Annotated in this window: 48 protein-coding genes and 2 tRNA genes (2 of these 50 cut by a window edge); 24 read left to right on the top strand and 26 right to left on the bottom strand. The window is 64.2% G+C overall.

Features of this window, described 5'->3' with window-relative positions; all coding sequences use genetic code 11:
* The 3 genes from HGI46_RS08510 to HGI46_RS08500 form a co-directional block, all read right to left on the bottom strand.
* On the bottom strand, positions 1-222 hold the 5' portion of the coding sequence (locus HGI46_RS08510) for an MbcA/ParS/Xre antitoxin family protein (RefSeq protein ID WP_168903807.1). 192 nt of this gene lie to the left of the window's left edge; the window shows 222 of its 414 coding nt (coding positions 1-222); it begins with the start codon at positions 220-222; its stop codon lies off the left edge, out of view.
* Positions 223-284: 62 nt separating this feature from the next.
* Entirely contained in the window at positions 285-4517 is a 4233-nt protein-coding gene (locus tag HGI46_RS08505) for a strawberry notch family protein (protein WP_168903806.1), read from the bottom strand.
* A 41-nt stretch (positions 4518-4558) separates the two neighbouring features.
* Complete coding sequence (locus tag HGI46_RS08500) at positions 4559-5488, bottom strand: toprim domain-containing protein (protein WP_168903805.1); 930 nt, start codon at positions 5486-5488, stop codon at positions 4559-4561.
* A gap of 124 nt (positions 5489-5612) precedes the next feature.
* Here HGI46_RS08500 and HGI46_RS08495 point away from each other — a divergent pair, with 124 nt between their 5' ends.
* Entirely contained in the window at positions 5613-6269 is a 657-nt protein-coding gene (locus HGI46_RS08495) for a transglycosylase SLT domain-containing protein (protein ID WP_168903804.1), read from the top strand.
* A 54-nt stretch (positions 6270-6323) separates the two neighbouring features.
* Here the strand turns inward: HGI46_RS08495 and HGI46_RS08490 are convergent, their stop codons facing one another.
* The 3 genes from HGI46_RS08490 to HGI46_RS08480 form a co-directional block, all read right to left on the bottom strand.
* Entirely contained in the window at positions 6324-7577 is a 1254-nt protein-coding gene (locus HGI46_RS08490) for an integrase arm-type DNA-binding domain-containing protein (protein WP_168903803.1), read from the bottom strand.
* 177 nt (positions 7578-7754) lie between these two features.
* Positions 7755-7831 (bottom strand) — tRNA-Met (locus HGI46_RS08485).
* 128 nt (positions 7832-7959) lie between these two features.
* Positions 7960-8856: a sterol desaturase family protein gene (locus HGI46_RS08480; RefSeq protein ID WP_168903802.1), complete on the bottom strand. Its 897-nt coding sequence runs from the start codon at positions 8854-8856 to the stop codon at positions 7960-7962.
* 217 nt (positions 8857-9073) lie between these two features.
* Between HGI46_RS08480 and HGI46_RS08475 the strand changes: the two genes are divergently transcribed.
* The 10 genes from HGI46_RS08475 (at position 9074) to HGI46_RS08430 (ending at position 21743) form a co-directional block, all read left to right on the top strand.
* A complete protein-coding gene (locus tag HGI46_RS08475) occupies positions 9074-10153 on the top strand; it encodes a putative urea ABC transporter substrate-binding protein (protein ID WP_168903859.1) in 1080 nt (359 codons plus the stop codon).
* Positions 10154-10181: 28 nt separating this feature from the next.
* Positions 10182-10997, top strand: a complete 816-nt coding sequence (locus HGI46_RS08470) for an ABC transporter permease subunit (protein WP_168903801.1) — start codon at positions 10182-10184, stop codon at positions 10995-10997.
* The gene (locus HGI46_RS08465; protein WP_168903800.1) at positions 10994-11752 is read left to right on the top strand and encodes an ABC transporter ATP-binding protein; all 759 of its coding nucleotides are present in this window, start codon (positions 10994-10996) and stop codon (positions 11750-11752) included. The genes HGI46_RS08470 and HGI46_RS08465 overlap by 4 nt, the downstream gene beginning before the upstream one ends.
* Positions 11752-12225, top strand: a complete 474-nt coding sequence (locus HGI46_RS08460) for a CopG family ribbon-helix-helix protein (protein WP_062347447.1) — start codon at positions 11752-11754, stop codon at positions 12223-12225. The genes HGI46_RS08465 and HGI46_RS08460 overlap by 1 nt, the downstream gene beginning before the upstream one ends.
* Entirely contained in the window at positions 12222-13058 is an 837-nt protein-coding gene (locus HGI46_RS08455) for an urea amidolyase associated protein UAAP1 (protein WP_168903799.1), read from the top strand. The genes HGI46_RS08460 and HGI46_RS08455 overlap by 4 nt, the downstream gene beginning before the upstream one ends.
* 11 nt (positions 13059-13069) lie before the next feature.
* Entirely contained in the window at positions 13070-13705 is a 636-nt protein-coding gene (locus HGI46_RS08450) for an urea amidolyase associated protein UAAP2 (RefSeq protein ID WP_206065630.1), read from the top strand.
* Positions 13702-17310, top strand: coding sequence for an urea carboxylase (uca, locus tag HGI46_RS08445; protein WP_168903797.1), 3609 nt, complete (start codon positions 13702-13704; stop codon positions 17308-17310). Before HGI46_RS08450 ends, uca begins: the two co-directional genes overlap by 4 nt.
* Positions 17307-19076, top strand: a complete 1770-nt coding sequence (gene atzF / locus HGI46_RS08440; RefSeq protein ID WP_168903796.1) for an allophanate hydrolase — start codon at positions 17307-17309, stop codon at positions 19074-19076. The genes uca and atzF overlap by 4 nt, the downstream gene beginning before the upstream one ends.
* A gap of 130 nt (positions 19077-19206) precedes the next feature.
* Positions 19207-20133, top strand: coding sequence for a YncE family protein (locus HGI46_RS08435; protein WP_168903795.1), 927 nt, complete (start codon positions 19207-19209; stop codon positions 20131-20133).
* A 140-nt stretch (positions 20134-20273) separates the two neighbouring features.
* Positions 20274-21743: an HWE histidine kinase domain-containing protein gene (locus HGI46_RS08430; RefSeq protein WP_168903794.1), complete on the top strand. Its 1470-nt coding sequence runs from the start codon at positions 20274-20276 to the stop codon at positions 21741-21743.
* A gap of 2 nt (positions 21744-21745) precedes the next feature.
* Here HGI46_RS08430 and HGI46_RS08425 read toward each other — a convergent pair whose 3' ends face one another.
* From HGI46_RS08425 to HGI46_RS08410, 4 genes are all read right to left on the bottom strand, one after another.
* Entirely contained in the window at positions 21746-22258 is a 513-nt protein-coding gene (locus HGI46_RS08425; RefSeq protein ID WP_168903793.1) for a hypothetical protein, read from the bottom strand.
* 124 nt (positions 22259-22382) lie between these two features.
* The gene (locus tag HGI46_RS08420) at positions 22383-24038 is read right to left on the bottom strand and encodes an FAD-binding protein (RefSeq protein WP_168903792.1); all 1656 of its coding nucleotides are present in this window, start codon (positions 24036-24038) and stop codon (positions 22383-22385) included.
* Between the two features lie 43 nt (positions 24039-24081).
* Positions 24082-25431, bottom strand: a complete 1350-nt coding sequence (locus tag HGI46_RS08415) for an aromatic ring-hydroxylating dioxygenase subunit alpha (protein ID WP_240946642.1) — start codon at positions 25429-25431, stop codon at positions 24082-24084.
* Positions 25432-25444: 13 nt separating this feature from the next.
* Positions 25445-26491 (bottom strand): nuclear transport factor 2 family protein, encoded by a 1047-nt coding sequence (locus HGI46_RS08410; RefSeq protein WP_168903790.1) that lies wholly within the window; start codon positions 26489-26491, stop codon positions 25445-25447.
* 274 nt (positions 26492-26765) lie between these two features.
* On the opposite strand from HGI46_RS08410, the gene HGI46_RS08405 reads away from it, so the two are divergent.
* On the top strand, positions 26766-27386 hold the full coding sequence (locus HGI46_RS08405; protein WP_168903789.1) for a DUF3885 domain-containing protein: 621 nt from the start codon (positions 26766-26768) through the stop codon (positions 27384-27386).
* Between the two features lie 176 nt (positions 27387-27562).
* On the opposite strand, the gene putA is transcribed toward HGI46_RS08405, so the two are convergent.
* A complete protein-coding gene (gene putA / locus HGI46_RS08400) occupies positions 27563-31156 on the bottom strand; it encodes a trifunctional transcriptional regulator/proline dehydrogenase/L-glutamate gamma-semialdehyde dehydrogenase (protein WP_168903858.1) in 3594 nt (1197 codons plus the stop codon).
* A gap of 90 nt (positions 31157-31246) precedes the next feature.
* On the opposite strand from putA, the gene HGI46_RS08395 reads away from it, so the two are divergent.
* Together HGI46_RS08395 and HGI46_RS08390 are read left to right on the top strand one after the other, a co-directional pair.
* On the top strand, positions 31247-31711 hold the full coding sequence (locus HGI46_RS08395) for an Lrp/AsnC family transcriptional regulator (protein ID WP_168903788.1): 465 nt from the start codon (positions 31247-31249) through the stop codon (positions 31709-31711).
* Between the two features lie 805 nt (positions 31712-32516).
* Positions 32517-32966 (top strand): tRNA (cytidine(34)-2'-O)-methyltransferase, encoded by a 450-nt coding sequence (locus HGI46_RS08390; RefSeq protein WP_168903787.1) that lies wholly within the window; start codon positions 32517-32519, stop codon positions 32964-32966.
* Here the strand turns inward: HGI46_RS08390 and HGI46_RS08385 are convergent.
* Together HGI46_RS08385 and HGI46_RS08380 are read right to left on the bottom strand one after the other, a co-directional pair.
* Entirely contained in the window at positions 32963-33283 is a 321-nt protein-coding gene (locus tag HGI46_RS08385; RefSeq protein WP_168903786.1) for a DUF1905 domain-containing protein, read from the bottom strand. The two genes, HGI46_RS08390 and HGI46_RS08385, sit on opposite strands and share 4 nt — an antisense overlap.
* On the bottom strand, positions 33280-34275 hold the full coding sequence (locus HGI46_RS08380; protein ID WP_168903785.1) for a peptidylprolyl isomerase: 996 nt from the start codon (positions 34273-34275) through the stop codon (positions 33280-33282). The genes HGI46_RS08385 and HGI46_RS08380 overlap by 4 nt, the downstream gene beginning before the upstream one ends.
* A 77-nt stretch (positions 34276-34352) precedes the next feature.
* On the opposite strand from HGI46_RS08380, the gene HGI46_RS08375 reads away from it, so the two are divergent.
* A tRNA-Ser gene (locus tag HGI46_RS08375) sits at positions 34353-34443 on the top strand.
* An 11-nt stretch (positions 34444-34454) separates the two neighbouring features.
* Here the strand turns inward: HGI46_RS08375 and HGI46_RS21875 are convergent.
* The 9 genes from HGI46_RS21875 to dapA form a co-directional block, all read right to left on the bottom strand.
* Complete coding sequence (locus HGI46_RS21875) at positions 34455-34664, bottom strand: hypothetical protein (RefSeq protein WP_206065601.1); 210 nt, start codon at positions 34662-34664, stop codon at positions 34455-34457.
* A 15-nt stretch (positions 34665-34679) separates the two neighbouring features.
* Complete coding sequence (locus tag HGI46_RS08370; RefSeq protein ID WP_168903784.1) at positions 34680-36011, bottom strand: aminotransferase class III-fold pyridoxal phosphate-dependent enzyme; 1332 nt, start codon at positions 36009-36011, stop codon at positions 34680-34682.
* Positions 36012-36055: 44 nt separating this feature from the next.
* Positions 36056-37129: a phosphotransferase gene (locus HGI46_RS08365; protein WP_168903783.1), complete on the bottom strand. Its 1074-nt coding sequence runs from the start codon at positions 37127-37129 to the stop codon at positions 36056-36058.
* 14 nt (positions 37130-37143) lie between these two features.
* A complete protein-coding gene (locus HGI46_RS08360; protein WP_168903782.1) occupies positions 37144-37812 on the bottom strand; it encodes a haloacid dehalogenase type II in 669 nt (222 codons plus the stop codon).
* A gap of 155 nt (positions 37813-37967) precedes the next feature.
* Complete coding sequence (locus HGI46_RS08355; protein ID WP_168903781.1) at positions 37968-38465, bottom strand: Lrp/AsnC family transcriptional regulator; 498 nt, start codon at positions 38463-38465, stop codon at positions 37968-37970.
* 210 nt (positions 38466-38675) lie between these two features.
* Complete coding sequence (locus HGI46_RS08350) at positions 38676-41117, bottom strand: response regulator (protein ID WP_205525165.1); 2442 nt, start codon at positions 41115-41117, stop codon at positions 38676-38678.
* On the bottom strand, positions 41117-41677 hold the full coding sequence (locus tag HGI46_RS08345) for a DUF2062 domain-containing protein (protein ID WP_118074714.1): 561 nt from the start codon (positions 41675-41677) through the stop codon (positions 41117-41119). The genes HGI46_RS08350 and HGI46_RS08345 overlap by 1 nt, the downstream gene beginning before the upstream one ends.
* 105 nt (positions 41678-41782) lie before the next feature.
* Positions 41783-42265 (bottom strand): SsrA-binding protein SmpB, encoded by a 483-nt coding sequence (gene smpB / locus HGI46_RS08340; RefSeq protein ID WP_118073514.1) that lies wholly within the window; start codon positions 42263-42265, stop codon positions 41783-41785.
* An 86-nt stretch (positions 42266-42351) separates the two neighbouring features.
* Positions 42352-43233: a 4-hydroxy-tetrahydrodipicolinate synthase gene (dapA, locus tag HGI46_RS08335; RefSeq protein WP_168903780.1), complete on the bottom strand. Its 882-nt coding sequence runs from the start codon at positions 43231-43233 to the stop codon at positions 42352-42354.
* 100 nt (positions 43234-43333) lie between these two features.
* On the opposite strand from dapA, the gene HGI46_RS08330 reads away from it, so the two are divergent.
* Positions 43334-45352 (top strand): lytic transglycosylase domain-containing protein, encoded by a 2019-nt coding sequence (locus tag HGI46_RS08330; RefSeq protein ID WP_168903779.1) that lies wholly within the window; start codon positions 43334-43336, stop codon positions 45350-45352.
* Here HGI46_RS08330 and HGI46_RS08325 read toward each other — a convergent pair whose 3' ends face one another.
* On the bottom strand, positions 45353-45760 hold the full coding sequence (locus HGI46_RS08325; RefSeq protein WP_168903778.1) for a hypothetical protein: 408 nt from the start codon (positions 45758-45760) through the stop codon (positions 45353-45355).
* Between the two features lie 365 nt (positions 45761-46125).
* Here HGI46_RS08325 and greB point away from each other — a divergent pair, with 365 nt between their 5' ends.
* Genes greB through HGI46_RS08305 form a run of 4 tightly spaced genes read left to right on the top strand, consistent with a single transcriptional unit; the run spans position 46126 to position 47915 of the window.
* Positions 46126-46611, top strand: coding sequence for a transcription elongation factor GreB (gene greB / locus HGI46_RS08320; protein ID WP_168903777.1), 486 nt, complete (start codon positions 46126-46128; stop codon positions 46609-46611).
* Between the two features lie 16 nt (positions 46612-46627).
* Positions 46628-47257, top strand: coding sequence for a phosphoglycerate mutase family protein (locus tag HGI46_RS08315; RefSeq protein WP_168903857.1), 630 nt, complete (start codon positions 46628-46630; stop codon positions 47255-47257).
* A complete protein-coding gene (locus HGI46_RS08310) occupies positions 47257-47436 on the top strand; it encodes a DUF4169 family protein (protein WP_118073510.1) in 180 nt (59 codons plus the stop codon). Before HGI46_RS08315 ends, HGI46_RS08310 begins: the two co-directional genes overlap by 1 nt.
* On the top strand, positions 47433-47915 hold the full coding sequence (locus tag HGI46_RS08305; RefSeq protein WP_168903776.1) for a hypothetical protein: 483 nt from the start codon (positions 47433-47435) through the stop codon (positions 47913-47915). Before HGI46_RS08310 ends, HGI46_RS08305 begins: the two co-directional genes overlap by 4 nt.
* 52 nt (positions 47916-47967) lie before the next feature.
* Here the strand turns inward: HGI46_RS08305 and HGI46_RS08300 are convergent, their stop codons facing one another.
* Positions 47968-48639: a porin family protein gene (locus tag HGI46_RS08300; protein WP_118073508.1), complete on the bottom strand. Its 672-nt coding sequence runs from the start codon at positions 48637-48639 to the stop codon at positions 47968-47970.
* A 237-nt stretch (positions 48640-48876) separates the two neighbouring features.
* Here HGI46_RS08300 and rlmN point away from each other — a divergent pair, with 237 nt between their 5' ends.
* Positions 48877-50175: a 23S rRNA (adenine(2503)-C(2))-methyltransferase RlmN gene (gene rlmN, locus HGI46_RS08295; protein WP_168903856.1), complete on the top strand. Its 1299-nt coding sequence runs from the start codon at positions 48877-48879 to the stop codon at positions 50173-50175.
* A gap of 4 nt (positions 50176-50179) precedes the next feature.
* Here the strand turns inward: rlmN and HGI46_RS08290 are convergent, their stop codons facing one another.
* Complete coding sequence (locus HGI46_RS08290; protein WP_240946640.1) at positions 50180-52690, bottom strand: EAL domain-containing protein; 2511 nt, start codon at positions 52688-52690, stop codon at positions 50180-50182.
* A gap of 277 nt (positions 52691-52967) precedes the next feature.
* Between HGI46_RS08290 and HGI46_RS08285 the strand changes: the two genes are divergently transcribed.
* The 3 genes from HGI46_RS08285 (at position 52968) to HGI46_RS08275 (ending at position 57040) form a co-directional block, all read left to right on the top strand.
* Positions 52968-53786, top strand: a complete 819-nt coding sequence (locus tag HGI46_RS08285) for an alpha/beta hydrolase (RefSeq protein WP_346766694.1) — start codon at positions 52968-52970, stop codon at positions 53784-53786.
* Positions 53787-53867: 81 nt separating this feature from the next.
* Entirely contained in the window at positions 53868-55178 is a 1311-nt protein-coding gene (locus HGI46_RS08280; RefSeq protein WP_118073506.1) for an FAD-dependent oxidoreductase, read from the top strand.
* 113 nt (positions 55179-55291) lie between these two features.
* Positions 55292-57040: a D-aminoacylase gene (locus tag HGI46_RS08275; RefSeq protein WP_168903774.1), complete on the top strand. Its 1749-nt coding sequence runs from the start codon at positions 55292-55294 to the stop codon at positions 57038-57040.
* A 55-nt stretch (positions 57041-57095) separates the two neighbouring features.
* On the opposite strand, the gene HGI46_RS08270 is transcribed toward HGI46_RS08275, so the two are convergent.
* Positions 57096-57183 carry the 3' portion of a globin-coupled sensor protein gene (locus tag HGI46_RS08270; protein WP_168903773.1) on the bottom strand. It continues 1358 nt past the right edge of the window, so 88 of the gene's 1446 nt are visible here — the last part of the coding sequence; its start codon lies beyond the right edge, outside the window; it ends in the stop codon at positions 57096-57098.

Raw genomic sequence — 57183 nt, 5'->3', positions numbered from 1 at the left:
ACGCGCACGCCCATCGCGCGAAACCCGCCCGGGACCTTCCGCCTTCCATCGGCGATACGAGCGCACCGGCATGTCGAGCAGGGTTGCAGCTTGTTCGTCGGTCAGATCCCACTTGCCGAACAGATTGAGGACTGCCCGGAACATGGCAGCTGCCTCATCCTGGGTAATCGGATCGGGACGGAAGGCGGTAACGGAAGTATCAACGGGTTGCAGAGCCAGCATGGCAGTTCTCCATATGGCATCATATATGGCAAATAATGCCATTTGGCAAGGAACTCTGCCGATCATGCCAGTCTGGCAATCACGCTCGCCGCGCCCTCGATCGGCACGAAGAGCCGGGTCTGATACCGGATGATCTCGGTAAAGCAGCCTTGGGCCTTGTACCAGTCGAGCCGAGCAGCACTCCATCCCGTAAGCTCAAGTCGCTGTGAGCCATTGACCAGGCTGCGTTTGACCACGAGCTTCTCGCGGGCCGCGAACTCCGTGGCCCTGCCCGTCGCCAGGACGGTCTGAACAACTTCATCAGCAGAGAGCGTTTGTTCCCGTTCCAGACCAAGCGCCCGGCACAGTTCGGGCACGCAGTGGACGGGAACCTCGCGGCCGAGGAGCGAACGGCCATCCGCCGCCGAGATACGGCTGACTCTTACAAAATCTGAAGGCAGCTTGTCCCAGACCGGCAGCAGGAGACCTGTCGCGACATAGAGGCGCTCGCGCTTGTGGCTGGTCCTCGCCTCTTCCACCTCGGCGACCCAGGCCTTGCGGAAAGCGTCGACGGAGATCCCTTCCCAGCTGCTCTCAGCGAGCTGATCCTCGGTGATGTGACTGCGCTTGAGGGGGCGCAGCAATTCGAAGCGGGTCACGCGCATACCGTCATCGGCAAGAATACTGCGGGCAGGCACGAGCAAGGCAACCCGGCCTGAGCGAGCATTTCGAACCGCCCGTTGCCGCTGCCCAGTGATGCCGTAAAGCTCCTCGAGCCGCTTCAGTGTGAGCGGCTTCAAGGCTCTGGCGATTTCCAGTTCCAGCAGATGGGTGGTCGCGCCCGATGCCGGATCGGTGCGCAGCAGCGTGTCGCACAGGGCCGTGAAGTCCTCGACTGCAATCGTCTCGAGGCCGAGATCGAGCGTGCCGGCCTGCCGGGCGGCATCGATGCGCGCTTCGACCAGCCCCATGAACTCGTCGAAGATCGCGTTCTGCAGGGCTATGGGAAGCGCAAGAATGCGGTTGAGCCACCGCTGGATCGACGGCAGGTCATCGACCATCGAACCATCAGGCGCTTCGATCCGGAGACCTGTCAGCTCCTGAAAGCGCCCGAGACCGACGGCTTCGAGCTTGCCGGTGAACAACAGGCCGAACCAGCGATGGAGCGCCTCCTTGGCGTAGATGCTTTCGAGATTGTCGGCAGGATCGAAGAGGTTCTGCCCACCGGTCTGGCGCTGCCCGCGGGTCAGAGCGCCGAGGCTGTCGAGGCGCCGCGCGATCGTCGAGATGAAGCGGCGCTCGCCGCGCACATCGGTGGTCACCGGCCTGAACAGCGGTGCCGATGCCTGATTGGTGCGATTGGTCCGCCCGAGCCCCTGTATTGCGGCGTCAGCCCGCCAGCCCGGCTCGAGCAGGAAGTGGACGCGGCGGGCCTGGTTCTTCGCGGCCAGATCGGCATGGTAGCTGCGCCCGGTTCCTCCGGCATCGGAGAACACCAGAATGCGCTTGGCACCGTCCATGAATGCCTGGGTCTCGGCGACGTTGGCGCGCGGCGACCGGGATTGGAGTTTCTGACGACCATCGCGGCCGACGATCAGCCGACGTGTGCGACCGGTGACTTCCGCCACCTGGTCGACGCCGAAACGTTCGATGATGGCATCGAGGGCTGTGGCGATGGGCGGCAAGGCGCAGAGCTGCTCGATCATCCGGTCGCGCGCGGCCAGCGCAGTTCGACAGAGCACAGGTGCGCCTTGCTCGTCACTCATCGGCTCGGAGCGAGGATTACCGTTTTCGTCTGTGAACACCGCCATCAGGCGGACAGGAAAGCTCTTGGCGAGATAGTCGATCACATATTCCCGCGGGGAGAGGTCGATCTCGAGAGCTTCGCGCTCCTCGTCAGACAGGTCAGCAAGCCGACGGTCGAGCATGGCCTCGGCCGTCGAGACGAGTTGCACGACAACAGCATGACCATCGGCAATCACCCTGTCGATCGCGGGCAGCAGGCTTGGGAGCTTCATCGACAGAAGCAGCTGCGCGAAGAAGCGCTGCTTGGTCCCCTCAAAGATCGACAGCGCTGCAGACTTGGCACCCGAGTTGAGCGTGCCCCCGGTCTGGCTGTCGATGATCCGCGTGGCTTCCAACGCTTCGCGCAGGTTGGCGTGGATGATCGCCCAGGCTTCGGCATAGGCATCGTAGACCGTGATCTGATCCTCGGTCAGGCAATGTTCGAGGATCTCATATTCGACACCGGCGAACGAAAGGGCCCGGGCCGTGTAGAGGCCGAGTGATTTGAGATCCCGCGCGACCAGTTCCATTGCTGCAATTCCGCCATCGCGAATGTCGGCAACGAAAGCCTCGCGATTGGCGAAGGCGGTCTCCGGCCCCCAGAGCCCGAGGCGCGTCGCATAGGCGAGGTTGTTCACGTCGGACGCTCCGGTGGCCGAAGCGTAGAGCACCCTTGCCCGGGGCAGGAGGTTTTGCAGACGCACCCCGGCAATGCCTTGCTCCGATCCCTTGACCTTGCCCCGCGATCCTTCGCCGCCAGCAGCATTGGCCATGGCGTGCGCCTCATCGAACACGATCACGCCGTCGAAGTCGTCGCCGGCCCAGGCGAGGACCTGGTCGAGGCGGGTCGCATCGTTTCGGCCTGACCGCAGGGTCGGGTAGGTCACGAAGAGAATGCCCTCGCGCATGGCGATGGGGGTGCCGATTTTCCAGGACGCCAGAGGTTGGATGTCGATCGGGAGGCCGCCAAGAGCCGCCCAGTCGCGCCGAGCATCTTCGAGTAGTGCCTCGTTCTTCGAAATCCAGATATGGCGGCGTTCACCGCGCACCCAGCGATCGAGGATGACGCTCGCAATCTGACGACCCTTCCCGGCACCTGTTCCATCCCCGAGGAAATATCCCAGTCGGTAGGTCTGGCCTTCCGCAGATGCCTTGAGAGAACAGCCCTTGTCCTCTGGCTCGAACCGGCCGGGAAGGTCGCGCGCATGGGCGCTTGCAGCGTAGATCAGGGTCTCCGCCTGAGCAGCCGACAGCAGTCCCTTGGTAATCAGCCCGTCAGGCAGCTGCGGTACAGCATCGGGAATTGGTGCAGCGATCGAACCCATGGCGACGGACTCCACGAGCGCAGTCGGATGCTCGGTTGCGCCATCGATAACGATCCGGCTTGGACGATAGGGCAGATAGTGGCCGACCTGAGGGGCAAGCGGCGCAGGGGTTTCGAGCGACTGGTAGGTGAGCGACCCGATGGCGGAGGCTGGAGGCGTGATCCTGGCTGGTGTCGGCAGCGGCCTGCGCGGCACCGCCACCAGGCGAAACGGCGCACGAGCCGGAAGGCTCGATTGCTCAGTAACAGCCTCCAAGCTGGCGCGAGCCGGCAAAGTATCGACAAGATCGACCAGCTGGCGAAAGTCGTTTGTGCGGATAGCGACAGGCTCATGGGAGTCTTCCACCTTGTCGAAGACCAACAGCCGCGTGGTGATGCCGGTGCCCTGTCTGACGAACGCGCGTTCGACGGCGGCATTGAGCCGCAGCGAGATCGGTCCCTTCAACCCCGCCAGGAACTTCGCACAGTCGAACCATTCAGGCATGATCGCGACAAGCCGCCCCCCGGACGCCAGACGGTTCCAGGCCGATCGCAGATGGCGCGAGCCAGTGCGACTATCGCGCCCTCGCTCAATGCCGTGGGAATAGGGAGGGTTCATCAGCACGACGCTCGGGATGATGGCTAGATCGAGCAGTTCGTCGATCAGCTCAGCGTCATAGCCGGTCACTCGGGCCGCAGGGAACAAGGCGCTCAGGCAGTCGCGGCGAAGCGGCGAGATTTCGTTGAGGGCAAGGCGCGAGCTGGCCTTGGCGGCCCAGACCGCGAGCATCCCCGTTCCGGCCGATGGTTCGAGCACAAGTTCGCCAGGGGCTAGCGCGCAAGCCCGAGCAGCAAGCCAGGCAAGGCGCGGCGGCGTTGCGAATTGCTGCAATTCGATCTGCTCGTCGCTGCGATTGGTTTGGGTCGGAACTTGGGCATTGAGACCGCAGAAGAATTGTTCCGCCTCGTCGATCGGGCTCGAGAGCTGGATTTGATCTGATGCTTGCAGGTGTTGAACCTGCGCCAGCTCGAGCGCAGCGTGAGCATCACGGACTGACCATGCCCCGAGTGCATCGGTTCCGCCGAAGTGGTCCGTCATCGTGCGGTTGATGTCGCTGCGCGAAAGCGCGCCGCCTGCTGCCAATTGTACCGCCATTGCTTTGGCTGCCGTCACGACAAGCGGCGGAGATGGTGGATCGAATGCGAAAGCGAGGGACGAATTGGACATGGGAAACCTCCTGACGAGGTCCTGCAGCGGGCAGGCCTCAATCAGCCAAAGGCCCCCTCCCCTCTGGTCAACGGATCAGGCTTACCGGCAAGCCGGGACTTCAGCTCATCGTTCCAGTCAAAACCGGACGAGGCCGGTGCTCGTGAGTGGATGACACGATGAGGCGCAGCGTAAGCCTTCAAAGCTCGCTTCTCGGCGAGAGCGCCACCGGCATCATTGTCGATGAACAGATGGAGCTCGCGCACGCCCTCCGGGATCGCAACAAGTCCGAAGCGCTCGTTCCCGAGCGTTGCCCAGCAAGAAATCCCGAACAACTGCATTGCTGAAAGTGCGCTCTCGATCCCTTCGGCAAGTCCAAGACGCCCTTGCACCGGCGGCGCCAGCCTGACGGAACCAAAACCAAGGGAGCCAAGCGCACGCTTGGGCCGGTCGAAAGCGGCAAGCTTGCCGCTCTCCACGTTGAGAAACGTTCGGTGTACCGCGATTATGCCAATGTCGGACGTTACTGCGGCCAGCATCGCGGGCAGAAATTGGACAGCGCCGCGCGGCCCGAGCGGCGTCCGCGCCAGGTATCGGAGTTGATCGGATGCGGGCAGAAGACCGCGCTGCGCAAGGTATTGTGCGGCAGGGCCGTCGGAGATCGCCGTCCCCGATTGCCACAAGCGCCGCGCATTGGGACTGAAGTCACCATGAGTTTGCCGTTCGATGGACCTGACGTCTGAGCCATTGAACAGGTCGCGGCTGCGAAAACCTTGGCGATCCAACGCCGCAATGACGTCCTCGTTCAGGCATCCCGCGAAGCAATGAAACAAGATCGCCTTTCTTCCCAGCGTCACGCTTAGTGAAGGAGTTCGGTCATCATGCGCCGGGCAGCGGCACATGCCCTTGCCCCGACTCCATATCCCCTGAAGGCTTTCGACGATGGTGCGGGCGCGGCGTTCGAGTTGATGAGCATTGTCTAACGGGGGCATCGACCTTCTCCGGTTGAGGTGCCCTCCCCGCGCAGCCTCCGCTCTGCACCAGCGCCAAACCATTTTCCTACTTCATATGTTCTCTATATGTTCTCGCTCGATTCGGCTATAGAAGGATCGAGAAATGACAATGAAAGCTATCTTGGTCGCAGGCTTCGCGATCACCTCTGCTACCTCCGCCAGAGCCCAGGATTTGTCCGCGCCAGCCACAATCGAAGCCCACGCCAGTCACTCCGAAGGCATCCGGATTGCTGAAACATCGAACGGCTTCCAGCTGGTCGAGCATGGGCTGTGGTCAGGCCGTCAGGCCGGCCCGGCATCTGGTCTTATTGTGCCACAAAATGGCCGCGTGAACCTGCCATACAGATACGAACCCAAGGCCAAACGTGGCCCGTCCGACTTCAGGCGAGCAAGCTACCTTCCCCACATCTATGCGGCGGAAGCGAAGTACTCATTGCCCGCAGGCCTGCTCGATGCGCTCGTATGGACAGAATCCCGATATAACCCCTTCGCGGTCAGCCCAGCAGGTGCAGCAGGTCTCGGACAGCTGATGCCAGCAACGGCAAAAGAACTCGGGGTCTCCAATCGCTTCGATCCTATGGCCAACATCTTCGGCGCTGCGCGGTATCTCCGGCAGATGCTCGACAGGTTTGGCGTGGTCCACCTGGCCGTGGCGGCCTACAATGCTGGGCCAGGGGCAGTCGAACGTGCAGGCGGCATTCCCCGAAATGGCGAAACGCCCGGATATGTCCGCGACGTCCTGCGTCACTGGCAGTTTTGATACGAACTGCGTCGAATGCCATTTGATCAGATTGAACGCTTCTCCTGACGGGCGTCACGCGGCGCGCTTTCGCCCTTTCCTGATGTCGACGACCTTCCGCCCATCGAGGAAGTCAGCCCAATCCTGCATCATTCGCCGGCGGGGCGCGAGATACTCCGCCGCGTTGTAAGCTCCCCGGACATCATCCTTCTCTGAATGAGCGAGCTGCAACTCGACCCAATCCTCATGGTACTTCCGGATCCACATCGCCGGCTTGCCAAATTCAACCAATTGCTCGTTCGCCCAGGTGCTGGCGAGGCCTCGAAAGCCGTGGATGGTCTGGCGACTATGATATCCAAGGCGGTAAAGCGCATAGATCATCGTGTTTTCAGACAACGGCTTGTCTGGGTGGGTCCCGGGAAACAGGTAATCACCGGTCGCCGCCGATACCATTTTTCTAGCAATGAGTGCGGCCTGGGCTGAAAGTGGAACGAGGTGTTCGCGCCCCATCTTCATGCGTGTAGCCGGAATCCGCCAAACGGCTTCCGTACCATCGAGATTTTCAAATTCGGATTTGACGGCCAGTCGAAGCTCTTTTGTCCTGACCCAGGTCAGCAATGCGAATAGTACTGCATCGCGGGTGACCGCCGAGCGCCGGTCACCTTCCTCTTGATAGGCTCGCAGCTTTTCGAGGAACGCAGGTATTTCCAACAGAGGAAGGCGGCTCATGTGCTTCACCCTGGGCCGAGGCTTCAGGGCGCCACTAAGGTGAGCAGTGGGATCGCTGGATGCCAGCCCGCAAGCAATCGCGAACTGAAAGACCTGCCCTACCCCTTGCTTGGCACGCCGACTGATATCTAGCGCGCCTCGTATCTCAATCCTGCGGATCATCTCCAGGACCTCGGGGGCAGTGATCTCGTGGATCAGCCTCTGTCCTAGGGAGGGGAACACGTCCCGCTCCATTCGTGACCAGACACGTTCGGCATGTGCCGGATTCAATGCCGACTGGCGGTTCTCGTGCCAGCGTTTCGCCACCATGTAGAAGGTGTCACCGTTCTCCGATATCACCTCCCCCTTGGCCTTCATTGGATCCTTGCCCTCGGCAAGGAGCGCCTTGGCCGCTTTGCGCTTGTCCCGGGCGGCGGCGATCCCCAACGCCGGATAAGCGCCAAACGACAGCAACTTCTCCTTGCCTGCAAATCGGTATTTCATCCGCCAAAGCTTCGTGCCGTTCGGCTGGACGAGCAGGAACAAGCCCTCGCTGTCGGCAAGCTTGTACGCTCGCTCGCGTGGCTTTGCATTCTTGGCTTGAGTCTCCGTCAGAGGCATGGGGGTATCGCTCCTTTCCGATACTCCGCAAAACTACCCCCAAAATACCCCCACACCAAATCTGGCTGCATGTGGAAAGCCATGGGCGCATGCGGACGCGAATCACCCGCAACCCTCTGCTTTTCTTTCGATTTTTGGAAAAATGCGGAAGCTGCCGGAAGCTTCCGGATAAGGGATTGGTAGCGGAGGAGGGACTCGAACCCCCGACACGCGGATTATGATTCCGCTGCTCTAACCTGCTGAGCTACTCCGCCCCGTTGCGCGGAACCGAAGTCCGCTGGGCAGGTCGGGCCTCTAGCTGTGGCTGCCTGTCCGGTCAACCGGGTAAGCAGGATTTTTTACAGCTCTTGTGGCAGCCCTCGCCCGACCGGCGCAAACGTCGTTACGCCACGCCATTGCTGCCCGCCTGCCCACCAGCGCGCCGTGCTTGCCACGCCTTGACCAGCGGCACGAAGGGGAAAACCCACTGCTCGCGGATAGACAGCCGCCTGCGATCATCCTGCCCGACGATACTGGCCTCACCTTCCTTGTAGGTGCCGAAGATGCGATCGCACAGGATCAGCGAATTGCCATAGTTGCAGCGCGTGTCCTCGTAAGGGACCGAATGGTGCAGGCTGTGGTGGCGGATCGTGGTGAAGAACCAGGAATAGAACTTCGGCGGGTCCGATCGCACATTGGCGTGCGCAAAGGTCGAGATCACCCCCGTTGCGCCGAATGCGCCCAGCACCGCTGCCTGCGACACGTCGAACAGCACGACGATGCTCAGGCTGATCAGCACCAGTTCGATCGGATTGCCGACCGCGCCCTTCATCGCGTTCAGTTGCGTGATGTGGTGGTGCGGCGCATGGGTCAGCCAGAACGGCGTCCAATTGTGCATCAGGCGATGCATCCAGTACTGGCCGAACTCATAGACGAACAGCACCAGCGCCACTTGCGCCAGGAACGGCATCTCCGCCGCCCAAGGCGTGGCGATCCCCGCTGCCTTCTTGAAGGCCATTAACGGCGCTTCGCCAACAAGCTGCGAAACCTTCGAAATCAGCGTCGCGTTCAGCACCATGTAGAACAGGTCGGTGAAGAACTCCTGGCGGTTCATCCGCCACCCGGCATGACGCTCTAGCACCAGTTCGAGTCCCAGCACCCACGCTGTCACGAGCGCAGTCATGATGATGGCGGTCCAGGTGCTTTCGACCCAGGCTTTCGGCGCAAGTCCCCAGAAGGAAACGACAATCGCCAGCGTCACCGGCGGCAGCATATCGACTGCAAATTTCCTGATGTTCATGTTGCTTGCCCGCAAGACCCCTGAACTGAACCCGTATACCAGACTTAGGCCCAACCCGCCAAACCGGGCGCTACGTCAATCGACGTATCCGCACTTTCTTCCGGGCAGGTATTACCAAAGCGGCTGATCGTAATACCAAGGACTCTCCGGTCCGGGGCAGCGATCAAGCTCACTCCACGAAGGGGAATGGCTGGTGCTACAGGCTTTTGCGACGCAGATCGGTGCCAATCTTGGAAAGGTCGGCAAGACCGCGCTGATCGCAGCGACCTTGGCACTGGCCTCCTGCTCCGGCGGTGAAAAGGTCGCTGAAAAGCGCACCGAATTCAGCATCGGCTGGTCGATCTACGCCGGCTGGATGCCCTGGCCCTATGCCCAGCAGGCCGGCATCGTGAAGAAGTGGGCCGATAAGTACCACATCAAGATCAATGTGGTGCAGGTGAACGACTACGTCGAATCGGTAAACCAGTACACCGCCGGCAAGTTCGATGGCGTGACCGTCGCCAACATGGACGCCCTCACCATTCCCGCTGCCGGCGGCAAGGACACCAGCGCCATCATCGTCGGCGATTATTCCAACGGCAATGACGGCATCCTGCTCAAGGGCGCAAACTCGCTGGCCGCGATCAAGGGCCGCCAGGTCTACCTCGCCGAGCTTTCGGTCTCGCATTACCTGCTCGCCCGCGCGCTCGGCAGCAACGGCATGGCGCTGACCGACGTCAAGACGATCAACACCTCCGACGCCGACATCGTCGCCGCCTTCGCCTCGCCCGATGCCACTGCGGCGGTCGCATGGAACCCGCAACTCTCGGTCATGGCCGCACAACCCGGCGTGTCGAAGGTCTTCACCTCGGCCGATATCCCCGGCGAAATCCTCGATCTCCTCGTCGTCGATACTGCCACGCTCAAGGCCAACCCCGATCTCGGCAAGGCCCTCGCCGGCATCTGGTACGATACGATGAAGGTGATGACCGCGCAGGACGAGCAGGGCAAGCAGGCCCGCGCCGCAATGGCCAAGCTCGCCGGGACCACGCCCGAAGTCTTCGAAGCCCAGCTCAAGACCACGTTCCTCTACGCTCAGGCCAAGGACGCGGTCGCCGCCACGCAAGACGCAAAGCTCATCGAGACCATGACCCGCGTGCGCGATTTCAGCTTTTCCAAGGGCCTGTTCCCCGGAGCCTCCTCGGCCGATGCGGTCGGCATGGCCTTCCCCGGCGGCAAGACGCTCGGCGATCCCGCCCGCGTCACCCTGCGCTTCGACGACAGCTTCATGAAGCTCGCCGCCGACGGAAAGCTCTGATCTCCTCGATACTTCGGGACACTTCCTCATGCGCTGGGTAAACCGCGAACCGGACCGCAAACAGCGCCTCGCGCTCGGTGCCGTGCCGATCCTGCTGCTGGTCATCGTCTACCTGTTCGCCGCCTATTCGCGCCACGCGGTGAACCCGGCAGACAAGATCCTGCCCCTGCCCTCCGGCATGGCGACGGCGCTCTGGGCGCAGATGACCAAGGCCGACGTGCTTTCCGGAACAGTGGTGTTCTGGGCCGACACCCTCGCCAGCCTCCAGCGCCTCTGCCTTGGCCTTGCCATCGCCACGCTGATGGCGCTGCTGGTCGGCCTCGTCCTCGGTGCCCTGCCCCCGGTCCGCGCCACTTTCGGTCCTCTCGTCACCGGCATCGCCGTCATCCCGCCCATCGCTCTCCTGCCGATCCTGTTCGTTGCGCTCGGCCTGGGTGAGACCGCCAAGGTCGCCCTGATCGTCATCGGCATCGCGCCCGTGATGATCCGTGACGTTGCCGGCCATGTCGGCACCCTGCCCCGCGAAATGCTGGCCAAGGCACAGACACTTGGCGCAGGCTCCTGGCAGATCCTCATCCGCGTCGCCCTGCCCCAGGCGATGCCGCGCCTGATCCTTGCCCTGCGCCTCGCGCTTGGCCCGGCATGGGTGTTCCTGATCTCGGCAGAGGCCATCGCGTCCGATGTCGGCCTCGGCTACCGCATCTTCCTCGTCCGCCGCTATCTCGCGATGGACGTGATCATCCCCTACGTCGCGTGGATCGCTCTGCTCGCCATCGCCATGGACTGGGGCCTCAGGACCTTGAGCCAGAAGGCGTTCCCCTGGGCTCACGGAGCAAGCCATTGAGCGCGCTCCTCTCCCTGCGCAACGTCTGGGTCGAATATGGCGACCGCGTGGTGCTCGAAAAAGTCGATCTCGATGTCGACGAAGGCTCGTTCGTCTCGGTCGTCGGCCCCTCGGGCGCGGGCAAGAGCACCTTCCTGCGCGTCGTCCTCGGCCAGGAAGTGCCGACCTCGGGCACGATCACCCTCGACGGAGAGCCGCTCGCCCGCGAATGTGGTCCCGATCGCGGCGTGGTGTTCCAGCGCTATTCGGTCTTCCCGCACCTCACCGTGCTGCAGAACGTGATGTTCGGCCTCGAATGCACCAAGGCGCCGCTGCTCGCGCGTCTCGTCGGCGATGCAAAGAAGCGCGCCGCCGAAGAAGCAACCGCCATGCTCCAGGCAGTGGGCCTTGGGGACAGCCTGAACCTCTACCCCAGCCAGATGTCGGGCGGCATGCAACAACGCTTGGCAATCGCGCAGGCCCTGATCATGCGCCCGCGCATCCTTCTGCTCGACGAGCCGTTCGGCGCGCTCGATCCGGGCATCCGGGCCGACATGCACGTGCTGATCCGCCAGCTGTGGCAGGACTTCGGCCTGACCATCATCATGGTCACGCACGACATCAAGGAAGCCTTCTCGCTCGGCACCCGCGTCCTCGCCCTCGACAAGCGCCGCCACGATCCCCACGCCCCCCACCGCTTCGGCGCGACGGCGGTCTACGATCTCACCCTGCGCAAGGACGCACCAGCGCCCGAGCCGGAACCGGAAGCGGCGTGATGTCCAGCGAACCCGCCAGCCTCGCCCGCCTCAGCATGAGCCTGCCTGCGGACCTGTTCCGCAAGCTCGACATGATGGTCGAGGAACGCCAGCTCCCCTCGCGCTCGCAGCTGATCGCCGAACTGATCCGCCACGCCCTCGCCGCGCACGAGGCGCTGACCCGTCCGGACGAGATCCTCGCGGGCACGATCACCCTCGTCTATCGCGGCGACCGGGGCCGCGTGCGCCAGCAGCTCGCGGGCACGCAGGCCGATTTCCAGACCGAAGTGATCTCCACCCAGCACGTCTTCCTCAAGGACGACCAGTCGCTCGAAGTCCTGCTGGTGCAAGGCCCCGCCGCCCGGCTCAAGGGCCTTGCCGATGCCCTGCGCCGCGTGCGCGGGGTCCAGCAGCTCCAGCTTGTCACCACCACCGCCCTGCTGCCGCCTCTGTCCGAGGCTGGCCCCGGATCGAAGAAAGGAGCCGCCGCATGACCGCCGCGCCCACCTCAACTTTGGCGAACCCCAACGCCGCCCGCGACCATGCCCGCTCGATGGCCGGAACGGTGGTGGAATCGATGCCGATCCTCCCGCCCGTCGCAACCGATCTGCCCCTAGGCGTCAGCGCGGATGACCTGCTCTGGGAAGAAACCGTCGCCCCCGGCGGCTACGCCACCCGCCGCATAGCCCGCGGCACCCGCCTGCGGCTGATCGACGTGAAGGGCGATGCCTGCGCCTCATTGAACCTGTTCAACGCCGAAATGCCGACCGAGCGCCTGAACTTTGCCGATACGGTCAAGGTGCAGTGGAACGCCTACCTCGGCACCGGCAAGCTCCTGCTATCCGACATGGGCCGCGTGCTGATGAGCATCGAGGCCGACGATGCGGGCACGCACGACTGCTTCTCCGGCACCTCGAACGCCGCCACGAACCTCGCCAAGTACGGCGAAGGCCGCAACAGCGGCGCCTATCCCAACGGACGCGACCGCTTCCTTCTGGGCGCCGCCAAGCACGGCCTCGGTCGCCGCGATGTCCACCCTTGCGTCACGCTGTTCAAGGGCACCCGCATCGAGGAAGACGGCACCATCACCCCACTCGTCGGCCCCTACGCTCCCGGTCGCAGCGTGATCCTGCGTGCCGAGATGGACGTGATAGTCGTTGTCACCAACGTCCCGCATGTCCTTGATCCCAGGCTGGAATACTCCGTCACCCCGTTGCGCCTCACCGCATGGCGCGGACCCGTGACTGGCGAGGCCGACCCCATCCGCAACGCGACGCCGGAGGGCCAGCGCGCCTTCCTCAACGTCGAAGACTACTACCGCCGCTGAAAAGGACAGGCCTGATGACCGATCCCCACCTCTCCGGCCTTTCCGGCACGATCATTCACGACGAGATCGTTCCCGCCCGCGCGCCTTGGTTGCACCACGTCAAGCAGGGTGAGACGCTGCGGATCGTCGACCTTGAAGGCAACCAGGCGGTCGACTTCCTGATCTACAGCGCCGCCGACGATTCCGAACGCTACAGCGCGCAGGATACCGTCGCTGCGCAGGGCAACCTGTTCCTGCGCGAAGGCACAGTGCTGCTGTCCAACGAAGGCCGCCCGCTGATGACCATCACCGGCAGCGCGGTCGATTACCACGATACCATTGGCGGCGCATGTTCCTGTGAATCCAATACCTTGCGCTATGGACATCACACCAAGTCGCAACATGCCTGCGTCGAGAACTTCCTTGAGGCCAACCTCTGGGAAGGCCGCGGCAAGCGCGACATCGTCTCCAACATCAACTTCTTCATGAACGTGCCGGTCGAGGCTGACGGGGCACTCGGCATCGTCGATGGCATCTCCGCCCCCGGTCTGACGGTCGACCTGCGCGCAGAGATGGATGTGTTTGTCGTCGTCTCCAACTGCCCGCAGATCAACAACCCCTGCAACGCCTTCAATCCCACCCCCGTCCGCATGATCGTCGCCGCATGACCGCCGCTCCCGCTTTCGACACGGTCCTCATCGCCAATCGCGGCGCCATCGCCACGCGCATCATCCGCACCTTGCGCAGGATGGGCCTGCGCTCGGTCGCAGTCTATTCGGAGGCCGACGAAGCCTCGCTCCACGTCGCACAGGCTGACGAAGCCGTGTGCATCGGCGGCGCGCGCCCGTCCGAGAGCTATCTCAACATCGCCGCGATCATCGATGCGGCCAAACGCACCGGCGCAGGCGCGATCCATCCGGGCTACGGCTTCCTTTCCGAAAACACCGAATTCGCCGCCGCCTGCGCCGAAGCGGGCATCGTCTTCATCGGCCCCACGCCCGACAACATCCGCACCTTCGGCCTCAAGCACAGCGCGCGCGAACTCGCCGCCGCTCATGGCGTCCCCCTTGCGCCGGGCAGCGACCTGCTGACCAGCGAGGACGAAGCCCTCGCCGCCGCCGAGGCCATCGGCTTGCCCGTAATGCTCAAGGCCACCGCAGGCGGCGGCGGGATCGGCATGCGCGTGTGCGAGACCGCTGACGACATCCGCGAAGGGTTCGCCGCCGTCGCCCGCCTCGGCCAGAGCAACTTCGGCGATGCCGGGGTCTTCCTCGAACGCTTCGTCCGCCGCGCCCGCCATGTCGAAGTGCAGATCTTCGGCGATGGCGAGGGCCGCGTCGTCGCCTTGGGCGAGCGCGACTGCTCGTTGCAGCGCCGCAACCAGAAGGTGGTCGAGGAAGCCCCCGCCCCGCTCCTCCCCGAACCTGTCCGCCAGGCGCTCTACGCCGCTGCCATCCGCCTCGGCGAAGCCGCGCGCTATCGCTCTGCCGGAACCGTAGAATTTCTCTACGATTCCGAGCGCAAGGAATTCTTTTTCCTGGAAATGAACACCCGACTGCAGGTCGAACACGGCGTGACCGAGATGGTCATGGGCGTCGATCTGGTGGAATGGATGATCCGGGGCGCCGCCGGTGATTACAGCTTCCTCGACACTGCGCCGACCACCCCCAACGGCCATTCGGTGCAGATTCGCCTCTACGCCGAAGACCCGGCACTCGATTACCGCCCCACCTCGGGCACGCTGACCTGCGTCGAATTTCCCGCCGACATCCGCGCCGAAACCTGGGTCATGGCCGGCAGCGAAGTCAGCGCCTGGTACGATCCCATGCTCGCCAAGCTGATCGTCCACGCCCCCACCCGTGCCGAGGCCGTGACTGCGATGCAGGACGCGCTGGCGAAATCCCGCGTCGATGGTATCGAGACCAACCTGCGCTGGCTGCGCAGCGTCGTCGCCGCGCCTGCCTTCACTTCAGGTGAAGTCTCGACTCGGGCACTGGAAGACGTTGTTTTCAAACCCCAATCAATCAGGGTGATCAGCGGCGGTACCGCCACCACCGTGCAGGACTGGCCCGGTCGCCAGCACCTCTGGGCGGTCGGCGTGCCGCCCTCCGGCCCGATGGACGACCAGTCCTTCCGCCTCGGCAACCGCCTGCTCGGCAATCCCGAAGGCACCGCCGGACTGGAAATGACCGTCACCGGCCCCACCCTGCAGTTCGCAGCCGATGCCACCCTGTGCCTCACCGGCGCTGACTTCGGCGCAACTCTCGAAGGCAAACCGGTAACTCGAGGGCAACTCTTCGAGGCAAAGGCAGGGCAGACGCTGGTCATCGGCAGAGCAAAGGGCGGCGGCATGCGCGGCTACCTGCTCGTCGCCGGCGGGTTCGACATCGCCCCTTACCTCGGCAGCCGCAGCACCTTCGAACTGGGCCAGTTCGGCGGCCACGCCGCACGCCGTCTCGTCGCGGGTGACGTCCTCCACCTCGCCCATGAACCCGTCGGCGAACCGCTAGCCCCGCCGCCCCTGCCCACGCTCCCGAGCGACTGGTGCGTGCGCGTGCTCTATGGCCCACACGGCGCGCCGGACTTCTTCACCGAGACCGACATCGACATGGTGGTCACCGCTGAATGGCAGGTCCACTACAACTCCAACCGCACCGGCGTGCGCCTTGTCGGCCCCAAGCCCGAATGGGCGCGGCGCGATGGCGGCGAGGCGGGGCTGCATCCCTCGAACATCCACGACAACGCCTATGCCATTGGCGCGGTGGACTTTACCGGCGACATGCCAATCATCCTCGGCCCCGATGGTCCGTCCCTCGGCGGCTTCGTCTGCCCGTTCGTGGTGATCGCGGCGGATCGCTGGAAGATCGGCCAGCTCGTCCCCGGAAACCGCGTCCGCTTCGTGCCCGTCACCATGGACGAGGCAACGGCTGCCGATCGCGCGCAGCAGGAATTCCTCGCCACCGGCACCAGGCCCGCCTCCAGCCGCCCCTGCGATGCCGCCACGCAGACGCCGATCCTTGGCACGATACCCGAAGCTCCGGGCCGCCCCGGCGTTGTGTACCGCCAGCAGGGTGATCGCAACATCCTTGTCGAATACGGCCCGCTGGTGCTCGATCTCGAACTGCGCATCCGCGTCCACGCGCTGATGACCGAGCTTGAGCGCATGGCCCTACCCGGCGTGATCGACGTAGTGCCCGGCATCCGCTCGCTCCAGCTGCACTTCGATGGGCGCAATCTGACGCAAGCCGAGGCGCTCGCCGCGCTCACGGCGGCAGAAGAACGCCTCGGCGATCTCGAAGACTTCGCCATCCCCTCGCGCATCGTGCATCTGCCGCTGAGCTGGCGCGACCCCGCCACCATCGAGACCATCGAGAAGTACATGAGCGCGGTGCGCGACGATGCGCCATGGTGCCCGGACAACATCGAATTCATCCGCCGCATCAATGGCTTGCCAGACGTTTCTGCGGTGGAGAATCTGATCTTCGAGGCGAGTTACCTCGTCATGGGTCTGGGCGATGTCTACCTCGGCGCGCCGGTTGCCACGCCGGTCGATCCGCGCCACCGCCTTGTCACCACCAAGTACAACCCCGCCCGCACCTGGACGCCGCCCAACGTCGTCGGCATCGGCGGGGCCTATATGTGCATCTACGGCATGGAAGGCCCCGGTGGCTACCAGCTGTTCGGCCGCACCGTGCAGGTCTGGAACACGCATCGTCAGACGGCAGACTTCATCGAGGGCAAGCCCTGGCTCCTGCGCTTCTTCGACCAGATCCGCTTCTACCCGGTCAGCGCCGAAGAGCTGGCCGAGTGGCGCCGCGATTTCCCCAGCGGCAAGCGCGCGCTGAGGATCGAACCGTCCGAATTCCGCCTGTCCGACTACCGCAAGTTCCTGGCCGACAACGCCGAGGACATCGCCGCCTTCGAAGCCCGCCGCCAGTCCGCATTCGATGCCGAACGCGCCGAATGGCAACGCCGCGGCGAATTCGACCGCGTCAGTGCCCTTACGGAAAGCGAAGCCCCCGCCGAAAACGCGGTGGACGTCCCCGAAGGCGCAGACCTCATCGAAGCCCCCTTCGGCGGCAGCGTGTGGAAGCTGCTGGTCCAACCCGGCGACACCGTGGCGGCGGGCGAGACGATCGCCGTAATCGAGGCGATGAAGATGGAGTGCCCGGTCGAAAGCCCCGGCGCAGGCACGGTCGCCGCGCTCTACATCAAGGAACGCCAGCCGCTACAGCCCGGCACGCCCATGCTTGCCCTGCGGAGGAGCGCATGACCGTGCTCGACCGTCGCAGCGCCGCCGCCATCGCTGCGGGGGTCAATGCTGGCACGACGCCCGCCGTCGCCGTCATGGAGGAAACCCTCGCCCGCATCGCCGCCTACGACGCAATCCAGCCGCAAGTCTGGATCAGCCGCGCCACGGCGGAAGACCTGCTTGCTCAGGCCCGCGCCATCGATGCCCGCGTGGCCGCAGGCGAAGTCCTGCCGCTGGCCGGCGTGCCCTATGCCGCGAAGGACAATATCGACGTCACGGGCCTCCAGACCACCGCCGCCTGCCCGGCATTTGCCTATGCCCCAGCCGAGGACGCGACCGTCATCGCCCGCCTCAAGGCCGCAGGGGCGATCTGCGTCGGCAAGACCAACCTCGACCAGTTCGCCACCGGCCTCGTCGGCACGCGCAGCCCCTATGGCATTCCGCGCAATGCCTATAACCGCGATTACGTCAGCGGCGGCTCTAGCTCCGGTTCGGCCATCGCGGTTGCCACAGGGCTCGTGCCCATCGCGCTCGGCACCGATACCGCAGGTTCCGGCCGCGTGCCCGCCGCGTTCAACCACCTGATCGGATTCAAGCCGACCAAGGGCCGCTGGAGCACCAAGGGACTCGTCCCCGCCTGTCGTTCGATAGACTGCATCACCGTTTTCGCTTCCGACACCATCGACGCTCGCCTGGTCGACCACACGCTGGCCGGATTCGACGCGGGCGATCCATGGTCGCGCCAACTTCCCGAAACTGCGCTCAACCCCAAGCGCATCGGCGTCCCCCGCCGCGATCAGCGCGCGTTCTTTGGCGACGGTGAGTCCGAATTCTTCTACGATCAGGCCCTCGCCACCCTCGCGCAGAGCGCCGAAGTGGTCGAGATCGACATCGCCCCGCTGCTCGAAGCCGCGCAACTGCTCTATGGCGGACCATGGGTGGCCGAACGCACCGCCGCCATTGCCACATTGCTTCGTGACATCCCCGAGGCCGTCGACCCCACCGTGCGCACCGTCGTCGAAGCCGGGTGGGACAAGACCGCCGTGGAGCTTTGGAACGGCGTGTACCGCATGGCCGAACTGAAGCGCCATGCTGACCAGTTGTGGGAAAGCGTCGACATGCTCGCCTTCCCCACCACCGGCACCACCTACCGCGTCGCCGAACTCGCGGTGGCCCCGGTGGCGCTCAACAGCAACCTCGGCTTCTACACCAATTTCGTGAACCTGCTCGACATGGCCGCCGTGGCGGTACCCGCAGGCGTGCGCCACAATGGCACCGGCTTCGGCATCACGCTGATCGGCCCTGCCGCCACTGACCGCGCCCTGCTCGATGCTGCCGACCAGTGGCTCGACGCCGCGAACCTCACTCCCCCACCCCCGCTCGACCTGGAGGGCAAGATGCAGACCGTGAAACTGGCCGTCGTTGGCGCACACCTCGAAGGCATGCCGCTGCACTGGCAGCTGACCTCGCGCGATGCGAAGTTCGTCGGCGCGTTCGAGACCGCTCCGACCTACAAGCTCTACGCCATCGCCAACAGCACGCCGCCCAAGCCCGCGCTAGTCTTCGACGAAGGCGGGGCGGCAATCAAGCTTGAGGTCTATGAGCTCGGCCTCGCCGAATTCGGCAGCTTCACCGTCGAAGTCCCGCCGCCGCTCGCCATCGGCACGGTCACGCTGGCCGACGGCAGCAGCGTCAAGGGCTTCGTCGCGGAACCGCGGGCGCTGGCCGGAGCCGAGGACATTACGCACCTTGGCGGATGGCGCGCTTACATCGCCTCGCGTAGCTGAGTTTTTGAAGACGCAACCGTCGTAAGCCCACCCCCAACCCCTCCCGCATGCGGGAGGGAGCGAGACTTATCGAACGAAGTGAGATTAGTCGCAGCGGGGTGGGCTTCCGCAGCTGTCAGTTAGGAAATCGATGCTCCGCAAACTACTTCTCGCCGCCGCCGCTCTCGCCCCGACTATCGCCCACGCGCAGGTCGAACAGGCACAGACCGTCCCCGGTTTCGCCGATTTCCTCGCTGTCGATGGCGACGCGGTCTGGGCGACCAATCGCGGCAAGGTGGAAAAGTGGTCGCGCACCGGGAAACTTGCGGAAGTGGCGATCGCCCGCCCCTGCGGCGCGATGACCGTGGCCTTCGGCTCGCTGTGGGTGGCCAATTGCGCCGATGGCTCGCTAGTGCGTATCGATCTCGAAACGGCGAAGATCACCGCCACGATCCCCACCGGCATCGCCAACCAGAAGCAGGGCGAACTGATCGTCGCCAATGGCGCAGGCGCGATCTGGCTGGCAAGCAAGCCCGAAGGCGCCGTTGCCCGCGTCGATCCAAAGACCAACGCTGTCGTGGCCTCCATCCCGGTGGACGCCGACACTTGGTACGTCACTTACGGCTATGACGCCGTCTGGGCAGTGAGCGCCACCAGGCAGACGCTGCAGAAGATCGATCCCGCCTCCAACACCGTCGTCGCCCGCGCCGCATTGGGCACGATGCCGGGCTTCCTTGCCGCTGGCGAAGGTGGCGTATGGGTGCAGGAACAGGGCGACGGCACGCTTGTCCGCGCCGATCCGGCCACGGGACAGGTCGTCGGGCGGGTCAAGGTCGGCGCGAACCTCAAGTGGGGCGACATCGACACCGGCGGCGGCATGGTCTGGCTGCGCACCACTGACGATCAGGTCTGGGCGGCGATCGACCCGGTGACCATGACCGTCGCGCAGCGTGGCGGCAAGCCTGCCGGAAGCGGCGCGCTGCGTTACACGCCCAAGGGCATATGGACCTCGGCGCACGACGTGCACACGCTGTCATGGTGGCCTGCAAACGGATTGGCGGCAGCGCCCACCCCCTGATCTGTCGCCCCTGCCCCCAAGTTCACTAACCTATGTTGTGACATCTCGGCCAGCAGCGTCCTACTTCGCCATAACTGCCGCTTTTTCAATGGCTCAGCATTGTGCAGGGATTGCCACGAGGGCAAACTCGGGCAAGATGGATGCGCGCAGCCATCCTGCTGCGCCTGCACATGCCGAAAGGGCAATGGGGGATGCATCCGGGTCGCCAGAAGGGCGAAGCGCACCTGTTTGGCCGGTGGCCGTTCTCGCTGTGCCACGTCTTCATGGGCCAGCCGGTCCATAGCGTGCTGTCGGCGTTCGGCCTGATTGCGCTTGCTCTAGTGGTTCGCATCGCCATGGGCACGCCGCCGCCTGCGCCGCTCCTGCCTTTCTATCCATCCATTGTCATCGCGACGTTTCTTGGCGGCCGCCTGCCGGGGTACACGGCGGCGTTCCTCGCGTGGTTGTGTGCCGGTTACCTATTCCTCGATCCCGGCGCTGGTCTCCAAATGCAGCCGGGCGCGCCGCTCGCCATGCTGGTTTACATCCCCAGCACCATAATCGTCCTCGAAGTCGTGCACTCGCTCTGCACCGGCGCGATGAACCTCATCGCGGCCAAAGCGGCGCTTGAACGCGAAGGTCGCGATCAGGCGGAACAGAAGGCCCATCTGCTGGGCGTGATCGACGAGTTGCAGGCGATCTATGACGAGGCCCCTGTCGGCGTGGGCCTGCTTGATGGGGATCTCAAGTTCGCGCGCATCAACACGGCGCTGGCCGAGATGAACGGCTTTTCGACAGAGGAGCATCTCGGAAAGAGCGTCTGGGACCTTCTCCCCGACCTGCGCTCCTCGGCCGAACCGCTGCTGCGCAAGGTCCTGGAGAGCGGCGAAGTGCTGCGCGGGGTCGAGATCACCGGCGAAACCCCGGCGCAGCCTGGCGAGAAGCGCACCTGGTCGGAGGTGTTCTACCCCGTCCACGGCGCGGACGGTTTCCGCCGCGGCGTCGGTATCTTCTGCGTCGAGATCACCGATCTGAAGCAGGCGCGCGAACGGGAAGACCTGCTCACACGCGAAGTCGATCACCGCGCGAAGAATCTGCTCGCGGTGGTCCAGTCGATCGTCCAGATGATGAAGGCGCAGGGCACTGTCAGCGATTTCAAGGAAGCCCTGATGGGGCGCATCGCCGCCATCAGCCGCGCCCACAGCCACCTTTCGGAGAACCGCTGGAACGGCGTGAGGTTGCAGGCCCTGATCGAAGACGAACTGACCCCTTACGGGATCGACTTCGCGCTCGGGGACGAAACCTCTAACCTCATTCTCACGTCGGCCACCGCCCAGGCGCTCGGCATGGTTCTGCACGAGCTGGCGACCAATTCGGCAAAGTACGGGGCGCTTTCAACGCATGGCAGCGTTGAGGTTACCTGCACCAGCACGTCCAGAGATGACGCGGCACTGGTGCTGACATGGGCCGAAACGGGTGGTCCACCCGTCTCGGAACCGTCCGTACGCGGTTTCGGAACGCGCCTGATAGAGCGGTCCGTCACCCACGGTATCGGAGGGGAACTGGATTACCAGTTCCGCCCCGAAGGCGTATTCTGCGCCATCAGCATTCCGCGCACGGCACTGCGATAGGGTCAGATCATGCGCGGCGTGGTCGCGTTGTGGCCACCATTGCGTTGCAGCACTTCGGAAACCTGACGGCTGTCGGCAAAGTCGTCCTGCACCGTCACCACCACAGCGCCGTCCTTCATGCGGTCATTGTAGTAGGTCGCGTCATCGTTGCTGATGCCGTGCTTGGTCAGCACTTCGTTGAGCGAGCCGCCGATGGCACCCAGCGCCGCACCGATGCCGATTGCTTCAGGCACGGCCGAAGCGGCAATCGCACCTGCCGCAGCCAGCGGGCCGACGCCGGGGATAGCCAGTGCCGCCACGCCCAGCCCGGCGCCCAGCGCGCCACCGCCAAGAATGCCGCGCAACACGTTGCGGTGATGCTCGTCGGTCACTTCGCCATCACCAGAGCGGGTCGTGGTCGTGCCACCGTGGTGGGCGATCACGGACATCTGCGTGTCACGTACTCCAAGCCCGCGCAGATCGCTGACGGCGCGTTCGGCTTCGGCGTGGGTGTCGAAAATGGCGGATGCCGGCATATCAATCTCTCCTGAGGCGTTGAGCGGAGAGAAGCCCTGTGCCCGGCCGCTGTTCCGCCCCGAAGGACGAACCGACCGGCCCATGCGACGGCATCGCCCGCTGGCCGGGCTCTGCCAACATGGATCAATGGTTGGAGATATGCGTGCCGAGATGCTTGCCCGCGAGATAACCGAAGGTCAGCCCCGGTCCGAGCGTACCGCCCGCGCCGCCATAGACCTCGCCGAGCACCGCCGCCATGGCATTGCCGGCGGCATAAAGCCCCGGGATCGGGTTGCCGCTCCAGTCCACCACCTGCGCGTCGGCATTGGTCTTCGGGCCACCGGCCGTGCCCAGAGCGCCCGCTTCCATCTTCACCGCATAGTACGGTGCCTGATCGATCATGCCCAGCGTGCGGTACGGCGGGTCGAACGCCATGTCGCCCCACATGTAGAAGTTGTCGTAGGTGGTGTCGCCGCGGTTGAAGTCGTCGTCATGGCCGTTGCGGACCATCTGGTTGAACCGCGCGACTTCGGCCTCCAGGCCCGCCGGATCGATGCCAGCCTTCTCGGCCAGTTCCGCCAGCGTCGCCGCCTCGATGGCATAGCCCGGCGTGGGTGAACCCGGCTGCGAGTTGAACAGCGGGTACTTGTCGCGATAGCGCTGGTCGATGATCAGCCAGTACGGCAGGTTCGCGTATTCGTGGGTGCCGCCCTCGAAGGCATGGAGCGACTTGCCCAGAGCATTGTAGTTGGCCGCCTCGTTGACGAAGCGCTTGCCCTTGCGATTGACGAGGATCGCGCCGGGACGCGCGCGCTCGTCCGAACCCAGCATGTAATTGGGCTTGGCATTGCGGTGCTGCGGCTTGAACTCCAGTGCGCTCTGCATCCAGAAGGCATTCTGCATGTTGCCAAGCTGCGCGCCGGCCTCGATCGCCATGAGCAGGCCGTCGCCTTCGTTCTCGGGCACGCTCACCGGGCCGGTCAGTGGTCCGCGGATGAAGGCCTTGACCAGGGTCTCGTTCCACTCGAACCCACCCGTGGCGATGACCACGCCGCGCCGCGCCCGCACGCGGAAGTCCTTGCCATTCGCGTCCTCGGCCACCACGCCGATCACCCGCTCACCGTCCTTGACCAGCTTGCGCGCACGCTTCTCGAACTCGACCGGGATGTTGCGCTCGATCACGCCGAGGAACAGCGAGCCGACCAGCGCCTGCCCCAGCCCGCGAAAGTCACCCGCCTCGCGCTCGGCCAGCGTGGCTTCGTCGAGCGTGCCACGCGTCGCTTCGATCAGGCTGCCGCGCAAGGGATAGGCCATCTTGCTGGGATTGACCCGTGCCCCCCACTTGCCCAGCCGGGCAAAGCTGAACGCCTCGTTGTCCAGCGAACGCCCGCCATCGGGCTTGGCCCCGGGCGAATAGGGCTGATAGTCCGGAAAGTCGGAAAACGAGGCCATGCGCACCGGCGTATTGTCTTCAAGGAAGCGCAGCATTTCCGGCCCGCCCTGCATGAACGCCCACAGCGTTTCAGGATCGAGCGCGCCCGGCGCCAGGCTGTCGAGATAGGCGACGACGTCCTCGTCGGACTCCTCGATCCCCGCCGCCAGCTGATGATGGTTGCCCGGAATCCACAGCATCCCGCCGGACATTGCGGTGGTGCCACCGACCATGCCAGAACGTTCGAGGATCACCACTTCCTTCGCGCCGTGATCATGGGCTGCGATGGCGGCCGTCAACGCCGCACCGCCTGATCCCAGTACGACCACATCCGCTTCGAGGTCCCACGTCATCTCACCGCCGCTCATCTGAATTCTCTCCGGAAAAATTCTTCTGGTGTTGAGTGCAACTTCAGCGGCCCTGCCGCCCCTCGATCCAGTCATTCAGCACTTCATGGAAGAACCGGATGCGTGTCTCCTGATCCGAGAGGTAGGCGTCGGTGTACCCGCGCGAGTGCATCCCCGCCTGCATCGCCTCGGCCAGCTCCATGTCCTGATAGACGATCTGCCCGGCCAGTTCCGGCACCCCTCGCCCGCCGTCGAACACGCGGTGTTCGCATTCGGCCACTTCGCGCAAGGGTTTCATCCCCGCCATGATCGACTGGACCTCGGTCTGACCTTCCACCGGGAAAGCCATGCACCACAGGTCGAAGTAGCACTTCTCCGGATCGGTCGCGTGCGGTTCGCTGCGGAACAGGATCAGGTTGTCGGGCAGGAAGCTGATCGTCACGTTGGGGAACATCACCGTGTGCGGGCTGTCGGTGATTTCCTCGTCGTCCATGTGCTCGTAGTGGAGATAGCCCTTCTCGCGCCACAGCTTCTGCTTGGCCGCCTTGAGATCGAGCCAGCCCTGCATCGCGAAGTCCTCATAGGTCGCGTAAGACGCGGGATCGATGTCCCACTTGGCCAGCTCGGCCTCGAACATCGCGTTGCCGCCGCCCTCGGGCCGGTCCGACAGCGAGGGCCGCATGGGTTGCACCGTCCGGCCATGGCCCTTGGGCCACATTTCGTGCCGCGCGGAGTCCACGTCCTGATCGATCCACGGCGGCACTTGCGGGTGTGCGGTGCGGGTGTGGTAGCTTTCCGAGAAGTTGTCGGTGACGAACTTCCAGTTGGCGTTGATCTCGATCCGGTACCACGCCACCCGCACGGCCTTGTCCATCGGGTAGTTCTTGTACAGCTCTGGCATCGGCTCGAGGAAGTCCATCAACGAAGGACTGTCGTCCGACATCGAATACCACACGAACCCGCCCCAGCTGTCGCAGCGCAGCTCCTTCAGCTTCAGCTTGCCGCAGGGGTTGCCCGCCTTGAAATCGACATCGGCGTCCTGGGCATGTTCCAGCACCCCGTCGATGCCCCACTTCCAGCCGTGGTAAGGGCAATGGAACGCCTCGACCGAGCTGGAATCGTGGACCATGCGCATGCCGCGATGGCCGCAGGAATTGTAGAACGCGCGGACCGAGCCATCCTCCTGGCGGACCGCGATCACCGATTCCTTCATGAAGTTGTGGACGAGGAAATCGCCGGCCTCGGGAATGTCGGCAGTGCGCCCGGCAATGTGCCAGATGCGCGTCCACATGTGGTCCCATTCCTTCTGGGCAAACTCGGGCGAATAGTACCGGTCACCGGTGATCGCATCGCCGCGCAGGTGCGATGGATCGCGCCCGTCCATCGGCAGGGGAACGTGTCCGCGAATGCTCATCATGCGTTCTCCCTCACGCCGCCCAGTGGGCATGGACCGGGTCCTGCGGCCCGAAGCAGCCCCGGATCGTCAGCGCCTCGTAGAAGCCATCGCGCTGCATCGTCGATTCATGCGAATGGCTCCAATCGGCCACGAAGGTCCGGCTCTGGATCAGCCAGCGCCCGTCACGGCGGACATAGCGGTCGATATAGCGCCCGCCGGTCAGCACTTCGGTCCCGGCCTGCACCGATTGCGCGATCACGTAATGCTCGCCCACCGCTTCATCGCCGCGCACGTCGACCCATTCGTTGGCCACCGAATGGAAGCACATCTCCAGATTGCCGGAAACGAACGCGGTGATCTCGCGGGCAAAGTCCTTGCCCGATCCGTTGACCACGCCCGAAATCACCGTGGAATCCTCGGTGAAGATCGAGGCGAGCAATTCGGCATTGGCCCGGTCCACCCCGCGCGCATAGGCCATGCACAAGTCGTGAATCTCGGCGCGGGCGAGCGCTGCATCCAGCGCGGCTTCCTTGTTCGGTGACGTGGACATCGTTGTATTCCTTGCACTTGCGGCGTGGAAGGCGAGCAGCGCCCGGCCGGGATCGGCGGCACCCTTGCCGCCTGCGGGGACGAAGTGATCAAAGCCTGTCGGCGGATCGGCGCGCACGGCGCTGTTCGGGCGGTTCACATTGCCGTCGAGCACATAGGTCCGATGGCACAGCCGCCATTCCCCATCGCGACACTCAAGCCGGTCAAGATAGCGCCCCAGCACGAACCGCTGCAGCTCAGCCTCCTCGACATAGGCGATCACATAGGATTCCGAAGTCGCCCGCTCGCCATCGACCCTGATCCAGCAGTTGGACGTGCGATGCAGCGTCGGCAGCGCCCCCTTCTGCGCGCCCGCCAGAATCTCCACCAGCGTCGCGGCAGGCCCTGCATAGAACCCGTAGTCTACCGTCGCATCGGCATGATAGGCCGAACCCAGCAGGTTCGCATCCGCCCGATCCACACCCCGGCTGTGATTGGCCAGCGCATTGAGAATGCCATGGCGCGCGATCAGATCATCGGCAGTCAACACCGTCCCGGCACTCCACTCTCCCAGCCCTTTGAAAACAGGACCTTGCTTTGAGCCTCCAGAAATTCCGGCAGCCTTGCCGGTTTCATCGCAGAGGGGAACGGCCAATGCCTACTGGCGCTTTTGGCAGGGATGGCGTGGATCGAGGCAATCCCTCCCCTTTTTACAAGACGCAAAAAAGTAGGATCCGCGGCAGCTGTCCGGAACGCTATTCAAAAGCGGCCGGCCAGGAAACGACGCCATTGCTCGATTGCGCACAAGGAAGCTATCGAACCCCATGAGCAGCCCATCCATTGAGAATTTGTGGTCGAGTCTGTGGTCAGCCCGCTTTGGCGTCGAGGACGTTCGACTACGTTTCGAACTTGGCGGCGAAGAGTTTGATAACACTTCACAGCCAGTTCCTCGATTTCTTCAGGCGCACCGTCGTGCATCGACCGTCGCCGACGCGCTTTTCTCTGAGAACTGCATAGGCGTTGTGGCTTGGAATGGCCGCCTGCCAAATCAGCCTGGTCTCCCTGACGAGGTGAAAGACGGGTTCGTGGCTCTTCAGTCCAGCGGATTTGATGCGCCACAGATCAGCGAATGGCAGGCAACCCTTTATCCGGATCCCGACGATGAGAGTGATGTCTGGGACATCCGCAGCTACGATCTGGGTCCTAACAGGAACGCCCGCGACGCCCTTCTGTGGCATGCGATAGCGTCAGAAATGCCCATCTTTCCTAGCGCTCCAGTCGTTACCTTTCTGATCGACCCCAAAAAGTCTGTCATGCTGCACGTTTACGATGATCGCGGAATGGATGTTAGTGCTTATGATTCCGCAGCACTTCACGGGGTTTACTCTGGCTTTGCAGACTGGCTCCTCGACTACGATCGTGAGCGTATGTCAAAGCTGTTCTGACACTTGAGCGACCGGTGCTTCGCGCCCGAAAGGCGCGCATCCGGCCCCCACCTCAAACTCCGTCGTCCCGGACTTGATCCGGGACCCCGCTTTTCATGCACCAAAGCACGCACTCGAGACAAAAAGCGGGATCCCGGGTCGAGCCCGGGATGACGTAAAAGGAGGCGAACAGCCCCTCACCCGATCATCATCAAGCTCGCATTGCCCCCCGCCGCCGTCGTGTTGATCGAGGTCGAGACCTCCTCCAGCAACCAGTCGCAATTCCACGCCAGCGGCGCGCCCGGATCGGCCGCGTGGACGGTGACGATCGGCCCGTCCAGCGCCGCCACTTCGGCCAGCACCGCCCGCACCCGCTCCGTCCCGCCTTCGACCAGCGCGACCGACGCGCCTTGCGCATCACCGGTAAACCGCCGCGCCACGCTCTCCGGCAGCCCGTCCGGCAGGGCCATCCCCTGCACCACGCCGCGATTGCCGGTGGCAAGCACCGCCGCCATCTGCTCGATCAGCCCGCCCCGCGTCTCCGGCACCAGCAGCACCACCCCGCGCGGATGCAGCGCATAGAGATTGCGCTCGCCCACCGGCCCCGCCAGTTCCAGTTCCGCGCCCAGCGCCGAGGCATCGGCATAGCGCCGCGCCTTGCGCGCCAGTTCGGCCTCGCCCTGCCGGTCGAGCCAATCGGCAAAGTCCTGCACCGCCCCCGGAACCCGGCTCCCGCGCGCCGCAAACACCGGCGCGCGCCGCACCAGCCGCCCGAGATAGAGCGGCCCACCCGCCTTCGGTCCCGTCCCCGATAGCCCGCGCCCGCCGAACGGCTGCACGCCGACAATCGCGCCGATCACATTGCGGTTGATGTAGATATTGCCCACGCGGATGCGCGCGGTGACGTTCGCCACCGTCTCGTCCAGACGCGTGTGCAACCCGAAAGTCAGGCCGTAGCCACTGGCGTTGATCTCGTCGATCAGCCGGTTGAGCCCCTCGCGCCGGAAGCGCAGCACGTGCAGCACCGGCCCGAACACCTCGCGCCCAAGGTCCGCCATGGAGCCGATCTCGATCACCGTCGGCGCCACGAACGTCCCATGCGCGCAATCCTCCGGCAGCGCCACCTGGCTCACCTTGTGCCCCCGCGCCCGCATCGCCTCGACATGCCGCTCGATATTGGCCTGCGCCTCCGCCGTGATCACCGGCCCGACATCGACGTTCAGCGCATCGGTCCGCCCGATCCGCAGCTCCTGAAGCGCCCCCTTGAGCATGGCGAGCGTCCGGTCCGCCACCTCTTCCTGCAGGCACAGCACCCGCAGCGCCGAACACCTCTGCCCCGCACTGTCGAAGGCCGAGGCGATGACATCGGCCACCACCTGCTCGGCCAGGGCCGAACTGTCGACCACCATCGCGTTCTGCCCGCCGGTCTCGGCGATCAGCGGGATCGGCTTGCCCTCGGCTGACAAACGCCCTGCCAGCTGCCGCTGGATCAGCCGCGCCACCTCGGTCGATCCGGTGAACATCACCCCCGCCGTCTGTTCCGCACCCACCAGCGCCGCGCCGATCGCGCCATCGCCGCAGAGCAGTTGCAAGGCGTCCTCCGGCACCCCCGCCTCATGCAGCAGGCGCACTGCTTCGGCGGCGATCAGCGGGGTCTCCTCAGCCGGCTTGGCCAGCACCGCGTTGCCCGCCACCAGCGCCGCCGCGACTTGTCCGGTGAAGATCGCCAGCGGGAAGTTCCACGGACTGATGCACACCACCGGCCCGAGCGGCACTTGCGCAGCGCCGAACGTGGCCCTCGCCTGCGCGGCATAATAGCGCAGGAAATCAATCGCCTCGCGCACTTCGGCAATGGCATTGGGCAGGGACTTGCCCGCCTCGCGCATGATCAGGCCAAGCAGCACCGGCATCCGCGCCTGCATCGCGTTCGCCGCCCGCTCCAGCCGCACCGCCCGGCTCGCCACCGGCTCATCCGCCCAGCGCGAAGCTGCCGCGCGTGCCACTGCGGCAGCGGCCTGCTCCGGCGAGACTTCGGCCACATGCCCCACCACGTCGCGGTGATCCGCCGGGTTGAGTACCGCCCGCCCCTCGCCCACCCCCGCACGCCAATCCGCCGCAGCACTGGCCTGCAACTGAACCGTCAGACCTTCCAGCACCGCCTCGGAGGCCAGATCCAGCCCCGCCGAATTGCGCCGGTCAGCATAGAGATCGCACGGCAGCGCAATCCCGTCATGCCGCGCCCCCGGCTGCGGCATCGCCCGCACCACCTCCACCGGATCGGCCACCAGATCCGCCACCGGCACCGCCGGGTCACCGATGCGGTTCACAAAACTGCTGTTCGCCCCGTTTTCCAGCAGCCGCCGCACGAGATAGGCGAGCAAAGTCTCATGCGTCCCCACCGGCGCATAGATGCGGCAGGGCCGGTCCAGCCTGTCCGCGCCGACGACCTGGGCGTAGAGCGGCTCGCCCATCCCGTGCAGGCACTGGAACTCGTAGTCCTCCGCGCGATAATCCGGCCCGGCAAGGTGGTAGATCGTCGCCAGCGTCTGCGCATTATGCGTGGCGAACTGCGGGAACACCGCATCGGGCGCCGCCAGCAGCTTGCGCGCGCAGGCTATATAGGCAACGTCGGTATGGACCTTGCGGGTATAGACCGGAAAGTCTTGCAGCCCCTCCACTTGCGCGCGCTTGATCTCGGCGTCCCAATACGCGCCCTTGACCAGCCGCACCATCATCCGCCGCCCGGCCCGCCGCGCCAGATCGACGATCCAGTCGATCACCATCGGGCAACGCTTGCCATAGGCTTGGATCACGAAGCCCAGCCCCTGCCAGCCCGCCAGCTCGGGATCGGTCGCGAGGCTCTCCAGCAGGTCGAGCGAAAGCTCCAGCCGGTCGGCCTCCTCGGCATCGATGTTCAGCCCGATGTCATAACCCATGCACAGCTTGGCCAGCGCCTTTACCCGCGGCAGCAGCTCGTCCATCACGCGGCTCGCCTGCGCCCGCGAATAGCGCGGATGCAGCGCCGAAAGCTTGATCGAGATCCCCGGACCTTCCACGATCCCGCGCCCTGCCGAAGCCGCGCCGATCACATGGATCGCCTTCTCGTAATCGGCATAATAGCGCGCCGCGTCCGCCGCCGTCGTCGCCGCCTCGCCCAGCATGTCGTAGCTGTAGCGGAAGCCCTTGGCCTCCAGTTCGCGCGCACGGCCAACCGCTTGCTCGATGGTCTCGCCAGTCACGAACTGCTCGCCCATCATGCGCATGGCAAGGTCCACGCCGCGCCGGATCACCGGCTCCCCGGCCCGCGCCACCAGCCGCGTCAGCGCCGCGCCAAGGCCCCGATCGTCTACGCTGCTGACCAGCTTGCCGGTCACCGCAAGCCCCCACGATGCCGCGTTGACGAACAGCGAGCGTCCGCCGCCGAGATGCGCGCTCCATTCGCCATCGGCAATCTTGTCACGGATCAACGCATCGCGTGTCGCCGTATCGGGAATGCGCAGCAGCGCCTCAGCCAGGCACATCAGCGCCACGCCCTCCTCGCTGGAGAGCGAATATTCCTGCACCAGCCCTTCCACGCCCGTCCCGCGATGCTCGCTGCGCAAAGCCGTCACCAGCTCGCTCGCCGTCGCGCGAATGTCCGCGCGCATGTCGCCGGGCAGCGTCGCCGCGCGCAGCAAGGGCGCAAGCGCCTCGGCCTCGTCGATCCGCGCGGCCGCGGTGATCGCGCGGCGCAGCGGCGTGACAGGACGGACAGGCGGGGCGAACGAGGCGAATGGCGTGATCATGCGCATTGACATACCACGAGCCTTGGCGGCAATCTGACCGAACAAGGTTCATATCCGAGCCTGATTACCTTTTATTCTGGTCAATCGAGAACGAAAATGCACAAATCCGGCCTGACTTCGGTCGATCTGGACGATTACGATCGTAAGATCCTCAAGGTCCTGCAGGCCGACGGTCGCATTCCCGTCACCGCGCTTGCCGAAAAGGTCGGCCTGTCCAAGACCCCCTGCCAGGTCCGCCTCAAGCGGCTGGTCGAAGGCGGCGTAATCCGCGGCTTCGCCGCCCAGGTCGATTACGCGCGCCTCGGCATGGACCACATCGCATTCGCCGAAGTGAAACTGTCCGACACCCGCGACAAGGCCCTCGCCGAATTCAACGCCGGCGTCCTGCGCATCCCCGAGATCGAGGAATGCCACATGATCGCCAGCAGCTTCGACTACCTCCTGAAAGTCCGCACCCCCGACATCCGCCGCTATCGCACCGTATTGGGGGAAAAGATCTCCGCCCTGCCCCACGTGGCAAGCACCTCGACCTTCGTGGCGATGGAGACGGTGAAGGAGTAAAGTGGGAGTGGAACCGATATCCTGTTAATTTAGAACCGAATTGCGGCGGCACTTTACTTGGTGCCCAAACCCTTTCGTCGCCCCGGGCTTGACCCGGGGGCCCGCTTTTCTTCTTGCGCTCCCTCGTAACCAAGAAGCGGGATCCCGGGCCAAGCCCACGATGACGGTGAAGGGTGGCGTTGAAGGACCTTGACAAAACGAACCATATAGGTTATACGCCTCGCCCACAGGTCAGGAGAGGGCACAAGGCCACCCCGCTCCTCTCCCTTCGGACGCCAACACATCGTGAAGGCTTCCGGCGCGATCGGTGCGGCAGGTGCGCGCGGGTTCAACGAGGGGCGTAAAGCCCAAGACCCACCGGGCAAGACCTGTCGTTACCCAAGGACAGACAGGACAACCCAGGGCTGATAGCACGGCGCCGAACCCTGAGCGACGCTGCGGATGCGGAACCCGCCATGATTGTGCGACTGTGTCAGCACAAACGACAGGTTCTTTTCACGCAGCCGCTTGCCAGAAGCCAAGGCAGCCCGCGAGCCGCTGCCAAAGCTTCGTCCTCTCACATATGTCCGCCCTCAGGCTGAGCCGACAAGGGGTTCGGAACCGCCCCCCCCGGCCACTCGCAACCGGTCCCGCGCCCTCCCCGCTGCGTGCCGCAACGGCACCGCACCGGTCGCGCGATCTGTGCTTTCCCCCCGGCGTTACCGTCCGCACTCGCCAGCGGATGATCGGCCATATCGCAAATCCCCGCTCATCTTGAGCCTGTCACCCCCTTGCCAAGACCCCACCCTGCCGCCAATCAGCGCCGATGCGCATCGCCTTGTTCGAACCCGAAATCGCCGGAAACGTCGGCGCCGTCATGCGGACTGGCGCGTGTCTTGGCGCCGAAATTCACCTGATCGAGCCGCTCGGCTTCCAATGGGACGACAAGCGCGTGCGCCGCGCCGCGATGGACTACATCGATCACGTGCGCGTCGTCCGCCACCCCGGCTTCACCGCCTTCCGCGAGGCGACCGGCCCCGGCCGCCTCGTCCTCTTCACCACCAAGAGCAGCGCCTCGATCTACGACTTCACTTTCGCGCCCAGCGACATCCTGCTGTTCGGCAAGGAAAGCGCCGGCGTGCCCGCAGAAATCTCCGACGTTGCCGATGCCCGCGTGCGCATCCCGATGCGGCCAGAGGTCCGCTCGATGAACCTCGCCACATCCGCCTCGATCGCGCTTGCTGAGGCCCTGCGCCAGACCGACGGCCTTCCTTAAAAGCTCAGCGAAAGCGCGAAAGGCTCGCCCTCGGCCAGCCCCTCCGCCTTGCGCACCGCCGCCTTGATCGGCACCATCCACCCTTGCGCCTTCGAAGGGAACGCCGAAGTCCGCCACTCGGTCTCGCCGACCCGCGCCACGACCTTGACCGAACCCCAGCCCGAACGCCGTCCGCTCTCCAGACGCTGCATCAGCGCGGTCGCCGAAAGCGCCTCGCCCACTGCACCATCGATACTGGCAAAGAACCAGTCGCCGCCGTTGGCACCCCCTGCCCAGCGCCACAGGGTTACAGTCAGAGCATGGTCTTCACCGGTCATTTGCGACGCCGCACCGGCACCTTGAGATTGCAGATGTCCACCCCGCCAGCTGGCTGGACATAGAACGCCTCGCGATGGTTGGCGCTCGCCTCGGCATAACTGCGGAAAGAAGCGCTTTCGGTTGAAAGGAACTCGTAAACCGGCATATCCACCACCTCGCTCGCCGGATGGACCGACAGGATCGGCGTCCGCTCGGCCGGATCGGCATAGACGCCCATCGGCGCAGGGCCGCGCGGCAGCGAGGACAGGAACTGCATCCCCTCGATCACCCGCCCGACCACAGCAAGGTTGCGATCCAGCTGGCGCGGCGCATGCCCGATCACGGCGTAAAGCTCGGCCCCGGTGCCGGTGTCGGGCGGCATGTCGCGCGCCACGCCGATGCTGCCATAGCAGTGCACCGGCCACGCACTCGGCCCCGCCTGCGATGCCGCCACCGGCCAGCCGCGATAGAAAAAGGTCTCGTCGGCGTAAGGATCGGAATCCTTCACCTTGGCCCCCTTGCGCGCCAGCGCATGCCACGCCGCATGCGTGCCTTCGATTGTCGCCAGCCAGCTATCGAGCTCTTCATGAGTCGTGCTGCGCTCAGGCCCTTCGGGCCTCACGACATAGCGCTCCTGCGGCACCTGCTCGATGTCCGCAGGCAGCGGCTTGGCCTTCGCCTTGTCCTCCCCATCGGCATCACCCCACTGCGACACCCAGTTGTCCTGCACGCGATAGACCGTCAGCCCATCCCACCAATGCGCTGCTGCGAGCTTACGGACATTGCCCACCCAGCCTTGCGAGAACGGCTCGGGCATCAGCTGGATCACCACGCGCCGGGGCTTGCCCTTGGCATCGGGTGCAAGGTCCATCACCAGCAGGTCATCGGGCGAAATCGCCTGCCAATCCGCCGCCGGGGAAGCTGCCACGACCTCCCCCGGAGACAGCGCAATGGCAGGCTTGGGAGCGGCGGGCGAAGCCGCAGCGGCGGCCAGTGCAAGAAGAAGCGACATAACTTCATCATTGCAGGAAGCCACGCCTTGCGAAAGCGATCTTGTGCGGCTAGGGGGCGCCTTCCAGAGCAAGATGCGGAGCGGTGGCCGAGTGGTCGAAGGCGCTCGCCTGGAAAGTGAGTATACGTCAAAAGCGTATCGAGGGTTCGAATCCCTCCCGCTCCGCCACTTACTGCATTTCAGCAGACTTTCACGAACCGGGATGAACGCCAGAAGTACCCGGGTTTCTTGGTGACACAGCATTCCGAGTGCGCTGATGTATCTTCATCAGCACGTTCCAGCGCAAGAGAGACGAGCCGGGTGTCGGCAATGCGCTCGACATCACATTCACCTCGCCGCTTGAACTGTCGGTTGTTATCTCCGGCCATGACCGCGCGGAATTTGTCCACGCTGCCGTGAAGGTGTCATCTGCTGGTGATGATCCGCAACGCATCTTCCAGCGAACGGAGAAACAACTGCACGTGCTCATCCTGGCAAACAAGCGGAGGGCGCACCTTGAGCACATCTTCGTCAGCCCCGGTGGTGCTGATGAGAACGCCGTTGTCACGCATGGCGTTTACGACGTCGAGCGCCATGGCGCGACGTTCGACGGGAGGGCTTGCTTCCATGCCGATGTCTATGCCGAAGAACAGGCCCGCGTTGCGAATGCCAAGAATGCCGCCTGTCCGGCTGGCAATCTGCTCGAGACCCTTTCGCAGGGTTTCACTGACCGTGAGGACGTTATCGAGGATGCGATCGCGCTGAAGAATTGTCAGGACTGCATCAGCCGTAGCAATGCCCACGGTGTTGCCAGCGAACGTATTCGAATAGCGCGCCGTGACACCGAACGTCTCGACCGGTCCGCGACGCCCGACAACCGCACCAATCGGGAAGCCGTTGCCCATCGGCTTGCCCAGGGTCACCAGGTCGGGGACAATGTCGTGGCGAGCGAACCCCCAGAAGTGGGCACCTGTTCGACCAAACCCGGGCTGAACCTCGTCAGCGATTACGAGGCCCCCTGCCTCCCGAACCGCCGCGACGGCGCCGTTGAGGAAACCCGGAGGGTCGATCCAGACCCCGTCGCTTGAAAAGATGCTGTCGAACATGAAGGCGGCGATGCCGATGCCGCGACGGCGCAGATCGTGAATCGCAGCGCGTACTTCAGCTTCGAAGAAATCATTCGCCTGCTCGTCGGGAATTCCACTCGGCCCAGGCAGGTTGACGATCCGCACCGAGGGGCTCAGGTTTACTGCATCACCAAGGTTCGGTGATACTGCTGCAACGGCGGCGCTGGTGCCGTGATAGGCATAGGCAGAAACGATGACGCCCTCATTGCCGGTGGCGAGGCGCGCAATCCGCAGCGCCAGATCGTTGGATTCACTGCCAGTGCAAGTGAATATCACGCGATCAAGCTCTGCCGGGAACGTATCGACGAGTCGCTCCGCATATTCCACGACACGCGGTTCGAGATAGCGGGTGTTTGCACTGAGGCGCGCAGCTTGCGCCGCCATCGCAGCGTTAATTTCGGCATTGCAGTGGCCCAAAGAGGGCACGTTGTTGTAGAAATCGAGATAGGGCTTGCCGTCAGGATCGTAGAGCCACATCCCCTCCCCGCGAACAAAGTGTACAGGTTTGCGGTACTGGAGCCGGTAAGATGCGCCCAGTACAGCGTCGCGCCGCGCGATAAGTGCTGCCTCCCGTTCGGGAAGTGAAACCTCGCCGGGGCGATAGCGGTTGGGCATCAGGTCGGTCGACATGGCGTGATTTCCGTTCGAAGAAGCGAGTTGAGGTGAGGCTCGCTTCAGGCGGCCTGGTTCATCGCACTGCGCACTGCCCTCTCTCCGGCATCGGCATCAAGCGCCGACAGGATCGCAAGGCCGGTCTGCGCGCGCAGTACGTTTTTCCTGATGTAACTGGCCTCATCCGGAAAGAGATCGGCCCGCCAATAATTGATCAGGATGAGCGCGCTCTGTCGCGCCCGCATCAACCTTACGAGCAGGCGCGCTTCAAGGGAGGTCAATGGTTGCACAGCGTGAAAGCCGGCAATCATCGCCGCCGCTCCACCCAATGGCTTGCCAGGATCGGTGACGAAGTGGCCGGCAGCGATCGCCAGATCCTGAATGCGCGGATTCAAGCTCCCGTCACCGAAGTCGATGAACGCAATCACGCCGTCTGTCAGGAACATGTTGTGCGGGCTGGGATCGTTGTGCGTGATCTGCCAATCCAGTTCACCGATGCGTGGTTCGACATGGGTCAGGTAGTCTGACAGAGCCGCCTTTACCTGGTCCGCCATGGAACCGGCAGGAAGGTAAGGCAGCAGCTCTTCCAGCCAGGGCCAAGTCCCGATCTGCCAGAGCACAGGTCGATCAGGCGCAGGCGCCTCCACGCCGCGCAACGATTGCCCCAGCCGAGCCAGTGTAGCACCGACCTGCGCCAGCAACTGTTCCGTCGATTCAAGCGCGTGCAGCGGCGTGCCCCCGATCCGGGTTTGCAAGTAACCGCAGACCGCTCCATCGGCAAACAGGCCCTTGCCGTCGATGGTGTCGAGAACGCGCGGAACCTGCACGTCCGAAACGTCCTCGAGCTGGCGCAGCACAGTACTCTGGAAACGGAAGCTGTTCTGTGCCTCGGGTCGATCCGAAAGCTTGAGGATCAACTGCTGGCCAGTCGCCACTTCGATAGCAAGGGTGCGCTCGAACTCCGAGGCAAGCAGAATGGCGGAACCCTTCAGCCCATAGTGGCGCTCCAGCAACTTGGGCGGGAGTTCGGCCGCAAGCTCGTAGGGCGACAGGGCGAGCAGCGCTGCCGCGGCGCGATACTCGGCTTCGCTCTTTGCCCTTTTGCGTGTTTCAACCGGAGGAGTGATCCCAGCCATTTGCCCGGTGCCTTTCAGAACCCGAAGACCGCAGGCAGCCTGGAAACGTCGGAAATCTCGGTGTACTCGTAGAAAGGGTTGGCTGGCTCGTGGCCGCGATTGACCCAAACCTTGCTCTTGATGCCGATATCGTAGGCCGACATCAGGTCGTGGCGGAACGAGGAAGACACGTGCGTGATTTCCTCCGGTCCGCAACCAAGCACGTCGAACATGTGTTCGAATGCGCGCAGGTGAGGCTTGTAGGCCCCGGCTTCCTCGGCAGTGATAACCGCATGAAACGGAGCACCAAGACGCGCGACATTTGACGAAATCTGCGACACCATCGAGTTTGTGAGAATGACCAGCGGGATGTGCTGCGCCAACCGTGCGAGGCCCTCGGGAACATCCGGGTGCGGTCCCCAGGTCGGAATCCGGCTGTAGATCAGTTCCGCATCTTCGGGCTTGAACGGCACACCGTTGCGGCGACAGGCGCGTGCAAGGGCATTGTGGACGACGTCGGCATAGGGCTTCCAGTCCTGCGAGACTTCGTCGATGCGATAAGCCTGGAAGTTGCGAATGAATTCGACCATGCGGGGCTCGTCGAGCATATCGCCGTAAAGCTCCCGCGCGACGTCGGCCATCTGGAAGTTGATGAGAGTGCCGTGACAATCGAAAGTCACGTACTTCGGGCGAAACAGGGCCATTTGCAAACCTCCGCGATTTCTCTGCGCAACGTCTACGGGCCGGAAAGCGGAAGGATGTGCTGAACTTTGGAATTCGACTGGCAAGATGAATCAGCCGAATCTTGAAATTCGTCAGATAAGGCTGTGCGCCTGTTCCGACGCTTATGCGGGCAAGGTCACGCTTCTTCGGGCAGGTTCGGCTCGAACAGTTCCCTGAGAGGCAGGATATCGCGCTCTATGGGGGATCCGAGCACTACGTAGCTCGATATCCGGCCAACTCCGGAATTACCCGCAGACAGCCGCTCAAGGACCTGGCTATATTGCGCGATGCTACGTGCGACGACACGCAACAGATAGTCATGCCCCCCGGTCACGTGATGGCATTCCATCACTTCGGGAATCTCGCGAGCGCGATCCAGGAACCTCTCGAAGTTGGCCCTGCGGTGGTTGGTCAGCGTCACTTCCGTGAATACGACAACATGTTCGCCAAGCTTGGCTAGCGCCAGCCGGGCACCATAAGAGCGGATCAGTCCGATGCTCTCCAACCGCTTTACGCGTTGCAGACAGGGACTGGCCGTCAGGCCGACGGCGTCAGCGAGCGCGAGGTTTGTGGCCCGGCCATTATGCTGCAGATGCGTGAGGATCCTGAAGTCGATCGCATCGAGCATATCCATTTTGTCCCATCCCTCCGTTTCGGCAGTGTGGATCAGCGCTTGGGCTTGTTCACACTACCGAGTTGCATCGGAATTTTCGCGCGTTGCGATCTGCTCATCGCCTGGGATCTGCTGACTGAGCAACTGTTTGAAGCACAAGCTTGGACGAATTGCAGATGAATGTTCTCGTCAGGTGGTCGAAGTGGTCGACCGTTTCCGGCCTTCGCGTGCTCAGCGTGCCCTGAGGACCTTCTCCACCTCGTCGCATATCTGCTGAACGGAGAATGGCTTGGCGAGAAAGTGCATGTTCGGGATATCGATCTCGCGGCGAAGCTGCTCCTCGGCATAGCCCGACATGAAGAGGAACGGCAGGTCTGGACGCAGGGCCCGAATCTCACGGGCCATGGCCGGGCCGTCCATCGTCGGCATGACCACGTCGGACACGACAAGATCGAACTGGCCCCGGCCGATCGCCTCAAGCCCTTCCTCGCCATCGGCCGCCGTGGTCACCTCATAGCCCTGGCGGACGAGCGCGCGTTCCGCAACGGCACGAACGGTGTCTTCATCTTCGACCAGCAGGATCCGGCCGCCGCCTGACCATTCCCGCTTCGGTTCAGGGCTTGCCAACTGGCGCGCGGGCGCTTCGCTGGCATCGGGTACATGGACCGGAAGATAGATGCTGAAGCGGGTGAACTTGCCCACCTCGCTTTCGGCAAAGATGAAGCCGCCGGACTGCTTCACGATGCCATAGACGGTGGAAAGGCCAAGGCCGGTGCCCTTGCCTTTCTCCTTGGTGGTGAAGAAAGGCTCGAAGATCTTGCCGATCTGCGACGGCTTGATGCCGTGACCATTATCTTCGACGATCAGCGCAGTGTAATCCCCCAGCGGCAGGATCTCGCTCTTCATGGCGCGAACGTCAGCCGCCGTTACCCGCCGGGTCATCAGCTTGACCACGCCGCCGCCCTTGGCGCCCGTGGCGGCAAGCTTGTCGTTGATGGCATCACGTGCGTTGACGGCGAGGTTCAGCAGCACCTGTTCAAGCTGTGTGGGGTCGGCACGAACAAAGCCGAGGTCGCGATCGTGCACGACTTCGAGCGTGATCTTCTCGCCGATCAACCGTTTGAGGAGAGCGGAAACCTCGGCCACGACGTCGGGCAGTTGCAGCACCTGCGGCCGCAAAGTCTGCTGGCGCGAGAACGCAAGAAGCTGGCGCGTGAGCGATGCTGCGCGGTTCGAGTTGGCCTTGATCTGCTGGATATCGTCGTAATCGCTGTCGCCAGGCGTGTGGCGCATCAGCATCAGATCGCAGTAGCCGATGATCGCAGTCAGCACGTTGTTGAAATCGTGCGCCACGCCCCCGGCAAGCTGGCCGACGGCCTGCATCTTCGTCGCTTGGGCAATCTCCCGCTTGAGCCGGGTCTCTTCCGAGGAATCCTTGAGGCTGAGCAAGACGGCCCCTTCCCCAAGCCCGCGCACGCCGGCAAGGCTGAGCGAGACCGGCTCATCCGGTGCGGCGCGCAACCGCACGGCAACGTCGCCCGCGGTCGCCTGCCCTTGCGCATAACGGCGCACGGCATCGACCAGCGCGCCCTTGTCTTCCCTGATGACAAGGTCGGACGGGTAAGGCGGCGGGATCGTGTCGTCGTGTCCGGCCGCGCGCAGGAATGCGGCGTTGGCAAAGAGGAAGCGCCCGTCACGGTCGGTCATCGCCAGGCCGAGCGGCAGGCGCGCAAGCAGCGCTTCGATCTGCGGCAGGCCCGCCGTGACATCGCCGATGCCCTGCCCGAAGCCGCCATTGTCAATCAGCAGGAACAGCGAAGTCGTGCGCGATGGATCGGTATTGGCGACGCCATCGGGATCCGCCACCGGCACGTGGACCAACTTGACCGGCGTGCCCTTGCCGCCCTCGCGGGCGTAGTAGATCCGGTCGCTTTCGTCGCTGGCGAGGAATGAGACGAAATCGGCACCCGCCATCTGGGCACTGACCGAGCCGGTCGCGCGCTGGGCAAAGGCCGCGTTTGCGGCAAGGATCACGCCCTCGGGCGAGACCACCGCCGCCTGCAACCCTTCGCGCGCGAGCGCGCGGCCAACCTTGCCGGCGATGTGCGCCGCCATGTCTGCCACGAGATCCGGGGTCACAACCGGGGCGAAGCGCCAGACGAGGTAGTCCTCGCCGCGCCCCACGCGCACAACTTCCGCCGTCCAGGTGCCTTGGCTCGAAGCAACGCCATCGGCCTTTGCCGAGCCATCTCGCCACGCAGCGCGCGTCGCCGCTTCGAGCAGCTCGACCGAGCCGCGCTCTACCGGAAGACGTGGCGGTGCCGCGGAAATTCCGAACCAGGCGCCCATCAGGCCATTCGCACAGACCAGCCGCCCGGCTCTGTCAGTAATGGCAATGCCCACGTCGTCGCGCGCAATCGCGGCATTGGTGACCGTCCAGTCCGGCACGGCGAAATCCTGCGGTGCAGCGTCCTGTGTCGGGCGAATGGCAACGCGCAAGGCTGCGCCGATGACTGTGACTCCTCCGACAAACCCGGCGGCGAGCAGGGGCTGCCCGGAGATACCCCAGAGCGCTCCGGCGCTTGCCGCCACTGCACCTGCAAGCGTAAGCCAATCGCGCAAGGGCACGGTCGGCGTGACCACAGCCGCCCCTTCGCTGGCCACGTTTGCCATCAGTCGGGAAAGTCCCGCGCGGCCGCCCGCATGTTGCGCACCTTGCGCTTGTGCGCGGTCCACCAGCGCCAGCCGAACGCTGCGAAGACATAGCCGATCACGGCCGAGACAATGGAGATCAGGAAGAGCCCGATGACCAGCGAGGGCGCGGCATCGGACCCAAGCCAGACAAGCCACTCGCTCAAGCCCGCCCCCTTCGTCACCATGGCCTGCACGGTCGAGAAGTCCGCGTGGAACCCGAAGCTGTTGCCCACGGCAATCGCGCCCGGAAGGAACACGAACAGCGTCGTCGGCGGGATCGAGATGAAGGTCATCAGCACGGCGAGCGGGATGTTGCCCCGGCACGGCACGCACATCAAGGCCGCACCGATGATCTGGATGCCGGGAATCAGCGCGAAGATGCCGATGAACAGGCCTGCGGCCACGCCACGGGGCACCGAACGGCGCGTGAAGCGCCACAGTTCATGGCGGGCGGCAAGCGGGCGCGCGAAGCGGTTCTGCTCCATCTGCTCGCGCGTCGGCATGTTGGCCCGCGCCCAGTTGACGATCCGCTCGAACATTGCGCGCCTGTTGTACCCGTTTCCCGTCTGCCCCGCCACGGGCCGATTCTTGCGCTCTAGGACGTATTTCCTTGCCGGTCGGTGAAGTGGATCACCCGGATCGACCTATCCGTGGTCCTTCATGATCCGCGCCTTGTCACGCTTCCAGTCGCGGTCCTTCATGGTGGCGCGCTTGTCCGCCACGTTCTTTCCCTTGCACAGCGCCAGTTCGACCTTGGCGCGGCCACGGCTGTTGAAGTAGATCGACAGCGGGACCAGCGTCATGCCCTTGCGCTCGACCGCACCTGTAAACTTGGCGATCTGCCGCTCTTTCAGCAGCAGCTTGCGCGGGCGCTTGGGCACGTGGTTGAAGCGGTTGCCGTGGCTGAATTCGGGCACATTGGAGTTGACCAGCCAGACCTCGCCGCCCTTCACCTCGGCATAGCTTTCGGCGATCGAGCCTTCGCCGAAGCGCAGCGATTTAACCTCGGTCCCGGTCAGGCAGATGCCCGCCTCGTACTTCTCCTCGATGAAGTATTCGAAGCGGGCGCGCCGGTTCTCGGCGACCACTTTGGTTTTATCGAATTCGGGATGTACGGGGCGTGCCATGATGCTGCTGCATGTAGGCGCTGGCCCGACAAAGCGGAAGGGGAACTTCGCACTTTGTCGGGCAGCGGTTTTCCGGACGCGACGCGTCAGATCAGGCCGGCATGCTCCAGCGCTGCGTCGACCGCCTTGCGCGCCGCTTCGTTGCACGGGACCATCGGCAGGCGCAGCTCGTCCGAGATGTCCGGGAAGAGGCGGCTGAGCGCGTACTTGACCGGGCCCGGCGAGGCGTCCTCGAACATCGCGTAGTGCAACGGATAGAGCTTGTCGTTCAGCTCGCGCGCCTTCTCCAGGTCGTTGGCGGCGCAAGCGGCCTGGAACTCGGCACAAAGCTTGGGCGCGACGTTCGCGGTGACCGAGATGCAGCCGACGGCGCCGGCGGCATTGGCGGGCAACGCCAGTTCATCGTCGCCCGAAAGCTGGCAGAAGTGCTGGCCGATGCCCATGCGGTGATCGGTGACGCGCGACAGGTCGCCGCTGGCGTCCTTGATGCCGACGATCTTGTCAGGATAGCGCTTGGCCAGTTCGCAGACCGTTTCCGGCAGGATGTCGGTCACCGTCCGGCCGGGCACGTTGTAAAGCACGATCGGCAGGTCGTTGTGCTCGGCAAGGTAGCTGAAGTGGGCGATGATGCCCGCCTGGCTCGGCCGGTTGTAGTAAGGCGCGACGCAGAGCGCGGCCTGCGCGCCGCACTTCTTCGAGAAGTTCATGTGCAGCAGGGCGTTCATCGTGTCGTTGCTGCCGCATCCGGCGATCACCGGCACGCGGCCCGCCGCCTGTTCGACGCAGACTTCGATGACGCGGTGATGCTCGGCGTTCGACAGGGTCGAGGCCTCGCCGGTGGTGCCGCAAGGGACCAGCGCCGACGATCCGTTCTCGATCTGCCAGTCGACGAGGCGACGAAACGCTTTCTCGTCAAACGCTCCATCGCGAAATGGAGTCACTAGGGCCGGAATCGAGCCGGAAAACATGGACAATACCCCTCGGTTTACCCCATGATGCGGTTCGGTTCATCGTGATCCGAACCCACAGGGGCGCTGTTCAGCGCGTGATAAGGAGCCGCTCCATAGTATGTCCGGCATGGACGTGAAAGCCTTGATGTTGCGCTGGGGGTTTGCCGGGGTTCTGCTCCAGACGGTCGTCGCCTCGAGCGCAGTGCACGCAAGCGGCGCTGAAGGTGCCGATGGATCCGACTGGGACCGCGCCCGTGCCAACCTGACGGCCAGCCAAGGCGGGCCGATGATGGCAGCGGTGGAGCGGTGGAAGCTGCTGACCAGTTCCAACCGCTTCGGCTTTTCCGAATATTCCAGCTTCGTCCTGTCCTATCCGGGCTTTCCGGACGAGGAGAAGCTGCGCCGCTATGCCGAGCTTTCGCTGGAGCGAGACTTTGCCGAGCCTTCGCGGCTGGTCGCCTATTTCAGCCAGAAACCACCGCTGACCAACCTTGGCCGCGCGCAATATGCACTGGCGCTGACGCAACTGGGCCGGCCCGAAGCGCGGGAAGTTGCACGGGCGGCCTGGCGCGGCGGGGCGATGACCGATGCTGCCGAAACCGCGCTGCTGGCGGCATGGGGCACGAGCTTCACGCCTGACGATCACGATGCGCGGATGGATGCGCTGCTGTGGTCCGGCGCCACCGATCAAGCGGCACGGCAGATCGTCTGGGTCAGCCCGGCGCGCAAGGCGATAGATGCGGCGCGGCTTGCGGCGATGCAGGGTGGCGATCCCTATGGTTTGCTGGCTGGTGTGCCGGCGCAACAGTTCAACGCCGATCCGGGCTTCATCTTCCAGCGAGCGCGGCAGTTGCGCAAGTCCGGTCAGGGCGCGGCGGCGCGCGATCTGCTGGCCAATCGCCCCTTGCTGGCACGGCAGCCGCTGGACCGCGACAAGTGGGTCGAGGAGCTGCTGGTAAATGCGCGCGGCGCGGCAACATCGGGCGATGCGCGCGCGGCCATGCGCATCGCCGCGGGGATCGACGATGCCTTTGCGCCCGGCGAGGATGTCAGCCAGCTGAACTATGGGCTGCGTGACGACTACACCTCTTTGATGTGGCTTGGCGGCACGCAGGGGTACTTCAACACCGGCGATTATGCCGGGGCGGCACCGCTGTTCTGGCGCTATGGCGCGGCAGCACGGACGCCGGGGACCCGCTCGAAGGGCTTCTACTGGGCCGGAAAGGCGGCGGCGCGCGCTGGTCAGCAGGCCGAGGCGCGGCGCTATTTCGAGATGGCGGCGCAATATGGCGACCAGTTCTATGGCTTGCTGGCGCTGGAGCGGCTGGGCCGTCCGGTGCCGCAATACGCCAAGGATTCGGACGTACAGGTTTCCGCGGACCAGCGCAGCCGGTTCTACAGCCAGCCACTGACGCTCGCCGTGCGCGAGGTCGCTCGCAATGGCGACTGGAAGACGACGGTACGTTTCTTCAAGGAAGTGGCCGAGCAGCAGCAGACCGAAGCGCAGCACATGATGGTGGCAAACTTGGCGCGCGAACTGGGTCGGCGCGATCTCGGCGTGATCGTCGGGCAAGCGGCGGCAGCCCGCGGCTACCTCGATTTCCAGCACATTGCCTTCCCGCTGATCCCGGTGCCGCCGGGCTATGAAAGCAAGTGGACCGGCATCCACGCGATCAGCCGCCAGGAAAGCCAGTTCGCGCAGAACGCGGTCAGCCACGCGGGCGCGCGGGGCCTGATGCAGCTGATGCCGGGGACGGCGAACGAGCAGGCGGGCAAGCTAGGCCTGTCGTACAATGCTTCGTCGCTGACGCAGGATGCCGGATACAACATTCAGCTGGGCTCAGGCTATTTCCAGCGGATGCTCGACTATTATCGCGGGTCATGGCCGCTGGCGGTGGCGGCTTACAATGCTGGCCCCGGCAACGTGAACAAGTTCCTGCGCGCCAATGGCGACCCGCGCAACGGCGGGATCGACTGGGTGGAATGGATCGAGAAGATCCCGCTCTCCGAAACCCGCAACTACGTCCAGCGCGTGCTGGAAAACGCAGTGGTCTACGAGGCGATGAACCCGCAGTACGCGAGCTATCGGGGGAGCAATCCGATGAGCTACTTTATTGGCAAGCGGGAGCCGGGGTGATCAGTTCTGGCGGCATAGATTCGACGTGGTCTGCCTGACATAAACCAGCCGAGCGCCATCCGATGCATAGACTTCAAAGCGTCCGGAATAATCGCGGGGATGCCTAACGCGATTTCGATTCTTCCCTTCTTCAGGCAGAAGTGCCCAGAAATAGCCGATGCCCATTGTTTGTTCGAAACGGTAGTGCCCGTCGGCTTGCGGTTTAAGCTTTAACGCTGGCCTGACGCTTAGCTGATAGCTCGTTTTTGACTGTTGCGGCTCGTAGCTCAATCTCGGCGCCGAAGCTTGCATAATGCGAATTGTCGACAGACCTATCTCGAGCGCCGGAGCGCCGGGCGCAGCATAGCAACCAACGACCATGCCGGGTTGCAAATTTTCTCTTTTTGCAAAGAACGCAATAAAGATCATCGGTACGGTTACGGCCCCGATGGTAATTGCAAGAACAGTGCTGCGAACGCGGAGGGGGACGCCAGAGAGGAGACTTGATGCCATCGCTCAAAACATACACCCGCTTGAAACCGTAACAACCGCGAACCTCGCTGCAAGGGCAACAGAGCCCGGGATGACGGGTTAGTGTTGAGGCCGCCGTTCTCGATCCTCCCTGTTCTTGCGATGCACAAACGGGGAGGTGTCAGCGGCGTAGCCGATGACGGAGGGGTTCCTAGCCTTCCCCTCCACCACCCGCTGCGCGGGCGGTCCCCCTCCCCATTTGTCCTGCGGAAAAACGGGGAGGATTTGTTGTCTCTGTTTTCGTCCTCGCCCACAAGCGGGGCATGAAACCTGACGGCCACCCCATCACTCCCGCCGGATTTGCAGCCCTGCGCGCGCGCTATGATCATCTCCTTGGCACCGAACGCCCCGCCATCGTCGAGATCGTCAGCTGGGCCGCCGGCAATGGCGACCGGTCGGAGAACGGTGATTATCTTTATGGGCGCAAGCGGATGCGGGAGATTGATCGGGAGTTGGCGTTTCTCGCGCGGCGGATGAAGGCGGCGCGGGTGGTCGATCCGGCGCGACAGGAGGATCGAACGCGGGTGCTGTTCGGGGCCTGTGTCGAGATTGCCGACGAGGACGACAACCGCAAGGTGCTGACGCTGGTGGGGGATGATGAGCAGGATGCCTCGAAAGGGCTGATCGGGTGGAGCGCGCCGATTGCCAAGGCCTTGCGCGGGGCGCGGGTCGGGGATCTCCGCGTCGTCCGGCTGCCTTCGGGCGAGAAGGAGTGGGAAATCATGAGCGTTTCCTATCCCAACGCCTGACGCTATTAGCATGCCCATGAAACGGGGTCGCTTCTACATCATGCGCCACGGCGAGACGGTCTATAATGCGACGCGTCGGCTGCAGGCCAACCACATCCATACGCCCTTGACGCGGCAGGGCTTCGAGCAGGCGGTGGCGATGGGCTGCGCGCTGCGGCAGGAACTGGGCGAGCGGCCGCAGGTGACGCTGCATATCTCCGACACCGGCCGCGCGCTGCAGACGGCGGCGCTGATCGCCGAGGAACTGGGCCTCGACTGGTTTGCCGGGCAGCGGACCATGGATCTAAAAGAAATCGACATGGGATCGTGGTGCGGCCGGTCCTACAGCGATGTCGAGGACGAGGTCGGCCCAATCGTGATCGAGGACCACCTTCTGCGCCCTGCCCCCGATGGCGAGGACTATCCGATGATCGCGGCACGTCTCAACCGCTGGCTCGATGGACTGGCGGACGAGAGCGGCGATCACATCGTGGTGATGCACGGCATCTCGAGCCGCGTGCTGCGCGGGATCATGGCGGGCCATCCGGTGCATCCCGTCCACGGCGCGCCGATCGCGCCGTCGCTGGTGCAAGGTTCGATCGCGCTGGTCGAGAACGGCGAGGAGCGCGTGCTTTACGGTTCGGAACGCGGGATCGAGCACGCCTGATGGGCGATGTCGTGAACCTGCGCAGCGTGCGCAAGGCCAAGGCGCGGGCCTCTCGCGAAGTGGAGGCGCAAGCGAACCGCGCGAAGTTCGGGCGGACCAAGGGTGACAAGCTGCGCGAGGCGCAGGACGCCGAGCGGGCCGCAAAGCTCCTCGACGGCGCGAAACGGGAGGAGCCGTGAGGCGGCTGCTGGTTCTGGCGGCGCTGGCGCTGGGCGGGACGGCGGTGGCGCGTGACAGCCTCGGCGTGTTCGGCACCTGGGGCGCGTTCCGCGATCCGGGCGTGCCGCGCTGCTATGCGATTGCCATGGCCGAGAAGGTCAACGGCCGCAAGCAGGCGTTCCAACCTTACATGACTGTCGGCTTCTGGCCCAAGCGCGGCATTCGCGGGGCCGTACACATTCGGTTGGCACGGCGGCTCGCGCCGGGTTCGTCTGTCAACGTCTCGTTTCCGGAAGCGAACTTCACTTTGCAGGCAGGTCAGGCCGATGCATGGCCCATGGACCAGCGCGCCAATGCCGGGATCATCGCCGCGATGCGCAGCGCGCCGCGCGTGGTGGTGACGGCGCAAGGCGCGGACGGGAAGCGCTTTCGCGATGTCTACCCGCTCAATGGCGCTGCCTCGGCCCTGGACGCCGCAGCGCTGGGCTGTGCGGGATAGGAAAAGGGCGAGCCGTGCGGCCCGCCCTTCCCTTTGCTTGTCAGCGTGACGCTTAGAAGCGGACGCCGACGCCAGCCATCACCGAGTGACGGTCAGTATCGATGTTGAAGCGGCTCGAATCCGGCGTGTTGCCGTTGAAGTCGAATTCGCCTTCGCTGTAGTTCGAATACTTGTACTCGAGCTTCACGAACGAGTTGGTGCCAAGCTTCTGCTCGACGCCCGCACCGACGCGGTAACCATCGGTGTCGAGACGCTGGCGCAGGTTGGTGGTGCCGTCAGTGCCCTGCAGGTTGAAGCGGGCGTTGCTGTAGCCACCCTTGACATAGACCATCGTGCTCGGGCTCATCGCATAGCCGAGGCGGGCACCGAAGTAGTACTGGCGACCAGCATCAACGCGGCCGAGGTTGAACACGGTCGGCTGGCTGTTGTTGTAATCGCGGCTGGCGCTGCTGTCGGTGATTTCGGCTTCCGCACCGGCAACAAGGTTGGTGCCAAGCGGAATGTCGTAACCGATCGCACCGCCGTATTCGACGCCGTCGATCGACTGCTTGATGTCGCGGGTGGTGTCGATGTCCTCGCTGCTGCCCGAGCGGATGTGGTCATACCCGACAAGGGCTTCGGCGTGGAAGCCGCTGAACGCCTCGGCAGGGGTAGCGTCCTGCGCGTACGCAGGGGCGGCGGCGATGGCAGTGCCGGCGGCGAGGATTGCGCAGATCTTCTTCATGTCTCACTCCATTCGAAACTTCCTGCCGGTCCTGTTGTCGATTGCGACCCGACAGTGACCGGTGGAATGAGCGGAACTGCATCCGGTTTCCTGAACCTCACACAACAGGAAACCGTGACATTTCAGCCACATAAATTTCGATGATTTGAGCCTCACAGGCGATGAAATGCCGGAACGGGAGCGCACGTGAGGCGTTCGCGCGAGCCTCGGTTTGCGCCTGACGCCACGAATCACTATATGCGCGCGATGCAGAGCCAGATCGATCCCAGCCCCTCGCTTCCCGCCAACATGCCCATCGCCGGGCACGTTGATCCAGTTCCCGTGCCGCGCGAGGTGACGCCGCGCGAGGATGGCCGGGTGGACCTGATCGGCTTGCCCAAGAAGCAGATCGCCTCCCTGTTCGAGGCTGCCGGCCTGGATGCCAAGGCGGCAAAGCTGCGCGCGAAGCAGGTGTTCCACTGGCTGTATCATCGCGGCGTGACAGACTTCGACGCGATGACCGACATCGCCAAGACCATGCGCCCGTGGTTGGCCGAACGCTTCGTTATCGGTCGCCCGGACATCGTCGAGGCGCAGGTTTCGACCGACGGCACCCGCAAGTGGCTGCTGCGGACGGCGGACAAGCACGATTTCGAAATGGTGTTCATCCCCGACGCCGATCGCGGCACGCTGTGCGTTTCGAGCCAGGTCGGCTGCACGCTCAACTGCCGCTTCTGCCACACCGGCACGATGCGTCTGGTGCGCAACCTGACGCCGGGCGAAATCGTCGGCCAAGTCATGCTCGCGCGCGATGCGCTGGGCGAATGGCCCAAGGCTGGTGGCACGATGGCCGGGCTGGATTTCGACGATGAAGACGAGGAAGCGGCCAGCGCCTACACCCCCGATGGCCGCCTGCTTACGAACATCGTGATGATGGGCATGGGCGAGCCGCTCTACAACTTCGACAATGTGCGCGATGCGCTCAAGCTGGTGATGGACGGCGATGGCCTTGCGCTGTCCAAGCGCCGCATCACGCTTTCGACGAGCGGCGTCGTGCCGATGATGGAGCGCTGCGGCGAGGAGATCGGGGTAAACCTCGCGGTCTCTCTCCACGCGGTGACGAAGGATGTGCGCGACGAGATCGTGCCCATCAACCGCAAGTACGGCATCGACGAGTTGCTGCAGGCCTGCTCCGATTATCCCGGCGCTTCGAACGCCCGCCGCATCACGTTCGAATACGTGATGCTCAAGGACAAGAACGACAGCGACGATGACGCACGCGAACTGGTGCGTCTGATTCGCCAGTACAAGCTGCCGGCCAAGGTCAACCTGATCCCGTTCAATCCCTGGCCCGGTGCGCCCTATGAGTGCTCCAGCCCGGAGCGGATCAAGAGCTTTGCCAACATCGTTTTCGAAGCGGGGATCAGCGCGCCGGTGCGCACCCCGCGCGGGCGGGATATCGACGCAGCGTGCGGCCAGCTGAAGACGGCGGCGGAGAAGAAGAGCCGCGCCGAGCTTGACCGTCTTGCTGAAGAGAAGATGGCAGCGCTGGGCTGACCGGTCAGCCGACCTTGCGTTGAACCACCGGCTCGGGCTCGCTCCTGACCGGTGGAATGCCGGCCACGGCTGCGATGCGTCCGCCCTCGTCGAGCCTGAGCGGCATGGAGAATTCCACGCCCATGCGGTCATCGCTTGACCAGCGGCAAGTTGCCGTGACCGCGTGGTTCTCAGCCAGCAGCACCCGGAAGATGGTTCCCGGCGGCACGTTCCACAAACCTTCGATCAGCGCGCCGGTCTGGCTGATATTGCGGACCATCGCGTTGTAGCGATGGCCGCCGTGATCGAGCACGACCTTGCGCAGCATCGACTGGCGGGCGGCACGCGCGGACCGTGGCCCTTGCGCGATAGCCATGAGACCGGTTGAAAGGCGGGCAGCGGCGTTCATCGCCGACAGCGGCCTCTCGTAGATATAACCCTGGACGTGGCTGCAACCCAGCATGCGGACGAGGTCCAGCTCGTCCAGCGTCTCGACGCCTTCGGCCGTCGTTTCCATGCCCAGCGCCTCGGCAAGGCTGACGATCGAGGCGATGATTGCGCCATTGCGGCTGCCCGGTTGGGTCGCACCGCGAACGAAGCTCTGGTCGATCTTGATCTTGTCGAACGGCGCCGATCGCAAGTAGCCGAGCGAGGAATAGCCCGTGCCGAAATCGTCCAGTGCCAGGCGCACGCCAATGGCCTTCAACGACTTGAACATCTGGTCGGTGCCCTCGTCGTCGTTGAGGAACACGCTCTCGGTGATTTCCAGTTCAAGGCGTTCTGCTGCCACCTGCGAGCTCGCCAGCGCGTTGGTGACGATCACCGGGAGCGACGGATTGGCGAACTGCAGTGGCGAGACGTTTACAGCGACGCGCACGTTCTCGGGCCAGCGGGCAAGGTCCTGGCAGGCGGTGCGCAAGGCCCACTCACCGATTGGCGCGATCAGGCCGGTATCTTCCGCTATGGGTATGAACCGGCTCGGGCTGATCCAGCCATGCTCGGGATGGTTCCAGCGCAGCAGCGCCTCGAAACCGGTGATCTTCTCGGTCGCGGTCTGCACGACAGGCTGGTAGTAAAGTTCGAGACCGCCGTTCGAGACCGCATCGCGCAGGTCTTCCTCCATCTGGCGGCGCTCTTCAGCATCGCTGTGCAGGTCCGGCGCATAGAAGTGGAACCGGCCGCGCCCGCCATCCTTGGCGGCATAGAGCGCCAGGTCGGCATTGCGGATCAGTGCCTCGCTGGTCACGCCATCGTCCGGGGCCAGCGCAATGCCGACAGACGCGCCGATCATCACGCGACTGCCCTCGATCGAATAGGGCTGCGACAGGCTCTCGATGATGCGATGCGCCAGATGGCCGAGTTGCTCACGCTCGATCTTGCCAGGCAGGATGACCTGAAATTCATCGCCACCAAGGCGACCGACGCGGCCCATCTTGCCGACAACCCGCTCCAGACGCTGCGCCACCTGCTTGAGCAGAGCATCTCCGGCAGGATGGCCGAGCGTATCGTTCACCTGCTTGAAGCGATCCAGATCGAGCAGGAAAACCGTGCAGGCCCGTTGATGCATTTGCGGAGCGAGGAGGATCTTCTCCAGCGTCTGCGACATGCGGAAGCGGTTGGACAGGCCTGTCAGCGAATCGAAATGCGCAAGCCGCGAAGCATGCTCCTGCGAGCGGCGCTTCTCGGTAAGGTCGGTGCCCGAGCCGCGGAAACCGGTGAAGTTGTTGAACGTGTCGTAAGTCGGCCGGCCGGTAATCGACCACCAGCGTTCCTCTTCCGCTGTCGCTGCCCGCACCGCAAGTTCGCCGAAGCTGGATCGCGCAGAGAGGTGAAAGGCCAGCGTTCGCTCGCCTTCGCCCGATTGCTCGGACAGGTTAAACAGCTCGGCAAAGGGACGCCCGATCAGATCGTCGACCTTGCGACCGAGAATCTCGGCAACAGGCGTGGACAGATATGTCAGCTGGCCACGGCGATCGGTTTCCCAGAACCAGCCCTGCCCCGTCTCCTCATAGTCGGAAAGGATTTCCTGCGCGCGGGTGGATGCGCGCTGGTCGTTTTCCTGCTTCTCGCGGAGCAACAGGTCGATCTTGCGCTGGCGCAAGTAGGCCGCCACGGAAATTGCCACGCCGACGAGCAGGGAGAAGTACCCGCCGAACGTGCTTGCGACGCAGGTAACGCCCGACCACACGGAGATCTGCGCGGCCAGCACGCCGACCAGACGTCCCGAAAGGACCACTGTCGCCAGCAGCGACACCGTTGCCACGGCGACGAGGCAGTAGAACCATTCGATCTGGCCGGAAGCGCCCCAGACGCCCATCGCAGAGCCAAAAAGGAACATCGGCAAGGCTACCGCTGCGCCCATCAGCGCCATCCGCGGCCCGGTCTCCATCTGGTTCTGCGCTTCATGGCGCACCGCGAGCTTCGACAAATGCGTGGCAATCGCGGCGACCACGGCCAGAAGCGCCGCCAGCGGGTTCGGAATCACGAGGTTAAAGCAGGCAACCAGCAGCGGAAGCGCCAGCATGACATAGGCCATTTGCGGCCATTCCGGTGCAATCAGCCGATTGGACGAATCGCTGCCAAACAGAAAACTGGCCCCCGCTTCGGGCGCGGCCGGCGCGGCGGTGCGTTCCCGCCGACGCGTACGCGCGAAGTCGCGCGTGGCAGTTTGCCTGTTTGATTGAGTTGCAGTGTCTCCCGGCATGACCCGTGTTTGCACGACCGTGCTTTGAGAAAGCGTTAAGCGATCCGTATTCGTGTACTTTTGCTGCGAGTGCGAAGGTGCTAGTCAGCGTCTGGAGCGTGGGGACAAAGTGAACAGTACACCGAAACAGTCAAAGATCGGCGTTGCCGGTCGTCGCCTCAACATCGCGCGCTGGCACGAAGGGGCCGGCAGGGGCCGACATCGCCCGCTGCTAATGCTCAACGGCATCGGCATGAACCTCGAACTGCTTGCTCCGGTCGCCCGCGGCCTGCCAGAGCGCGAGGTGATCTGCTTCGACATGCCAGGCATCGGCGGCTCTCCCGATCCGGTCCTGCCCTACACGATACCGAGCATGGCGCTGACCACGGCGTCGCTGCTCGATCTCCTGGGCATCGAACAGGTTGATATCCTCGGGATCAGTTGGGGCGGCGCGCTGACCCAGCAGTTCGCCTTCCAGCACCGCGCCCGGACCGGCCGGATCGTTCTTGCGGCAACGGCATCAGGCGGCGCGACAATGGTGCCCGGCAACAGCTCCATGCTCGCCCACCTGTCCGATCCGCGCGAGTACACGGTCGAGCGGACGCTGCGCCGGAACCTCGCCTCGATCTACAACGGCGGCGGCAGCGGCAAGGTTTCGCTCAATGCGGCCAAGGCGCCGTCGCCGCTCGGTTTCTCATACCAGATGATGGCGTTTGCCGCCTGGAGCAGCGTGCCGTTCCTGCCGCTTCTGTCCATGCCGGTGATGGTCATGGCGGACGAGGAGGACCAGCTGGTCCCACCCTCGAATGCCCATTTCCTCCACAACGCGATCCCGCACAGCCGGATCGAGATGTTCCACGGTGGTGGTCACCTGTTCATGCTCTCCCAGCGCGACCGCTTCATCGAAAAGCTGCGCGCCTTCCTTGACGAGGATATCCACCACAGCTGATCGTGTACTTCGCTGGCCCGCTTTCCTTTTGCTGTCTTGACGATAGCATCGGCCAAAGACTCGAAAGGCTGAGGAGAGGCCATGCGGCATATCGCGATCGTCGGTTCGGGACCGGCCGGGTACTACACCGCGGAAGCCGCGCAAAAGCAGTGGGGCGATGACGTCCTCATCGACATTTTCGACATGCTGCCCGTGCCTTACGGTCTCATTCGCTTCGGGGTTGCCCCTGATCACCAGTCGATCAAGGGTGTAACCCGGCGCTACGAACAGACCGCCCTTGCCGACAACGTTCGCTTCGTCGGCAACGTCAAGGTTGGCCAGGACGTCTCGATTGCGGAACTGCAGGGCCTGTATGACGCGGTCGTGCTCGCCACCGGCGCTCCGCGTGACAAGGACATCGGCGTTCCGGGCGACCATCTGAAAAACGTATTCGGCAGCGCGGCCTTCGTCGGCTGGTACAATGGCCACCCCGAATTCGCCGCGCTCGACCCCGACCTCTCCGGCCACACCGCGGTGGTCATCGGCATGGGCAACGTGGCGCTCGACGTGACGCGCATTCTTTCCAAGACGCGCGAGGAGTTTGCCGGAAGCGACATCGTGGCGCATGCGCTCGAAGGGCTGATGGCATCGAAGATCAAGCGCATCGTCATTCTCGGACGGCGCGGACCTCACCAGATCATGATGACGCCCAAGGAACTGGGCGAGCTTGGCCACCTTTCCCGCACTGCGCCGTGGGTCGACCCGCGCGACTTGCCCGAGGAAGTGGAGGACGCGCTGCTCGAACCGGGCATCCGCAAGTCCGTGACACATCTGCGCTCGTTCGCGGCGATCCCGGAAAGCCACCGCGCCGACCTGCCGCTGGAGGTGGAGTTCGATTTCTTCGCCTCGCCCCGGGGCCTTATCGGCGAAGGCAAGGTGCGGGCGATTTCCGTCGAGCGGACCCGTATCGAGGCGGGCCGCGCCGTGGGTACGGGCGAGTTCTACGAGATACCGGCAAACCTCGTGATCTCGTGCATTGGCTATCAGACCTCGCCGATCGAGGGCGTGCCATTCGACGATCGCGCCGGCCGCTTTGCCAATGACGAAGGGCGCATCCTCCCCGGCCTCTATTGCGTGGGCTGGGCGCGGCGCGGGCCTTCGGGCACGATCGGCACCAACCGTCCGGATGGCTTCGGCGTGGTTGAAATGATCGCCGAGGACTTTCCGCAAGGCCAGCGCAAGACCGGGCGCGTGGGCTTCGATGCCCTGGCAGTCGCGCGCAAGCTGGACGTGGTCAGTTTCGATGACTGGAAGAAGATCGAGGAAGCCGAGACGTCCCGCGCACGGGAGGATGCCCCGCGCGAGAAGTTCGTCGACGTCGAAGAGATGATCAGGGCCAGCGGCCACGATTGATGCAACGCCTTGCCCGCACGGTTGACCCTCGGGCAAACCTCTGACTTAATCGCCCGGTTAACGCGACGGGCCGCCGGATCGAGTCGGCCTGCGCGGGGAGAAGGAGCCAGCTAATGCCAGCCTATGACCTGATCATCCGCAATGGAACGATCGTCGACGGAACCGGTGCGCCCCGCTTTACCGGCGACGTGGCCGTCAAGAATGGCCTCATTGCTGCCGTCGGCACCGTACGCGGCGATGCCGCCGAGGAGATCGACGCCACCGGCCGCGTCGTGGCACCGGGCTGGGTCGATGTGCACACGCACTATGACGGCCAGGCAACGTGGGACGCGGAAATGGCGCCTTCCTCGTGGCATGGCGTGACGACGGTCGTGATGGGCAACTGCGGCGTCGGCTTCGCACCCGCAGCGCCTGACCGGCACGACTGGCTGATCGGCCTGATGGAAGGCGTAGAGGACATTCCCGGCACCGCGCTTGCCGAAGGCATGACGTGGGACTGGGAGACTTTCCCCGAGTACCTCGACGCGCTGGAAAAGATGCCGCGCGCGGTCGATATCGGCACCCACGTGCCGCACGGGGCAGTACGCGCATACGTGCTGGGTGACCGCGAGAAACCGGGTGCGATCCCGACCGAGGATGACATCCGCAAGATGGCAGAGATCGTCGAGGAAGGCGTGCGTGCCGGTGCCCTTGGCTTTTCGACGAGCCGCACGGTGATCCACAAGTCGGTCGACGGCGAAGTGGTCCCCGGCACCACCGCGACGGCCGAGGAACTGATCGAGATCGGCCGGGCGATGGGCCGGGTCGGACATGGCGTGTTCGAAATGGCGTCCGACATGCGACGCGAGTGGAACGAATTCGGCTGGATGGGTGCCCTGAGCCGTGAAACGGGCCTTCCCGTCACTTATGCGGCGCTGCAGTCAATCGCCAAGGAAATGCCGCTCGAGGAACAGATCGCGGAAATGCGCCGGGAGAATGCGCAAGGGGCGAACATTGTCGCCCAGATTGCGTTGCGCGGAAATGGCGTGATCATGGCCTGGCAGGGCACGATCCATCCCTTCCGCTTCCGCCCCAGCTACGCCGCAATCGCCGATCTACCGTGGGATCAGCAACTCGCCCAACTCAAGGACCCGGCTTTCCGCGGAAAAGTCCTGTCCGAGGCGAACGAGTACCCGGAAAGCGACATCATCGGCCTGCTGATGATGATATCCGAAGGCTGGCACAACCAGTTCATCATGGACGACGGCTTCGATTACGAGCCTCAAGCCGAGGCCAGCATCCTGCACAGGGCAAGGCAGGCCGGCGTTGAGCCTGCTGCTTATGCTTACGACCGGCTGATGGAAAGCGACGGGACAGGCTTCATCTACCTGCCGATCCTCAACTACGCTGATGGAAACCTCGACTTTCTGGAGGCACTGCAAGCTTCAGAGGATACCGTGAACTCCCTGTCCGATGGCGGCGCGCATTGCGGAACGATCTGCGACGCGGCAAGCCCGACGTTCATGCTGCAGCACTGGGTGCGTGATCGCCAGCGTGGCGGCAGGATCAGCCTGGAACATGCCGTCAAGCGCCAGTGCCATGACACTGCAAGGCTTTACGGGCTTGACGATCGCGGCGTGCTTGCACCGGGATATCTGGCCGACATCAACATCATCGACTTCGACAACGTCAAGTTGCTCAAGCCCTGGCTGGCGTTCGATCTGCCTGCCGGGGGCAAGCGCCTGCTCCAGAAGGCGGAAGGGTATGACTATACCATCAAGGGCGGCAAGGTGACCTTCCGCAAGGGAGAATGGACCGGGGCGACGCCGGGCGTGCTCATCCGCGGCCCGCAGCGGGCGGATCTCCTCGAAGCAGCAGAGTGACGCAAGCAGGCCCGCTCCTTCATTCGGGAGCGGGCCTGCTGGATTTCATGCGCATTCAGGCAGCGTTGCGGAACGCTGCATTCGCAGAATGGCCGAAATTGCCTTCAAGCCTGAATTGCGAAACCAGAGAAGACAGGCGGTTG

Origin of the sequence: Novosphingobium sp. ERW19 (assembly GCF_012641315.1) — a bacterium.
GTDB lineage: Bacteria > Pseudomonadota > Alphaproteobacteria > Sphingomonadales > Sphingomonadaceae > Novosphingobium.
This window is presented reverse-complemented; position numbering and strand designations above follow the sequence as displayed.

What these genes read in the sequence shown, in the direction of transcription:
- greB (WP_168903777.1), top strand. Translation starts at nt 46,126, where the DNA reads ATGAAACCTGACGGCCACCCCATCACTCCCGCCGGATTTGCAGCCCTG.
- atzF (WP_168903796.1), top strand. Translation starts at nt 17,307, where the DNA reads ATGACCGTGCTCGACCGTCGCAGCGCCGCCGCCATCGCTGCGGGGGTC.
- HGI46_RS08310 (WP_118073510.1), top strand. Translation starts at nt 47,257, where the DNA reads ATGGGCGATGTCGTGAACCTGCGCAGCGTGCGCAAGGCCAAGGCGCGG.
- HGI46_RS08415 (WP_240946642.1), bottom strand. Translation starts at nt 25,431, where the DNA reads ATGAGCATTCGCGGACACGTTCCCCTGCCGATGGACGGGCGCGATCCA.
- uca (WP_168903797.1), top strand. Translation starts at nt 13,702, where the DNA reads ATGACCGCCGCTCCCGCTTTCGACACGGTCCTCATCGCCAATCGCGGC.
- HGI46_RS08380 (WP_168903785.1), bottom strand. Translation starts at nt 34,275, where the DNA reads ATGTCGCTTCTTCTTGCACTGGCCGCCGCTGCGGCTTCGCCCGCCGCT.
- HGI46_RS08280 (WP_118073506.1), top strand. Translation starts at nt 53,868, where the DNA reads ATGCGGCATATCGCGATCGTCGGTTCGGGACCGGCCGGGTACTACACC.
- HGI46_RS08460 (WP_062347447.1), top strand. Translation starts at nt 11,752, where the DNA reads ATGTCCAGCGAACCCGCCAGCCTCGCCCGCCTCAGCATGAGCCTGCCT.
- HGI46_RS08505 (WP_168903806.1), bottom strand. Translation starts at nt 4,517, where the DNA reads ATGTCCAATTCGTCCCTCGCTTTCGCATTCGATCCACCATCTCCGCCG.
- rlmN (WP_168903856.1), top strand. Translation starts at nt 48,877, where the DNA reads ATGCGCGCGATGCAGAGCCAGATCGATCCCAGCCCCTCGCTTCCCGCC.
- HGI46_RS08345 (WP_118074714.1), bottom strand. Translation starts at nt 41,677, where the DNA reads ATGTTCGAGCGGATCGTCAACTGGGCGCGGGCCAACATGCCGACGCGC.
- HGI46_RS08365 (WP_168903783.1), bottom strand. Translation starts at nt 37,129, where the DNA reads ATGGCTGGGATCACTCCTCCGGTTGAAACACGCAAAAGGGCAAAGAGC.
- HGI46_RS08420 (WP_168903792.1), bottom strand. Translation starts at nt 24,038, where the DNA reads ATGAGCGGCGGTGAGATGACGTGGGACCTCGAAGCGGATGTGGTCGTA.
- HGI46_RS08470 (WP_168903801.1), top strand. Translation starts at nt 10,182, where the DNA reads ATGCGCTGGGTAAACCGCGAACCGGACCGCAAACAGCGCCTCGCGCTC.
- HGI46_RS08480 (WP_168903802.1), bottom strand. Translation starts at nt 8,856, where the DNA reads ATGAACATCAGGAAATTTGCAGTCGATATGCTGCCGCCGGTGACGCTG.
- HGI46_RS08360 (WP_168903782.1), bottom strand. Translation starts at nt 37,812, where the DNA reads ATGGCCCTGTTTCGCCCGAAGTACGTGACTTTCGATTGTCACGGCACT.
- HGI46_RS08495 (WP_168903804.1), top strand. Translation starts at nt 5,613, where the DNA reads ATGACAATGAAAGCTATCTTGGTCGCAGGCTTCGCGATCACCTCTGCT.
- HGI46_RS08405 (WP_168903789.1), top strand. Translation starts at nt 26,766, where the DNA reads ATGAGCAGCCCATCCATTGAGAATTTGTGGTCGAGTCTGTGGTCAGCC.
- HGI46_RS08455 (WP_168903799.1), top strand. Translation starts at nt 12,222, where the DNA reads ATGACCGCCGCGCCCACCTCAACTTTGGCGAACCCCAACGCCGCCCGC.
- putA (WP_168903858.1), bottom strand. Translation starts at nt 31,156, where the DNA reads ATGCGCATGATCACGCCATTCGCCTCGTTCGCCCCGCCTGTCCGTCCT.
- dapA (WP_168903780.1), bottom strand. Translation starts at nt 43,233, where the DNA reads ATGTTTTCCGGCTCGATTCCGGCCCTAGTGACTCCATTTCGCGATGGA.
- HGI46_RS08385 (WP_168903786.1), bottom strand. Translation starts at nt 33,283, where the DNA reads ATGACCGGTGAAGACCATGCTCTGACTGTAACCCTGTGGCGCTGGGCA.
- smpB (WP_118073514.1), bottom strand. Translation starts at nt 42,265, where the DNA reads ATGGCACGCCCCGTACATCCCGAATTCGATAAAACCAAAGTGGTCGCC.
- HGI46_RS08430 (WP_168903794.1), top strand. Translation starts at nt 20,274, where the DNA reads ATGCGCGCAGCCATCCTGCTGCGCCTGCACATGCCGAAAGGGCAATGG.
- HGI46_RS08330 (WP_168903779.1), top strand. Translation starts at nt 43,334, where the DNA reads ATGTCCGGCATGGACGTGAAAGCCTTGATGTTGCGCTGGGGGTTTGCC.
- HGI46_RS08500 (WP_168903805.1), bottom strand. Translation starts at nt 5,488, where the DNA reads ATGCCCCCGTTAGACAATGCTCATCAACTCGAACGCCGCGCCCGCACC.
- HGI46_RS08290 (WP_240946640.1), bottom strand. Translation starts at nt 52,690, where the DNA reads ATGGCCTATGTCATGCTGGCGCTTCCGCTGCTGGTTGCCTGCTTTAAC.
- HGI46_RS08275 (WP_168903774.1), top strand. Translation starts at nt 55,292, where the DNA reads ATGCCAGCCTATGACCTGATCATCCGCAATGGAACGATCGTCGACGGA.
- HGI46_RS08370 (WP_168903784.1), bottom strand. Translation starts at nt 36,011, where the DNA reads ATGTCGACCGACCTGATGCCCAACCGCTATCGCCCCGGCGAGGTTTCA.
- HGI46_RS08355 (WP_168903781.1), bottom strand. Translation starts at nt 38,465, where the DNA reads ATGGATATGCTCGATGCGATCGACTTCAGGATCCTCACGCATCTGCAG.
- HGI46_RS08435 (WP_168903795.1), top strand. Translation starts at nt 19,207, where the DNA reads ATGCTCCGCAAACTACTTCTCGCCGCCGCCGCTCTCGCCCCGACTATC.
- HGI46_RS08350 (WP_205525165.1), bottom strand. Translation starts at nt 41,117, where the DNA reads ATGGCAAACGTGGCCAGCGAAGGGGCGGCTGTGGTCACGCCGACCGTG.
- HGI46_RS08300 (WP_118073508.1), bottom strand. Translation starts at nt 48,639, where the DNA reads ATGAAGAAGATCTGCGCAATCCTCGCCGCCGGCACTGCCATCGCCGCC.
- HGI46_RS08490 (WP_168903803.1), bottom strand. Translation starts at nt 7,577, where the DNA reads ATGCCTCTGACGGAGACTCAAGCCAAGAATGCAAAGCCACGCGAGCGA.
- HGI46_RS08390 (WP_168903787.1), top strand. Translation starts at nt 32,517, where the DNA reads ATGCGCATCGCCTTGTTCGAACCCGAAATCGCCGGAAACGTCGGCGCC.
- HGI46_RS08425 (WP_168903793.1), bottom strand. Translation starts at nt 22,258, where the DNA reads ATGCCGGCATCCGCCATTTTCGACACCCACGCCGAAGCCGAACGCGCC.
- HGI46_RS08315 (WP_168903857.1), top strand. Translation starts at nt 46,628, where the DNA reads ATGAAACGGGGTCGCTTCTACATCATGCGCCACGGCGAGACGGTCTAT.
- HGI46_RS08325 (WP_168903778.1), bottom strand. Translation starts at nt 45,760, where the DNA reads ATGATCTTTATTGCGTTCTTTGCAAAAAGAGAAAATTTGCAACCCGGC.
- HGI46_RS08395 (WP_168903788.1), top strand. Translation starts at nt 31,247, where the DNA reads ATGCACAAATCCGGCCTGACTTCGGTCGATCTGGACGATTACGATCGT.